Source organism: Bacillus stercoris (genome assembly GCF_029772985.1).
In the GTDB taxonomy this organism is placed as follows: Bacteria; Bacillota; Bacilli; order Bacillales; family Bacillaceae; genus Bacillus; species Bacillus stercoris.
Genome location: NZ_CP121861.1, coordinates 975,993 through 1,031,787, shown reverse-complemented (window position 1 = coordinate 1,031,787; position 55,795 = coordinate 975,993). Strand labels below are relative to the sequence as shown.

Here is a 55,795-nt window from a genome sequence, read left to right as displayed (position 1 = left end):
ACGCTTTCGATTTTCTCTTTATCTGATTTCCCCTCGACAATCATAACCTTTTCCAGCTCATCCATCTTCTTCACCTGCCGCGTCAAATTTGAAACGTTCAGATTGTAAAAGAAGGCAGTGAAATTCACCGCCTACATTTAACACCAGCCGTTTTCGTAGTCACAATCTACATATTTTGCGTCGTCACCAGAGACCACATCGGCTGTCTTATAAAACTTCTCATTTTCAAAGGAATAACCGGACTTAAGCTCATATTCATTCATGCTTGTCATTTGGCCGATCATCTCATTATCATGATATAACGAGAGCCGGCCATTTTGAAAGCGGCCTGTCACGTCGTTGGTGACATCGAGCTTTTGTTTGTCGAAAGCCATATTGGACACCTCCCATAACGTTAGCGTGTCCAATTGCTTTTACGGCTATCCTGTTTTAGTCTTCTTGTGTCATCTCTTCGTATTGCTCTGCTGTCATCAGTTTTTCAATTTCAGAAGCGTCAGTCGGCTCAACGACGATCATCCATGCTTTTTCGTACGGAGATTCGTTGACGAATTCCGGACTGTCATCAAGATCTTCGTTTACTTCCACAACAGTTCCGTTAATCGGCGCATAAAGCTCAGATACCGTTTTAACGGATTCAACACTGCCGAATGGCTCGTCCGCTTTGATTTCAGCGCCCACTTCAGGAAGTTCGACAAACACGATGTCGCCTAGCTCGGACTGGGCAAAATGCGTAATTCCGATTCTGGCTTTTTCTCCTTCAACTTTTACCCATTCGTGTTCTCCTGAGTAACGCAAATCTTTTGGTATGCTCAATTGAATCCCTCCATTTTTTACAGCACTACAATAAGAAGATACCACACTTTTCAAAAAAAATTTACATTAAGCCCAGTTTTCTTCAAATTGGTCTTCTTTAAATCCGACAGTCACTTTTTCGCCGTCTGTTGTAAGCGGGCGTTTGATCAGCATTCCGTCTGAAGCCAGCAGTTCGAGCTGTTCGTCCTCTGACATGTGATACAGCTTTTCCTTGAGATTGAGCTCGCGGTATTTCATGCCGCTCGTGTTGAAAAATTTCTTGAGATCCAGCCCGCTTTTTTCATAAAGCGCTTTTAATTCTTCTTTGCTTGGCGGCTGCTCAGCAATATGTATTTCGTTTATTTCTTTCCCATGCTCTTCAAGCCACTTCTTTGCTTTGCGGCACGTTCCGCATTTAGGGTACCAGTAAAAAGTTAACGACATCTTCTTCCCCCTCAATAAAATAATCGAGGTTATTTTAACACAGTTTGTTTTAAAAACCTAAAACAGTGCTTCTTAAAAAAGAGCTCCGCGCATGCGGAGCTCATGGCCAATCAGACAATATATTTCTCAGCCTCAAAAATGCCTGCCGCCGCCTCGCGTTTTTTCTGAATCACGTTTTTAGGCGTTACGCGTGTCAGCTTTCGCAGAGCGGAAAGCATCATGCGGAGTGAGTCTCCTTCTTCCATTGCGATAAGGGATTCCTTCGCATGCGCTTCAATTTCGTTAAAGGCTTCTTGAACGAAAATTTCTGTGTACAGCACCTTTTGCGCAGCTTTTTCAGCGCCTTGTGCTGCAATGGCCTTTTCCGTTCTGAGCACGGCCGATTCCATTGCGTATACATTGCTGACGATATCCGCGACGTTCACGAGAATTTCTTGCTCATGATCGATGGCTTTTCCGTATTTTTGCGCAGCTAGGCCGGCGGCAAACAACGCAATTTTTTTCGCTTGCTTAACGATATATTTCTCTTGCTCTAAGACGCCGCTTCCAGGCTCTTCAGGCATAAGCATCATGAGTTCTTCCTGCAGCGACTGTGCTTTTTCAAATAGAGGCAGCTCGCCTTTTAGCGCTTTTTTCAGGAAAGTGCTTGGCACGATTAATCGGTTGATTTCGTTTGTGCCTTCAAAAATTCGATTGATCCTTGAATCCCTATAAGCTCTTTCTACTTCGTACTCCTGCATAAAGCCGTAGCCTCCATGAATCTGAACGCCTTCATCAACAATATAATCAAGCGTTTCAGAGCCAAACACCTTATTCAGAGAGCATTCGATGGCGTATTCCGCAATTGACTTGGCGATTTGCCGGCCGTCCTTGAGGTCTTCGGCCGTGAACTGGCTCATATTGTCTTCAAACAGCCCGACGGTTCTGTATACAGAGCTTTCCATCGCATACAGCCTTGAGGCCATTGTCCCGATTTTTTCCTGTGTCAATGAAAAACCTGCAATCGGTGTTTTAAATTGGCGGCGCTGATTTGCGTATGCCGCAGACAGCTCGATGACCCGCTTAGATGCGCCAATTGTGCCAACCGCCAGTTTGTAGCGGCCGATGTTTAAAATATTAAAGGCGATGACATGCCCTTTGCCGATTTCTCCGAGCAGGTTTTCCTTCGGCACTTCCGCTTGATCCAAAATGAGGGTCCTCGTCGATGATCCTTTGATTCCCATTTTCTTTTCTTCCGGTCCCGTGGAGACACCTGGGAACTCTTTTTCTACAATAAAGGCTGAAAACTTGTCGCCATCCACTTTAGCGTAAACCACAAAAACATCGGCAAAAGCAGAGTTGGTAATCCACTGTTTTTCCCCGGTTAATACATAATGCGTTCCTGCTTCGTTCAGCACGGCTGTTGTTTTTGCTCCAAGTGCATCAGACCCAGAGCCAGGCTCAGTCAGAGCATAAGCCGCGATCTTTTCGCCTGAAGCGAGGCCAGGCAAATATTTTTTCTTTTGTTCTTCTGATCCGAAAAAGACAATCGGCAAGGAACCGATGCCGACATGCGCGCCATAGGAAAGAGAAAAGCTTCCCGCACGCGAAAATTTCTCAGTGATGAGCGCCGAGCTGATCTTATCTAGGCCGAGCCCGCCGTATTCTTCCGGCACATCGGCGCCAAGCAGCCCTAGTTCGCCCGCTTTCTTCAACAGTCTGACAGAATGCTCAAATTGATGGTTTTCGATGTCATCTATATGAGGGAGAACATCTTGCTCGATATAATCCTCTGTTGTTTTCGCAATCATTTTATGCTCGTCAGTGAAATCCTCCGGTGTATACATTTGATCGTATGTGACATCCTCGATTAAGAATCCGCCGCCTTTTAGTATATCAGCTGTTTTTTTTGCCATTTGTTTTTCCCCCTTTAGCATAATTCAAATACACCGGCCGCTCCCATCCCGCCGCCGATACACATGGTCACGACTCCAAATTGCTCGTTTCTCCGTTTCATTTCATGGATGAGTGAGAGTGTAAGCTTTGTGCCCGTACAGCCAAGCGGGTGCCCAAGCGCGATTGCGCCCCCGTTGACATTCACTTTTTCTTCATCAATTCCCAATTCTCTGATCACTTGAATGGCCTGTGAGGCAAAAGCTTCGTTCAATTCAAACAAGCCGATGTCCTGCAGCTGAAGGCCGGCAAGCTTCAAAGCGCGCGGAATTGCTTCAACCGGCCCGATTCCCATGACTTCCGGCGGCACGCCGCCTACTGCAAAGGAGCGGAATTTCACAAGCGGGGCCAGGCCAAGAGCATCGGCTTTTTCCCGATCCATCAGCATGACAGCCGCCGCTCCGTCACTCGTCTGCGAGGAGTTGCCCGCGGTCACCGTTCCGTCAACGGAAAAAGCCGGGCGCAATGTCGCTAAGATGTCTGCAGTCGTTTGCGGGCGAACGCCTTCATCCTGAGAAAACACGAATTGTTTTTCTTGCGGCTTATGGTTTTCTCCGATTTCTGTCACCGTCACTTCGACAGGTACAATCTCATCTTTAAATTTCCCTTCTGCAAGGGCTTTAGCGGCGTTTTGATGGCTGCGAACGGCAAACGCATCTTGATCCTCACGGGAGACGCCGTATTTTCTCGCAACCTGCTCGGCTGTATGTCCCATGCTCATATAATATTCCGGTGCCTGTTCTGCCAAAGCAAGGTTCGGCCGGGTGACATGCCCCATCATCGGCACCTGTGACATGGATTCTGCTCCGCCAGCAATCGCTGTATCATAGGCGCCGAGCATAATTTTTTCTGCCGCATATGCAATAGACTGAAGGCCGGATGAGCAATATCGGTTGACTGTAATCGCCGGAACCGTGTATGGCAGCCCCGCGAGCGCCCCGATATTTCTCGCCATATTAAGCCCCTGTTCCGCTTCAGGTGTTGCACAGCCGATAATCAAGTCATCAATATTACCTTCGTAGCCGCCTGCCCGTTTCAGCGTTTCTTTTACGCAAATCGCTCCCAAATCATCTGGGCGAACGGTGGCCAACGATCCTTTTTTTGCTTTCCCAACCGGTGTTCTTGCACCTGATACAATGACTGCCTCTTTCATAAGCTCCCTCCTAATTCCGTAAAGGTTTACCTTTCACAAGCATATGCTGCATTCTCGCTTGAGATTTTGCCTCTCCCGCTAAACTCAAAAACGCTTCTCTTTCGATCTCCAATAAATACTCTTCATCAACCTCTGTACCGAACGGCACTTTTCCGCCCGCAATGACATAAGCGAGTTTTTTCGCAATCTTGAAATCATGCTCAGATATATAGCCAGACAGTTTCATCTGCTCAGCGCCAAGCAAGAGTGCTGCATAACCAGTTTCTCCCGGCACCTTGACCTTTTCTTTTACAGGCGGCCGCCAGCCGGTATCGTATAAAGATGCGGCCAGTTGCTTCGCATCGTATAACAGGTGGTCTTGATTCACGCTGATCTGATCCGTTTCTTTTAAGATGTTCATCTCACGAGCCTCTTGAGCGGAAGCGGACACTTTCGCCATCGCGATTGTTTCAAATGTTTTCATTGCCGCATTCATCGGATCAAGGCCACGGCGTAGATGATTGATGTACAGCTCTTTGTTTCCCCCTCCGCCAGGGATGAGGCCGACACCGGATTCAACAAGACCCATATAGGCTTCGCTTGCCGCTTGAGTACGCGCCGCAGGCAGGCATACTTCCGTTCCTCCGCCGAGCGTCATGCCAAATGGCGCGGCGACGACCGGTTTCGCACTGTATTTGATCTTCATCATCGTCTCCTGAAAACGGCGTATCACAAAATCAACTTCCAAAAAGTTGTCATCTTGGACTTCCATTAAGATCATGGCGAGATTTGCCCCGACACAGAAATTTTTTCCTTGGTTGCCGATGACAAGGCCCTTGTAATTCCGTTCTGTTTCCTCTAATCCTTTGTGGATCATTTGAATGATATCGAGGCCGATCGCATTGCTTTTCGAATGAAATTCTAGAAGGGCCACATCATCTCCAAGGTCAATTAAGCTTGCTCCGCTGTTTTTCGCAATCACGCCTTTTGTTTCTTTAAGCGCTTGTAAATGAATTCGTTTTTTGTTTTCTTTCACGGCTCTGTATTCGCCGCGGTCATAATAAAATACCGTTCCGTTCTCTTTGATGTAGAAGGTTTCATTTCCTTTGTCCAGCATCTCTTTTATCCAGCCAGGCATATCTGCTCCAAGCTGCTCAAGCTTTTCCGCTGACTGCCTGAGGCCGATGGCGTCCCACATTTCAAAAGGCCCCAGCTCCCAGCCGAATCCCCACTTCATGGCTTGGTCAATCGCATGAATATCATCGGCAATCTCACCGAGCAGCTCGGCTGAGTAAAGCAGGGTTTGAGAAGTGATATTCCACAGCAATCGGCCGGCCCTGTCATCCGAATAAATAAGCGCTTTCATTTTGGCCTTTGTCCCTTTTGCCTGTTTTGCCGCTTCAAGTGCCGGTGTTTTCATTTTTGTCCGCTCGCCATAAGTAAGCGTCACTGGGTCAAGCTCATAAATAATTTTTCCTTCTTTTTTATAAAAGCCTTGGCCGGCCTTACTTCCGATCCACCCTTTTTCCAGCATATCGTTCATGAAGCTTGGAAGGCGAAACACTTCTTTCTCATCGCCATCGGCTTTGTCATACACATTTCGGGCAACGTGGGCGAATGTATCGAGGCCGACAACATCAAGCGTTCTGAAGGTGGCGCTTTTCGGCCTGCCGATCAGCGGACCTGTGATCGAATCAACCTCTCCAACCTGATAGCCGCCTTTCAGCATTTCTTGGACTGTCACAAGAAGCCCGAATGTTCCGATGCGGTTTGCGATAAAGTTCGGTGTGTCCTTTGCTGTAACAACGCCTTTACCGAGGACATTTTCACCGAAAGCTGTCATAAACTTTAAAATATCAGGATCTGTTTCCTTAATCGGAATGATCTCCAGCAGCTTTAAATAGCGTGCGGGATTAAAAAAATGCGTTCCAAGAAAATGGGCTTTAAAATCATCCGACCGGCCTTCAGCCATTTCCTGCACTGATATGCCGGATGTGTTGCTTGAGACGATGCTTCCAGTCTTTCGATGTTCATCCACAAGAGCGAAAATTTTCTTTTTGACTTCAAGGTTTTCGACAACGACCTCAATAATCCAATCTGCTTCTTTCAGTTTTTTTGCATCATCCTCCAGATTGCCCGGTGTAATATAGGAGGTATTTTTCGCTGATGTGAGGGGAGCGGGCTTTTGTTTCAGCAGTTTTTTCACCGCCTGCCGGCTAAGCCTGCTGCGCACCTCCGGACTGTCCTTCGTCAGCCCCTTTTTTTCCTCTTCCTTTGTCAAATCGTTCGGCACAATATCTAGCAGCAGGACAGGAATTCCGATGTTAGCCAAATGCGCCGCAATTCCGGAACCCATTACCCCCGATCCTAAAACGGCTGCCTTCCGAATGTGTTTGTGCATGAGATATCCCCCTTGAACATTGAATGAATAGTCATTCATTTTTTGACTAAAAAAAATGAAACCCGTTTCTTCTTTCATCTTAAAAGATTTCTGGTTCGACTTCAATAGCTAATTTGTTATTTTTTTGTATGAAGCCTATAAAAGACGGGTAACTTAAGCCCGGAGGTGACGGGAATGGTGCGAGAGAAAAAAAATCCGTCTTCTGCGGCAGTCAGCGCGGCGAGCGTAAAGGGAGATGCTGGTCCGACTCAGCATTACGGCGGCGGAAAACGGACAAGTCAAAACCAGCAGTATAAAAAACATAACATGGAACAATCATAATGCAGCTGCTTCCCGCGGCTGCTTTCACTTTTTCAGAATTCCTTTTAACACAAATGCTGCATTGGCGGGCCTTTCGGCAATTCTTCTCATAAAGTAGCTGAACCAGTCTGTTCCATATGGGACATACACACGCATTCTGTAGCCTTCTTTCGCGAGTTCCTTCTGACGCTCTGGCCTGATGCCGTATAGCATTTGAAACTCAAATTGCGATGCGGGGATTTGATGTTCGTCGACGAGCTTTTTCGTATATGCAATAATGTCATCGTCATGTGTGGCGACAGCCGTGTAGTTCCCGCTTAATAGCTGCAACTTTATTAAGCTCTGAAAATGTAGGTCTGTTCCTTTTTTGTCAGGAAACGCTACAGCCGCAGATTCTTTATAAGCGCCTTTCACAAGTCTGAGATTCGGCTTTACGTCACGCATCTTTCTAATATCTTCTGCCGCCCGGTACAGATACGCCTGAATGACCGTGCCAAGCTTCTCAAATTCCTGTTTGCATTGCCTGTAAATAGAAAGTGTCTGTTCATAATGAGAATAGTCTTCCATATCAATGGTCACAGCAACATCATATTGCTTCGCAATGGAAAGAATGGCGCGCAAATGAGTAAGAGCAAGTTCTTCTGAAAGATCGAGCCCGATTGAGGTCAGTTTAAGTGAAAGCTCCGACTCCAATTGATGTTCGGCAATGGCTTGAATGGCTTTCTTGCATTCCTCTGCGACTTGGTTCGCTTCTTTTTCCGAAGCTGCATACTCACCTAAATAATCAATTGTTGCACACAAACCGGATCTGTTTAGCCTTTTGACGGTCTTAACTGCCGATTCAATCGTATCCCCTGCGACAAATCTTCGTGCTCCAAGCCTCTTTCCATATGCTTTTGCGAACTTGGTAAGCGTTTTATTTTGAGATAAAAATAAAAACACATGTCTCAACATCCGACTCCCTCCCGCCATCATCTTCAAAACACCTGTATACAACGCCCAGTCTGAAGGAAACTATAAAATGAACTGAAATCAAAGGAGGATCACAATGGACAATCAGCAGCAATCTCAAATGCCGCCTTCCGTTATTTCGACAAAGGATCATTTGTATCTCAATGACATGCTGAACTGGAATTTGCTCGCGATGAAAAAAGCGCATTTCATGGCGCAGCAGTGCCAGGATCAAACGTTAAAGCAAGAACTCGATCGCGTCGGACACATGCATCATGATCACTATCAAAGAATATTAAAGCACCTGCAGCCAGGGCAGCAGCAGTCCGGCTACATCCAATAAGGAGGCGTCAGAATGAATCAACAAAATCAAAAAATCAGCAACCCTCAGACACCTGTACCGACAACATCGGAAATGAATGACAGAGATTTCGTCAACGAACTGCTGACAACCGAAAAATACATGACAACAGCTTATTGCACAGCCTTGCACGAATTCAGCCACGAGTCTCTTTATCAGGATATTCAATCCATTTTTGATGAGTCACAAAAAGCGCAAAGAAAACTGTATGACCTCATGTTCCAATATGGATGGTATTCTGTTGAAGCGGAGGATGCCCAAAAGCTGCAGCAATCCTATCAAAAATTCCAGCAGACCATTCAGCAGCAGTCTCCTTATCAGCAGTAACAATATTAGAAAAAGGATACGATGTTCTTTCGGACATCTATCCTTTTTTTTGTGTAAAATCAGTTGACTTTTCATTTACGCTTATTTATATTTAATAAGCATTAACTATTTTGTTATCAAAATATATATACAGTGTATGTAACAGAGGGGAATTGAATATGAAGAGTGCGGATCAGTTAATGTCCGATATCCAATTATCGCTTCAGGCGCTCTTTCAAAAGATACAGCCTGAAATGCTGGAAAGCATGGAGAAACAAGGTGTCACCCCAGCGCAGCTGTTTGTGCTGGCCAGCCTAAAGAAACACGGCAGCCTCAAGATTTCTGAAATTGCCGAGCGTATGGAGGTGAAGCCAAGCGCGGTGACGCTGATGGCAGATCGCCTTGAACAAAAAAATCTTATCGCCAGGACACACAACACAAAAGACAGGCGAGTGATTGATCTCAGTCTAACTGACGAAGGAGACAGAAAGTTCGAGGAGATTTTGGCAGGCAGAAAGGCCATTATGGCACGCTATCTTTCCTTTTTGACGGAGGAGGAGATGCTTCAGGCGGCGCATATTACAGCAAAGCTCGCACAGGCAGCAGCGGAAACGGATGAAAAGCAAAACATGAAAAGAGGAAACGGATGAAAATGAGTAAAGAAGGCAAACAATCCAAACGGACGTTATTAATAACAGGCTTAATTATTGCCATGTTTTTTTCAGCCCTTGATGGCACCATTGTCGGAACAGCCATGCCGAAAATTGTCGGTGATCTGGGCGGTTTGAGCATGATGACCTGGCTGACAACTGCATATTTGTTAACATCAACAACTATTGTGCCAATTGCCGGCAAACTGGCTGATTTATTGGGACGCCGCATTGTCTATGTATCAGGTTTGATTATTTTTATGGCTGCTTCTGCCTTATGCGGAATGGCCAACAACATGACAGAATTGATTATCTTCCGTGGACTGCAAGGAATCGGCGGAGGCATCATGATGCCGATGGCGATGATTGTTATCGGTGACTTGTTCACAGGAAAACAGCGTGCTAAATTCCAAGGGGTCTTTGGCGCGATTTATGGGCTGGCTTCAGTAATTGGGCCGCAAATCGGCGGCTGGATTGTAGACTCGTTAAACTGGAAATGGGTTTTCTATATTAACCTGCCAGTCGGAATTATTGCGGTTATTTTCATTGCAAGAGGATTACAGGGACGCCAGCAGACTGGTCCGATCAACTTTGACATCGCTGGTATTTTCACGATGATTGTTGGTGTTGTCAGCCTCTTGCTCGCCTTAAGCTTTGGCGGAAAAGATTACGCATGGGATTCTTGGCAGATTCTTGGTTTGTTCGCTCTCGCACTGATCGGCATTGTCAGCTTTATTATCGTAGAATCAAAAGCAAAAGAGCCAATCCTGCCAATGTATTTATTTAAAAACAGAACATTTACCTTTCTAAACTTGATCGGCTTCTTTATGAGTATCGGTATGTTTGGCGCCATTACGTTTGTTCCTTTCTTTATGCAAGGAATTGTCGGTGTAAGTGCGTCTGAATCGGGTACAATTATGACACCGATGATGATCTCTATGATTATCACAAGTATTATCGGCGGCCAGCTTGTGTACAAAATCGGAATTAAACCGCAAATCATTACAGGCATGCTGGTTATGGCCGGCGGATTCTTGCTGTTAACGACATTGGATCTTGACACGAGCAAGCTTGTCGCTACATCATATATGGCGATTATTGGCCTTGGAATGGGTCTTGTTATGCCGATTCTGACATTGGCTTTACAGGAAAGCTTTTCGAAAGAGGAGCTTGGCGTTGTCACCTCATCCAGCCAATTCTTCCGTTCTATCGGCGGAACATTCGGCATTACCATGCTGGGAGCCGTAATGAATGCGAGATCAGGAAATCTATTAACAGATAAATTGGTTCCGTATTTAGACTCTCTTCCGGCACAGGCAAGCTCGTTTGCCGCCCAGCTAAAGGGTATGATTGATACAAATCCGCAAGGGCTGCTGCAATCACTGTTCAGTCCGGACGCGGTCAAACAAATCCCTGCGGCTTTCTCATCCCATATTGTGCCGATTTTAAAAACATCGTTGATGGATTCACTCCACAGCGTGTTTTATACAGGCCTGATCTTTATCGCAGTCGGAGCCGTATTTACATTGTTCTTAAAACCTATCAAACTATCAAATAAGAAAACGGGAGAACAAGTGAAAGAGAAAGCGGCAAAAGCCGTTGAATCACCTTCCCATTAATAGAGCACCCCGCGGGTATCAAACCGCGGGGTTTTTTTATTCAATCATCTGGGCCCTTCCATTTCCGAAAGACCAATCCTCATCCTGATTTCCGGCCAGCATGATAAATACATCTTCTTTTCTTACGCCAAGCTCGGAATGAATCCGGCTTGCGATTGAGCGGTAAAGCGCTTTTTTCTGTTCAGTTGTTCTTGATTGTTTCAGTGTAAAATGAATGTATATCAGTTCATCAGTACGCTCAACTTGGAGATAAAATGGATCATAGAAAAATTCGCCTTTTTCATATTGCCTGATGACTTGAAAATAGTCATCTTCCGGCACATTGATTTCTTCAATCATCGATTGGTGGATGGCCCTGCTCAGTTTTTGAAGCCACGCTTCGCTTCTTCCCGTCCGTAAATGAATCTGTACAAATGGCATCTCCCTGCATCCCTCTCTTTACAGTGTCTGTCCGCTGTCAATTGTGATGATTTGGCCTGTGAGTGATTCCTGTTCAACTAGTGAACAAATCAATTTGGCAACATCATCCGGTTCAGCAATATACTGCAGCGGCAAAGAGCCGATCATGCTTTTCATTTTTTCTTCCCGACCAGCCCACCATCTCGTTGCAACAGCTCCTGGTGCTACACCGCTCACTCTGATGTCAGGCGCTAAAGCGTGGGCCAATGATTTCGTTAAACCGTGGACCGCCGATTTTGATACTGCGTAAGGCATAGATGAGCCCGCACCGGTTAACCCTGCGATGCTGCCGACGTTTACGATCGCTCCGGCCTTGCTTTTCTTCATGAACGGAACCACTGCCCGCGCGCAGAAAAACATTCCTTTCACATTGACGGCATACAGCTCATCCCATATGTCTTCTGTCGCAGCCTCAAGATCATCCATTGGAATATGCCGTGTAATGCTGGCATTATTCACTAAAATATCAACCGTGCCGTGTGTGTTCACGATTGCTTGAATCATATCCTGCACTTCGCTGTTTCTGGATACATCTGCTTGGATGGCGAAGGCTTGCCCGCCAGCTTTTTGAATCATTTCCACTGTTTCCTCCGCTTCTGATTGCGAACGTGAATAATTCACCGCAACAATCGCCCCGCGCTTTGCCAATTCCATACTGGCTGCTTTTCCGATTCCAGTGCCGCCCCCCGTTACGAGAGCTATTTTGTTCATGACATTCATTGCCGCCACTCCTTGCTGTTGACTAAAATATATTTCTGATTCCATTGTAATCCAGCTTTGATGTTACGTATAATGATTGTTAAAGATACTTGATATCATTCAGATTGATATCAAATAAAGGGAGGAGTTCAAAATGGAGAGCGGAGATTTACGTGTGTTTCAAATGGTAGCCCGTGAAGGGACCATTACGAAAGCGGCCTTGCAGCTTGGCTATGTGCAATCGAATGTCACGGCCAGAATTCAACAATTGGAAGCTGAACTGGGTACGACGCTGTTTTTGCGCCATAATCGGGGCATGACACTTTCTGCAAGCGGAAAGCTGCTGCTGGACTACGCAAATAAAATTATCGGCCTTCTTGATGAAGCGTCTAAAGCGCTCTCATCCTCCGCAGAACCAAGCGGGCCGCTTATGATCGGCTCCACTCAGACAACTGCCGCGGTAAGGCTTCCAAAGCTTCTGGCATCTTATTATGAAGAACATCCAAACGTCCAGTTGTCTTTAACAACAGGACATACGCAATTTCTCCTTGATAAGGTTCTTCGTTATGAATTGGACGGCGCGTTTATCGGATGCGAATGCAATCATCCTGAGCTCGAATCCTATCCGGCATTTGAGGAAGAACCAGTAGTTGTTTCGGCTGCCTCTGTGTCCGATGTTGAGGAAGCCATCACAAAGCCGATTCTCGTATACAGCACAGGCTGCTCGTATCGAGAAACACTTGAAAAATGGCTGCGCTCCGTCGGTGTCACACAGCCGGTCATTATGGAATTTGGTACGCTTGAAGCAATTATCGGCGGGGTTACAGCAGGTCTTGGCATCTCGTTGCTGCCTAGAACAGTTGTGCAGAAGCATGAGGCAGAAGGATCGATTCAATTGTATCCGCTGCCTGAAACACTCAGACAGATGAAAACAGAATTTATTGTTCGAAAAGATTCGTTTATCAGCAGCGCGCTGCGGACCTTTATGAATTCCTTTGCACCAGGTAAAACGGATGAATCACAAAAAAGCAGCCTGCTATGATGAGCAGACTGCTTTTTGGCTATTGTTTGTTTCGATGCGCTTCATTTAATTCTTTAATATGCTGAATGACATCTTTAATGCCCTGCTTTGCCTCGGGATATGTCGCATTCCAATGCTTAGCGAGCGGAGGCATACTCTTGGCTATATGCGTGTACAGAATCCATTGCTTCACTTCTTCTTTTAGCTCATCGTTTGTTTCACCAAGCAGAAGTTCCGTATACTTTTCCAGCAATCCATCCAGCTGCTCCTGAAGTTTTTGTTCCATTTTCCATCTTCCTTTCGAAAAAACAGCAAGGAGCTTTCTCAAATGAAAGCTCCTTCGCTGGCATTATTTATCCATGTGATGTGAAAGCCGCTTCCTGGACAATGCATCTGCCCCTGCCATGAGGAATGCAAAGAGGCGTTCCGAACAGCGGGTCCTGTGTAACCTGACAGTTCATAGAAAACACATTTTGCACAAGGTCACAAGTGATAACCTCTTCCGGACGGCCTTCTGCATAAATCTGTTTATCTTTTATGGCCACAAGATGATGCGCATAGCGGCATGCCAGGTTTAAGTCATGGAGAACCATAACAATCGTCCGCTCTTCCTTTTCATTCAGCTCAAACAGCAAATCAAGAATTTCAATTTGATGTGTCATGTCTAAATACGTCGTCGGCTCGTCTAGAAGGATGATATCCGTTTCCTGGGCAAGCGTCATCGCGATCCAAGCCCGCTGGCGCTGTCCGCCAGACAAAGAATCAACGGCGCGGTCAGCCATGTCCTCAAGCTTTGTTGCTTTAAGCGCTCTCTCAACTGCTTCCTCATCCTCTTTTGACCACTGCTTCAGCCAGTTTTGATAAGGATATCTACCTTGTTTCACCAGCTGATGCACCGTCAGCCCCTCTGGAGCCGAAGGACCCTGAGGCAGGATGGCAAGCTCTTTTGCGACTTCCTTCGTCGGAAGCTTGGCAATCGCTCTTCCTTCCAGCAGCACTGAACCGCCTCTCGGCTTCATCAGGCGCGCTAATGAACGTAAAAGTGTCGATTTTCCGCAGCCATTGCTGCCAATAAATACGGTAATTTCACCTTTGGGAATTGTTAAATTCAACTCATCAATAATAACGGCATCCCCGTATCCTAAGCTCAGCGTTTCTGTAGAAATTGCACTCATACCCATAACCGCTCCTTTTTGCTGGCTTTTTAGCAGCACTATGTATTGCACGTTTTCTATATACATGCTTTTCAGTCAATTGTCGTCAATGCAAGTGATTCGATATTCAGCCATTTGATATGGTCATCTATCCCACATTGTAGCAGAAAACACTGACTTTGAAAATCATTTTCAATTAGTTTTTTGGACATAATTGGCGTTTATGGTTTATTTATCACATGATTATTTCTTGATTTCTCTGATGGAGCCGTCCTTCAGCTTTAGTTTTAAATCGATATGATCATAATGACTGTCCAGATTAAATGCTGCCAGTACGCTGTGTATCACTTCTGTTTCAGCCATTTGATCTGTCACGGAAAGCTCGCTCAAAATCATTTTCATCTCATCCAATGCTTCTTCTCCCTCCTGACTGACACCGGAGAGCTTATCTTGTATTTCCGCTTTTTCCTGAGTCCCGTTCTTTGTATAGATTCCTTCATAACGATTGTGCTCACCATCCCCGTAGCTTACACGAAGCGAAAAATTGCTGTAGGGAACGGACTTCAGCTGGGTGACGGCTGTATTTTCTCCTTCTGCCTGCTGCTGGTCTTCATGAAGACGGCAGCCCGCAATCAGAACCACTGCGAGACATACAGCCCCGGCTGCTCTGATCAAATGCATATGTTTCCCCCCTGTAGGATTCCATTTGTTTTAGGTATATCCAGAGAATGAAATCCTCATTCAGAGAAGAATTGAAAAAGCCGTGGCATTTAACGCCACGGCTTTTTCTTTAAGATTCGGTCATTTGCAAAAAGGTTTCGGCGTCACGCACAGCCAGCTTGATGGCATTCTCCCAGAAATCGCGCTTCGTGATGTCAGCACCCAAATGCTTCATCGCCAAATCCTCCACTGTCATAGAAGCCGTATCACGCAATAATGCCACATACTTCTCTTCGAATGTGTCTTTTTCTTCAAGCGCCAACGCGTAAATACCAAGAGAAAACAGGTAGCCGAATGTATAAGGGAAATTGTAAAACGGCACCCTCGTGATGTGAAAGTGAAGTTTTGACGCCCAAAAAAGCGGATGATACTCTCCTAACGCATTGCAGTAAGCCTCTCTTTGCGCCTCTTCCATCAGTTCATTCAAGCGGCCGGCCGGTACCACTCCCCGCTTTCGTTCCTCGTAGAATCTCGTTTCGAATAAAAATCTCGCGTGAATGTTCATAAAGAACGCAACGCTTCTTTGCACTTTATCCTCCAGAAGAACAAGCTTTTCTTCCCTCGTCTCGGCCTGCTGGACAGTCGCGTCCGCGACTATCATCTCTGCAAACGTTGAAGCTGTTTCTGCAACATTCATGGCGTAGGAACGGTTTAACGGCCTGACGTCGAGCATTGCTTCCTGATGGAACGCGTGCCCGAGTTCATGCGCAAGAGTAGAGACATTTGAGGCGCTGCCCGAAAATGTCATGAAAATCCGGGATTCCCCGCTGTCAGGAAAACTGGTGCAAAAGCCGCCGACTCTTTTTCCACTCCTGTCTTCCGCCTCAATCCAGCCGTCCCGAAACGCTTTTTCAGTGAATGAGGACAGCTTTTTGCCAAACGTTGAAAACTGGCTGGTAATGATATTTGCGGCTTCATCATACGAATAGACCTTTCCGTCAGAACCGATCGGTGCCTCGACATCGTACCAGCTGAGTTTTTCAAGGCCGAGCATGGATGCTTTCCGGTTCAAAAACTGAACGAACGGCTTCTTGTTTTCAGTGATGACCTGCCACATCGTATCAAGTGTTTCTTTTTTCATCCTGTTAATTTGCAGCGGTTCCTTCAGGACATTCTCCCAGCCGCGCGCTTTATAGGTTTCAAGCCGGAATCCCGCCAAATGATTCAGCGTGCTGCTGAAAATATCTTGCTTGCTCTCCCAAGCTTGGCGGAAACGTTCATATACTGTTTTTCTGACAGTACGGTCTTGATGGTCCATCATATTCTCCGCCTGACCGACAGACAATTGCTTGTTTTCACCGTTTTCCTCATACGGGATCGTCATTTTCCCGACTAACATATTGTATAAGTCACTCCAAGCGTGATATCCATCCACCGCAAGGTTTCCGATCAGTTTTTCTTTACCTGGGCTAAGCTTTTCGGCAACCCTCTGTCTTCTTTCATTTAATATGTAAGAAACATCGCGCAATCCCGGTTTTGTTAACAATTCATTCCACACGTCTTGATCTACGTCCACAAGTTTATGATCTAATGTAACGAGCGACGATTGAAAATCTGCGGAAAGCCGATTCATAAGCGACTGATGTTCTATAGCCTTTTGATCATTGATATTCTGGGCCTGGAGGCAAGCAACGAAAGCGCCGGCCTGCTGAAGCTTGACGGATGTCTGTTCGAATAAATCTAGCAACGCGGTCAGCTTATCAGCCTCTTCAGACGATGCAGGCACCTGAAACGCGTCAGTCATGTCTTGAAATGCACGCAGACTTTGTGACAGCTTCTCAACATACCCTTTGAATTCTTCTGATTGGCTCCCGCCTTTAAAAAATGAATCAAGATCCCATTTTTGGTCTACCCCTTGCAGCGCCATATCACAAAACCCCTTTCCTTCTTTCGTTCTATTATAGAACAATTCTGAATTATTGTATAAAAATTTCTTTTACAGGCGTCATTTCCTGTTCAGGATAGTACAATAGCTGTAGCAGTTTAATAGGAGGGTTAGGATGAATAAAAAAATAGCAATCGTAACAGGAGCATCAAGCGGCTTTGGTTTGCTTGCAGCTGTAAGGCTCGCCCGATCGTTTTTCGTGATTGCCACATCAAGACAGCCTGAAAAAGCGGAACAGCTTCGGGAATTGGCTGCAGCACACAAGGTGTCTGATTCCATTCTCACTACAGCTCTTGATGTCACCGATGAACAATCTATAGTCTCATTCGGAAAAACCATTAGTGCTTACGCCCCGATCGACCTACTCGTCAACAATGCCGGAACGGCTTATGGAGGATTTATCGAGGATGTGCCGATGGAACATTTCAGACAACAATTTGAAACGAACGTCTTCGGAGTGATCCATGTGACAAAAACCGTGCTGCCTTACATAAGAAAACATGGCGGCGCAAAGATTATAAACGTGAGCAGCATCAGCGGACTGACCGGGTTCCCTGCGCTCTCGCCCTATGTAGCTTCCAAGCATGCATTGGAAGGTTTTTCTGAAAGCCTGCGTATCGAGCTGCTTCCGTTCGGTATCGAAACCGCTTTGATCGAGCCAGGCTCATACAAGACATCGATCTGGTCAACCTCGTTATCAAATTTTATGTCGGAGCCTGCTGACGATTCAGCCTATCACCAATACTATAAAAAGATCCTTTCGTACGTTGAAAAAAGCGGAGAAGAAAGCGGAGATCCCCAAGAGGTTGCCGACCTCATTTATCAATTGGCAACAACAAAGCATTTAAAAAAATTGCGATATCCGATTGGAAAAGGCATCAAGCTTACCCTGCTGTTCCGATCGCTTTTTCCTTGGTCTGCGTGGGAATCTATCCTGAAGAAAAAACTATTCAGCTAATCTAAATTATAATTATTATAATTTAGTATTGATTTTTATTTAGTATATGATATAATTAAGTTAACAGATCACAAGGAGGACGTTATCTTATGAAAACTGAAAACGCAAAAACAAATCAAACATTAGTTGAGAATTCAATGAACACACAATTATCAAACTGGTTTCTTTTATACTCTAAGCTCCACCGTTTCCATTGGTATGTGAAAGGACCTCATTTCTTTACATTGCACGAGAAATTTGAAGAACTTTATGACCATGCGGCTGAAACAGTCGATACCATCGCTGAGCGTCTGCTGGCGATCGGCGGGCAGCCTGTTGCCACAGTGAAAGAATACGCTGAGCATGCATCTATCACAGACGGCGGAAACGAAACATCAGCCTCAGAAATGGTACAAGCATTGGTTAACGACTACAAACAAATCAGCAGCGAATCTAAATTCGTGATCGGCCTGGCTGAAGAAAATCAAGACAATGCGACAGCGGACTTATTTGTCGGATTAATTGAAGAAGTTGAAAAACAAGTGTGGATGCTTTCCTCTTATTTAGGATAGCAAAAAAGCTGAACCTTAATTGGGTTCAGCTTTTTGTTTTCTTCTTAGCTTGAGCTGCTTTCTGTCTGCTTCGTCAGTGTCACGTTCAACGTTTTCGTTTTTCCATTTCGCAGCACTTGGATTGTTGTTTGATCTCCGACTTTTAAGTCTTTGTAAAGGATCTGGCGGATATCCGCGCTGCTTTCCACGTCTTTGCCGTTTAGTTTGACAATAACATCCTCAGATTTTATGCCTGCTTTTGCCGCAGGTGAATTCGCTTGAACTTCTTTTACATAAACACCTTTGCCTAACTGATCTCCAAACAAGCCGAGCGTATTTTCCTGATAGGTTTCAGGAACTTGCGCCATGTCAATCATTTGCACGCCCAAAAACGGACGATCCACTTTTCCGTTTTTCAGCAGCTGGTCAACAATCGGCTCGACATCATTGCTTGGGATCGCAAATCCGAGTGATTCCACACCGCTTTCGCTCACCTTCAAGCTGTTGATGCCGATGACCTGGCCGCTTGCATTGATTAACGGACCACCGCTGTTCCCCGGATTGATCGCTGCATCAGTTTGCAGCACGTTCATTTCCACCGTGCCCTGTGTTGTATCCACATCAATTGTCCGGTTCAGACCGCTAATGATGCCTTGTGTCACCGTACCGGAAAACTGCTGTCCGAGCGGGTTGCCGATAGCGATTACCTTTTCGCCCGTGCGCAGCTGTGAAGAATTACCAAAGCTCGCCACTTTTTTGACGTTCTTTCCGCTGATTTCCAAAACCGCCAAATCAGTAATGGTATCGCTGCCGACAAGCTTGGCAGTTTCCGTTTCTCCGTTGTATAGCGTAACAGTCAGCTTGTTCGCGCCTTCAACGACATGGTTGTTTGTAATGATATACGCTTTATTGCTGTCTTTTTTGAAAATAACACCTGACCCGGTTCCGCTTTCACTTTCTGAGCTGGAGCCGCCGCCCGTGCCGAATGTGTTATTTTGAGAGGTTTGGATATTTGAAATTCCGACAATCGTCGGCTCTAAATCCTCTACCATATCAGCTACGTTTGAAGCGTTCGTTATCGGTGTCGAAGTAAAATTATCAGACTGCACCTGTTTATTTGCAGAAGCGGTCTCGGTCGCCTGATTTTGGTCTGACGGCAGATAAGGCGCGATGCCAAGCATAAGGCCCCCGCCGATAATACCGCCTAAAATCGGGCTTAGCCATGCGGCTCTCCGTTTCTTTTCTTTTTTCACAGCCGTTTCTTGCTTTTCCATTTCTAACGCAGAAGCTGTTTCCTGCCGTCCCGCATCATACGACACAGGCGCGTCAAGCAATTCTTGTTCAGAATGTCCTATCAGCTTCTGGTTTTCTGTATTAGACTGTTCTGTATGTGAAGGTTCTGTTTGATGTTGATCGTTTTGGTCATCACGTCGATAATCCATGTTCTTGCACTCCTTTAACGGTTATTCATTTATCGTTACATATTCATCGCATGTACAAGTTCAATTGTCCCAATAATGAGGAGAAAAGCAAAGCACCAAAATAGAATATGTTTGATCATCCTACATCTTCCTCGCTCTTTTTCTCTTCCTTTCTTCCCTTAACCATATCATAAACAAACATTGTGGGATAAAAATGAAAAGAATATGTGAAATTATGAAAATTGCCAGCCGTATGTTAAAACTAGTTTATAATGACGTTGAAAGGATGTGAAGAGCCTTGTCATACACCATTTATCTAGTTGAAGATGAGGATAACCTGAATGAACTGCTGACGAAGTATTTAGAGAATGAGGGCTGGAACATTACATCTTTTACGAAAGGTGAAGACGCCAGAAAGAAAATGACACCGTCTCCCCACCTGTGGATTCTCGATATCATGCTGCCGGATACCGACGGCTATACATTAATTAAAGAAATCAAGGCGAAAGATCCTGACGTGCCGGTCATTTTTATTTCCGCCCGTGATGCAGATATTGACAGAGTGCTTGGCTTAGAGCTTGGCAGCAATGACTACATTTCAAAACCGTTTCTGCCGCGGGAGCTGATTATCCGTGTGCAAAAATTGCTGCAGCTTGTATATAAGGAAGCTCCTCCTGCACAAAAAAATGAAATTGCCGTCTCCTCATATCGGGTCGCTGAAGACGCGCGCGAGGTCTATGATGAAAACGGAAATATCATCAATTTGACGTCGAAGGAATTTGATCTCCTGCTATTATTTATCCATCATAAAGGGCATCCATACTCTCGTGAGGATATCCTCTTAAAAGTATGGGGACATGACTACTTCGGAACAGACCGGGTCGTTGATGACCTCGTTCGGAGACTGCGCAGAAAGATGCCAGAATTGAAGGTGGAGACGATTTACGGTTTCGGCTACAGGATGATGTCATCATGAAAAACAAACCGCTCGCGTTTCAGATATGGGTTGTTATCTCCGGCATCCTGTTAGCGATATCGATTTTACTGCTCGTGTTATTTTCAAACACGCTGCGCGATTTCTTCACCAATGAAACGTATACGACGATTGAAAATGAGCAGCATGTTCTGACGGAGTACCGCCTGCCGGGTTCAATTGAAAGGCGCTATTACAGTGAGGAAGCGACGGCGCCGACAACAGTCCGCTCCGTACAGCACGTGCTCCTGCCTGAAAATGAAGATGCTTCTTCAGACAAGGATTTAAGCATTCTGTCGTCTTCGTTTATCCACAAAGTATACAAGCTGGCTGATAAGCAGGAGGAAAAAAAGAAACGGTACAGCGCCGACGTCAATGGAGAGAAAGTGTTTTTTGTCATTAAAAAGGGACTTTCCGTTAATGGCCAATCAGCGATGATGCTCTCTTACGCGCTTGATTCTTATCGGGACGATTTGGCCTACACCTTGTTCAAACAGCTTCTGTTTATTATAGCTGTCGTCATTTTATTAAGCTGGATTCCAGCCATTTGGCTTGCAAAGTATTTATCAAGGCCACTCGTATCATTTGAAAAACACGTCAAACGGATTTCAGAACAGGATTGGGATGACCCAGTAAAAGTAGATCGGAAAGATGAAATCGGCAAATTGGGCCATACCATCGAAGAGATGCGCCAAAAGCTTGTGCAAAAGGATGAAACAGAAAGAACTCTATTGCAAAATATCTCTCATGATTTAAAAACACCGGTCATGGTCATCAGAGGCTATACACAATCAATTAAAGACGGGATTTTCCCTAAAGGAGATCTTGAAAACACTGTAGATGTCATAGAATGCGAAGCGCTTAAGCTGGAGAAAAAAATAAAGGATTTATTATATTTAACAAAGCTGGATTATTTAGCGAAGCAAAAAGTGCAGCACGACATATTCAGTATCGTGGAAGTGACAGAAGAAGTCATCGAACGATTGAAGTGGGCGCGGAAAGAACTATCGTGGGAAATTGATGTAGAAGAGGATATTTTGATGCCGGGTGATCCGGAGCAATGGAACAAACTCCTCGAAAACATTCTGGAAAATCAAATCCGCTATGCTGAGACAAAAATAGAAATCAGCATGAAACAAGATGATCGAAATATCGTGATCACCATTAAAAATGACGGTCCGCATATTGAAGATGAGATGCTCTCCAGCCTCTATGAGCCTTTTAATAAAGGGAAGAAAGGCGAATTCGGCATTGGTCTAAGCATCGTAAAACGAATTTTAACTCTTCATAAGGCGTCTATCTCAATTGAAAATGACAAAACGGGTGTAACATACCGCATATCAGTGCCAAAATAGACTGTAGATGTTTTTGCAGTCTATTTTTTTATGTGAAAGAATAGCCGCTAAAATCTCTGTAATTTGTTTTGAGCGGCTGTTTGCATTGATGAACCCATTTTTTCTCTGACAAGGTCTGCTTCGGATATTTGACTTTCTCCACTTTGATACCTCTGTTTCGCAAGCGGCTGATCATTTCGTCCAATTCTCTCATTCTAGATTCACCCTTTCGCTTGAGCTTTGACCATTCGGTCATCTCAATTTATAATATAAATAATACATGATAAAAAAACAAGTTACAATAAGGTTAATTTTATAACAGAAGGTGTGACTATATGGTCATATCCTAGCAGGCCTCAGGGCTCCGAAAGGGTGGAACCATTGAAGGAAAAAGAAAAGCTGATTATTGAAACAGCCTTAAAACTGTTTGCACAAAAAGGATACAACTCAACATCAGTTCAAGAAATCGCAAAAGAATGCAAAATATCTAAAGGCGCTTTTTATATTTATTTTCCTTCGAAAGAAGCGCTTCTTCTGTCTATGCTGAACTACTATTATGATAAAACGTTTACCCGAATTTTAAATATTAAAACGAAGGACGAAAGCCCCAGAACGGCTTACCGCAAACAGCTGACCGTACTCTATGAAAACATCCTTGAACACAAGGATTTTATCAGCATGCAAATGAAGGAAGGTTCTCTGCCTTACACAGAGGAAGTGGAGCAGTGCGCCAAAAAAATCCGCCAGTCCTCACTTCAATTTCATATCGACAGTCTGCTGAACATCTACGGAAAAAAAGCGGAACCGTACACTGCAGAGCTTTGTTTTTTAATAGAGGGCATCAGCCAGATTTACCTGGAATGCATGATTTTGCTCGGATACACTGTGAAGCCAGATCAATTAGCTGATATCATTATGAATAGAATTGATGATATGGTAAAAGGCATGTCTGAACGAAACGAAAAGCCTTTCATCACATTGGAAGAGGCGAGCTCTTTATTTGGGCCTCTTACGCACGGCCGGCCTGACCCGCTGACTGAATCGATTGTGAAAATCCTACGTGACAAAATTAACAGCTTACACACAAACTCCTCTCTTGAATTATCGGAGAGCTTGGATATACTTGAAGCAGAAATGAAGAAAAAAACACCGAAGCTGGCAATTATAAAAGGGATGATTCATAATCTGACGGAGTCTGAAGCGCTCGCCAAAGATGCGGAGCAGCTTAAATATTTATTAAAACAGCAACATATTTAGAAGAACGGCTGCTTAAAAAGCAGCCGTTTTTTCTTTCTATTACGCCTTTGGTTTTACCATGTCTTCCGGCTTAACCATTTCGTTAAATTGCTCCTCTGTCAGCAATTCAAGCTTCAAAGCCGCTTCTTTGAGTGTCAATCCCTCTTTATGGGCAAGCTTGGCGATTTTCGCCGCGTTTTCATAACCGATATGCGGGTTCAGCGCCGTAACAAGCATTAATGAATTTGACAGGTTTTCCTGAATGGTTTCTTTATTAGGCTCAATACCGACAGCACATTTATCATGGAATGAATTCATGCCGTCACTGAGCAGCTGCACAGATTGCAGGAAGTTGTAAATAATAACAGGCTTAAACACGTTCAGTTCAAAGTTCCCCTGACTTGCCGCAAAGCCGATTGTCGCATCATTCCCCATGATTTGCGCTGCGATCATTGTTAACGCTTCGCTTTGTGTCGGGTTGACTTTACCAGGCATAATAGAGCTGCCCGGCTCATTTTCAGGAATGACGATCTCTCCGATGCCGCAGCGAGGCCCGCTTGCCAGCCATCTGACATCGTTCGCGATTTTCATTAAGTCAGCCGCAAGCGCTTTTAATGCGCCATGCGCATAAGTGATTTCGTCATGGCTTGTCAGCGCGTGGAATTTATTCGGCGAGCTGCTGAACGTTTGGCCAGTCAGTTTGGTGATCTCTTCTGAGACAAGCTCTCCAAACTCTGGGTGGGCGTTGATACCCGTTCCGACAGCCGTTCCACCGATTGCAAGCGCACGCATTTTATCAGTCGCTTCCAAAATCATTTCCTTCGAACGGTCCAGCATGTAAACCCATCCGCTGATTTCCTGTCCGAGGGTCAGTGGCGTAGCATCCTGAAGATGCGTGCGTCCGATTTTGACAATATCATTGTATGCTTTCGCTTTCTCATCCAATGTATTGCGAAGCTGATCAAGCGCCGAAGACAAGCTGCTCATAAACAGCCAAAACAGCGGCAACATGCATCGCAGTCGGGAATGTGTCGTTTGAACTTTGGCTGCGGTTCACGTCATCATTTGGATGAATCGTTAGATCAGAGTTCTTCTCTTTTAATAAAGCAGTCGCACGGTTGGCTACCACTTCGTTCATGTTCATATTGCTTTGTGTGCCGCTTCCGGTCTGCCATACAACAAGCGGGAAGTTGTCATCGTACTTGCCTTTGAGCACATCATCACAAACTGCTGCAATCGCTTCTGCTTTTTCAGCATCCAGATTGCCAAGGCGTTTATTAGCAAGAGCCGTGCTTCGTTTTAATATTGCAAACGCCTTCACAACACGCATCGGCATTTTTTCAGAACCGATCTTAAAGTTCTCCTTGCTTCGCTGTGTTTGGGCGCCCCAAAATTTATCAGCAGGAACTTTTACTTCTCCCATGGTGTCTCGTTCAATTCTGTATTCCATTTATGTATCCCTCCATAACGGTTGCTTCAATAGATCATAATTCGCCAATGACACCAAAAATCCTTTTTATTTTTCGATCTTGGCAGATTTTAATTTTAATTCAAGATATACGCGGGAATCCTTTGAATATTTGTATTTTGGATTCGTCCTGCCGTACTCCTTTGATGTATAAGAGACATCATAATGCTGTTCAAATGATCTGATGAGCTGTTCGATTTCTTCTTGTTTACCAGCAAGCCTTACCTGTGCCACTTCGTCTCCTCCGCTTTCATAAAAAAACTTACTCCATGAAATACTCTAACACAGTATATCATTTTTTTAACAGGAAAAGATAACCTCTACTAAGGTTTTGGATAAGAGGTGACCTCATTGGAACAAACAGAGTTTAAAGAATATATACACGATAATTTAGCATTGTTGCTTCCAAAATTAAAAGAAAACGATGATCTTGTGAAAAATAAAAAAATGCTTGCGAACGGATTGGTTTTTTACTATCTCTATTTCAGTGAACTGACTGATGAGAATAAGGTGTCAGAAGCCATTAAAACTTTGATCAAAGATGAAGAGACCTTAACGCTTGACCAGGTCAAAAAACGCCTTGACCAGCTTGACGCAAGACCTATTGAAACCGCAAAAAAAACGATTGAATCGATTCTCAACGGCAATTGTGCTGTGTTTATCAACGGATTGGACAAAGCATATATTCTGAGCACAGGAAAGAAAAAAACAAGAAGCCTGACAGAGCCGACAACTGAAAAAGTGGTTCGCGGCCCAAAAGTTGCGTTTGTAGAGGATATCGATACAAATCTCGCTCTGATCAGACAAAGAACCTCTCATCCGAAATTAATCACCAAAAAAATCATGATTGGCGAAAACAAGCTGAAGCCTGCAGCCATTATGTACATTGAGGGCAAAGCAAAAAAGTCCGTCATAAAAGAAGTGAAAGCACGGCTTAAAAATATCCAGCTGGAGGATATCCAGGACAGCGGAACGCTTGAGGAACTCATTGAAGATAATAAATATTCACCATTTCCGCAGATTCAAAATACGGAGAGACCTGACAAGGTATCTTCAGCCCTGTTTAACGGCCGTGTGGCAATTTTGGTCGACAGTTCACCATTTGTGCTGCTGGTGCCGGTTTCTCTCGGCATCCTGATGCAGTCCCCGGATGACTACTATGAACGCTGGATTTCAGCATCTCTTATCCGGTCGCTGCGCTTTGCTTCTATCTTTATCACCTTGTTTTTGTCATCGATTTATATTGCACTTGTTTCCTTCCATCAGGGGCTGCTGCCAACCGCACTCGCCGTTACAATTTCGGCAAACAGGGAAAATGTGCCGTTCCCTCCGATATTTGAAGCCTTGCTGATGGAAGTAACCATCGAGCTGCTAAGGGAAGCCGGACTGCGACTCCCCAATCCGCTCGGACAGACGATCGGCCTCGTCGGGGGCGTAGTTATCGGACAGGCGGCTGTAGAAGCGAATCTCGTCAGTTCGATTATGGTCATTGTCGTCAGTGTCATTGCCCTAGCATCCTTTACCGTTCCTCAGTACGGGATGGGGCTTTCTTTCCGGGTGCTGCGTTTTATTTCGATGTTTTCCGCCGCTATTTTAGGGCTGTACGGCATTATTTTATTTATGCTTGTCGTTTATACGCACTTAACGAGACAAACGAGCTTTGGGTCTCCGTATTTTTCGCCAAACGGATTCTTCAGCCTGAAAAATACGGATGACTCCATTATCCGTCTCCCAATTAAAAACAAACCAAAAGAGGCGAATAATCCAAATGAGCCAAAAACAGACTCCACTAAAACTTAATACCTTTCAAGGTATTTCTATTGTTGCAAATACAATGCTTGGGGCCGGACTTTTAACATTGCCGCGAGCGCTGACCACTAAGGCTAATACGCCTGACGGCTGGATCACGCTGATATTAGAAGGTTTCATTTTTATTTTCTTCATTTATGTAAACACGCTCATTCAGAAAAAACATCAATACCCTTCACTCTTTGAATATTTGCAGGAAGGGCTTGGGAAATGGATCGGCAGCATCATCGGCCTTTTGATCTGCTGCTATTTCCTCGGCGTAGCCAGCTTCGAGACTCGGGCAATGGCTGAAATGGTGAAGTTTTTCCTGTTGGAGAGAACGCCAATTCAAGTCATTATTTTAACGTTTATTTGCTGCGGTATTTATTTAATTATTGGGGGCTTAAGTGATGTGTCGCGGCTGTTTCCCTTTTATTTAACGGTAACCATTATTATTTTGCTGGTTGTGTTCGGGATCAGTTTTAAAATTTTTGATATTAATAATTTGCGTCCTGTTTTAGGCCAAGGCCTTGGCCCTGTTGCAAACTCCCTTACCGTCGTTTCCATCTCTTTTTTAGGAATGGAAGTGATGCTGTTTCTTCCTGAACATATGAAGAAAAAGAAATACACGTTCAGATATGCATCACTAGGATTTTTGATTCCGATTATCTTATATATCATTACTTATATTATCGTTGTCGGAGCTTTGACCGCTCCCGAGGTGAAAACGCTGATTTGGCCGACTATTTCTCTCTTTCAGTCCTTTGAGCTTAAAGGCATATTCATTGAACGGTTTGAATCATTTTTACTGGTGGTCTGGATTATCCAGTTTTTCACCACTTTTGTCATTTACGGATACTTTGCCGCTAACGGGCTAAAGAAGACATTCGGATTATCGACGAAAACAAGCATGGTGATTATCGGCATAACGGTCTTTTATTTTTCTCTCTGGCCGGATGACGCCAATCAAGTCATGATGTACAGCGATTATCTTGGCTATATTTTTGTCTCCCTGTTTCTGCTTCCCTTCATTCTCTTTTTCATTGTAGCTCTCAAGAGGAGGATTAAAGCAAAATGAAAATCCGGATTTTATGTATGTTTATATGCACCCTTTTGCTTTCCGGATGCTGGGATAGCGAGAATATCGAGGAATTAAGCTTAGTGATCGGAGTAGGCTTAGACAAGCCCGGCGATAAAAATTTAGAGCTGACACAGCAGATTCTCGTGCCGAAAAAAATCAGCGCCAAGGAGGGCTCTTCATCTGACCCGACACAGCTGTCTATCACAAAGGGTGAAACTGTCCATCAAATGATGAGAACCTCTGCATTAAAGCATAATCCTACGTTTTCACAGCATTTGCGACTTATTCTGCTTTCCAAGAGCGTGATTGCGGATGAGATTGGAATGGACGCGATCATTAACCAGTTTGTCAGAGACAACGGAACAAGGAGGAGTTCCTACGTCTTTATCACCAACGGCCGAACTAAGGATATATTTAAAATGAATGATGAAGGCGAACCCGCATCCAACGTGATATATGATCTGACAGAAAATAATAAGGTGACGATCAGAATGATGGAGCCTGTTACATTGGGGGAGATCTCAGAACACTTAACCTCTGACGATTCATTCCTTATCCCTCATGTCGGTGAAGAAAACGGGAAGCTCGCGATAAACGGAGCCTCTATCATCAAAAACAAATTATGGCATCGGGATCTCACCCCGATTGAGATTCAAAATGTCAACTTATTTTCAGGCACTGTCGAAGGAGGCGTCATTGACTTGAAGCGCGATGGCCATCTCTTTTCTTATGAAGTATATTCGAGCAATCGGAAAATCAAGACGGACTACAAGGACGGAAAGTTCAAATTCACCGTCACCCGCACGATTGAAGGGCGTCTATCTGAGGACTGGAATCCCAGTGAAGATTCGTTTAAGGATTCATATATTAAAAGCATTGAAAAGACAGTCGAAAAACAGGTACACAAAACAGTAACGACATTTATTACAGAGAAGCTGCAGAAAGAGATCAAAGCGGATGTGACCGGATTGGGAAACCAAGTCAGAATTCATTATCCTCAAAAGTGGAAAAAGATCGCAAGAAAATGGGATGATGATTATTTCAGCAATGCGGAAATAGACTACCGGGTCAATGTGATTGTCAGAGACTTCGGAACGAAAGGCGCAAACAAATAGGAGCCGCCTATTTTACGAGATGATTTCGATGCGCGTACACCGCCGCCTGCGTCCGGTCACTGACATCCAGCTTTGATAAAATATTCGTAATATGTGTTTTGACTGTTTTAATCGTAATAAACAGTTCCTCGCCTATTTCTTTGTTGGTTTTTCCTTCTGCGATCAGGCAGAGTATTTCGAGCTCCCGTTTCGTAAGTGATTCATGCGGGAGCGCGTTTTCACCTGAGTGGCGCAGCCTGGACAATACTTTTCCCGCCACTTTTGATTCCAGCATTGGCTCTCCTTTGCTAGCGGCGCGAATGGCATCGGCGATTTCTGCCGCTTTTGAGGTTTTCAACAGATAGCTGAGCGCGCCAGCTTCAATAACCGGGTACACTTTGTCATCATCAATGAAGCTTGTGAGAACAATTATTTTCGGGTCGGAAAGCTCCCGGCAAATTTGCTTTGTAGCTTCGATGCCATCCATGCCCTCCATGACTAGATCCATTAAAATGACATCGGGCAATAGTTCCGCAGCAAGCCGAACACCTTCACCGCCGTCCGATGCTTCGCCGATGACTTCAATATCTGGCTGCGCCTCCAAAAAAGCCGCGAGCCCCATTCTGACCATTTCATGATCATCAATCAATAATACTCGAATCACGTTCGTTCTCTCCTTTTTCTTCCGGGAAAATCGGGACCTTCACTTCGATTTGTGTGCCTTTTCCTTCTACTGAAATCACTTCGGCGACCCCGCCGATTTCACTCGCACGTTCTTTCATAGAATTCAAGCCGTATGAGGATGCTTTCACCTGGTCCATTTTAAAGCCTTTTCCATTATCAATCACCTTCAGACGGAGCTGACTGTTCTTTATACCGAGAATCACGGTTACTTTTGACGCTTTTGAATGTCTAAATACGTTTGAAAGGGCCTCCTGCACGATTCTGAACAAGTGGTCTTCAACACCCTTGGATATTTTTGTGTCCTGTATATCCCACTCAATATCAAGCGGCTGCTTTTTTCGGAACTCGTCCAAAAGCTCCGTAAGGCCCTCCTTCAGCCCTTTTCCTTCAAGGGTGACAGGCCGTAAATGGAGCAGCAGCGCCCTCATCTCATTTTGGGCTTCGCCTGCCATATGCTCGACCATCTTGATCCGCTTGACTGTTTTATCATCAGCATCCTTGACTTGTTCCAGCACTGCTGATGTCATCATCGATATGGCAAAGAGCTGCTGGCTGACAGCGTCATGAAGGTCTCTGGCCAATCGCTGGCGTTCTTCCGATATGACCGATTTCTTCATTTGCGCCTGCCATTCCGCACGTTCATTGGAAAGCTTCTGCAAGGATGCGACTTGAAGCTCCACGCGCTTCGCCATTTCGTTCAGCTGATCGGCAGCCAGGCCGATTTCATCATCTCCGAGCGGCGGTATCCGATAAGCGAAATTGCCGTTTTCAAAGGTTAAAATCGATTCAATTAATGTATCAACCCTTGTCTTCAATCGGTTGCCGTACATATACCCTGAGGCGAAACCGACCGTCACGCTGATCAGCAGCAAAATTAGGATAAACGGAATTCCGAACCAGCTTGATGACAGCAAAACACGCGGATCGAGCCGGTAGTAAAACATCATAAAGGTAATCAAGCAGGCAAAAAGCAGGAGGCTGATTCCCGTTGTCATGCGGATGGCGCGCCATTGAAGACTGGCAAGCAGTTTTTTTCTCATACGTACTTCACATCCACATCACCGATAAACAAGGAAACGGACACTTTGACCCGGCGCTTTGACTCGCTGAAATCAGTTGACGCGGCATATACCTTCGTGCTTAATCCGCTTTTCTTCGAGCCGATCAGATTGATGTCACCTATAAAAACAGCCGAGCTGACAGCCACTTCAAGGTCCGATGGTACATAAATATCAACGTTTCCAATGACTCCGCTAATGACGATTGCACTCTCTCCCTCGGGAATCATCGCTTTAGATAAATCGATTTTGATATCACCGATAAAACCAGAGACATTTAAATCATTCAGGTCAAACGGCTGCTTCATCATTTGCAGCTCACCGATAAAAAAGCTGCGCATGTCGGGATGTTTTACATCTTTCGGCGGATCATGATGTTCTTTTTTATTAAGGTTGACCCGTTTCTCATTCGGTTCGAATATCGGCTTCCCTTTGACAAGCCTGTAGCCGGCGTAAATCAGAAATGCGGCAAACGCATAGCCGAATAAATTAAAGGTGATGCTGAAGAGGTTTCTCAAAAAAAGAAACGCGGCAAAGATATACATGACGGAGCCAAGCCAATCACGGGAATATTTTTTAAGGAAATAGCCGGCAATCAGAAAAAAGAGCGGCCAAAACAGCAGATCGCCTATTCCGATAATTTGCAAAAACATACTGATGCCGAATAAAGCAATGATAAATCCAAGAAGCTGTTTTTTTGTCATTCCTGGTGTCCGCCTCCTTTCTTTTGCCTAGTGCTACCGAATCGTTACATCCCCGCTATCCGTTTTGATATCGATTGGATGCTGGCCGCTTCCTTGCGAGCCTGTGATGTGATGCTGTTCTTTATGTGCTGTATCAGCAAATGAATACGGCGAACTGACGTCACCGCTCGCTGATTTCGCTTTGACTGTAAAGCTGCCGTTTTTGGGAAGGCTTAGATTGGCATCACCGCTTGTCAGCGTGACAGATACGGGCCCGGTTACCTTTTTCAATACAGCATTAAAATCTCCCGAAGTCATTTTTACATCGAGAGAGCCTGATATATCAGCCAGATTTGCGTCTCCTGAAGCTAAGTCAATGCCGGCTGTTTTGTAATCGGTATTTGAAATGGTGACATCTCCGGATGACCCCTTTACTTTCAGGTCTTGAAGACGGACGTCCGTCACTCTCGTATTTCCGCTCGCAGATACTGCGTTCAGCCTGGAAAGCGCAAGATGGTCATTCCCGGCCACAGACACGTCCCCGCTTGAGGTTCGCACTGTCAGATCACCTTTGTAATCATACGGAAGCCGGACGATAAGAGTCGAACGGTTAAACCCATTCAAAAATTGAAATTCTTTTTCCTTTACGGTCAGCTCCAGTTTTCTTTTGTTTTCAGTAACAAATAACTTTCCCGAGTCTCCTGCAATGCCTGCTGATATGTCATTTCGTTCTTCCGCTATAATCCGGACATCCTTGCTATCGGACTCTATGACCATGCTGTCAATGTCCCGCGGCAACGCGCTGGCTGAATCGGTTTCTGTGCCATTTATGAAACCCAAGCCTGCGGCAAACACGTCTTTTACGACGACGGCGAAAAAGACAAGAATACCGGCAGTGATCAACAGTTTGCCAAGCATTTTTTTCATTCGGTTTCATCCTTCTCATTCATTCTATTATAAAGGAAAAGCTTGCGAATTGATACGTGCGGAAGGGAAGGACTTGACCGCAAATCCTTCCCCGTTCCGCTTATTCATTTGCCGCTTGTGTCTTGTCTGATTTTTGCAGTGAGAGCGCCCGCATTTTTTCAATCTCCGCTTCCACATCATCTGCGAATTCTTTGCGTGTGAGTTCGGTGCTGGCTTCCGCTGACTTTGAATAATTCGCGCGGATTTCCATTTCTTCAATACGATTTTCAATACGTAAAAATTCACGATACGCACTTTCGCTGTCAATTTTGTCAAATGTCGTATTCATATGCTCTTTAGCTTTCGCCGCATTTGCCCGCGCAATCAGCGCCTGTTTTTTATCCTTTACGTCTTGAAGCTTTGTTTCAAGTGCCGCCAGCTGTTCTTTCAGGTCAGCCAGCTGACTGTTAGCCTGTTCATAGAAAACTTTATGCTCTGCCGCCTTCCCTTCTAAATACTTCATTTCAGTCAGCGCTTTTTTCGCCAGTTCTTCTTCACCTGCGTCAAAGGCGAGCTGTGCCTGTTTTTTCCGTTTGCCAGCCACTTCAGCGGCTTCTTCATATTTTTTCTTAAATTGATAGGCAATCGTGTGCTGTTTCACAATTGTTTGCTTTGCTTTTGCAATGTCACTTTCCATATCGCGTACATATTGATTCAGCATTACCTTTGGATTCTCCATTTTATCAAGCCCTTCATGAACTGACGCCACAAACATGTCTCTGATTCTTTTTAATACCATACCTGATTCCTCCTAATATATTGATATTATTTTTTCTTCAAAAATTCTTCCCATTCGTCATCAAAGTGAGATTGGTAGGCAGCTGAAGCCGGTTCAGGCTCAAAAGATGATACACCGTTGTCAGCTGATCCGTTTTTCATCAGCTTCCAGCCGTAATACACCATAGCGGCTGCCAATGCGATTCCGACGATAAACGGAAGTGAGCAGATGAGCATAATGGCTCCGATACCGCCCACGATGATTCCCGTGATGGTTTTTCCTGCGGCAAACCTTTTGACTCCTGCGTATGTCATTAAGCTCCCGATGGCGAGCGGGATGATAAAGCCGAAGCTTCCTCCTCCAAAAAAGACGGAGATCCCAAATACAATTAATAAGAATCCGCCTACTGTTTTTTTGTTTATCTTCATGCAGATCCTCCTTTCGTTTTCCTTGTCTTCATCTTATACAAGTTGGCATTTATGCAAAACGAATCAGAGATTGATTTTCATATAAGACCCGAGTCGTATCTCGCACCGGACCCATCGGCACAAAAAAACGCCATGCACGAGGCATGGCGTTTCAAAAGCCTTTACAGATGAACACTTGCTTCCCTTTCTTTAATCAGGTCGGACCTTTCTGCTTTGGCCAGTTTTGTAAACAGCAAAATTCCGATACCCGCAATAATTTCGACAATCCCTCCGGCAGCGATCACTTTTCCTGAGCCGAAAGCATTTGCGGCATATCCGCAAATGACAGCTCCGGCAGGGATCGAAATATTTGAGATCATATGTATAACGGCGTAAACCTGCGGCTGATCCTCACTATCCACAGAGGTCTGGATAATCGTGTACTCAGGAACATTAACAGCACTGACTGCGGCGCCAAAGGTAAACGCGGCGAAAAACACGAGCGGCAAAAAGGTGTTCATCCCGGTAATAAAGAAAGCAAATCCTTCAATAATGCCGGCAGTGACGAAAAGCAGCCCATACCTGTTTACTTTGACTTTCGCCAGCACAAATCCTAATAAAAATGCGCCTGCGGCGGTGGTGGCCTTTAAAAGCGAGTAAACGATCGGCTGGCCGTTTAAATCTTCCGCAACGTATACGGCTGAGAGCGCTTCCCAAGGGGCAGCCGCGAAATTCATAAAAATACAGTAAATAGCGAGCGGATATAAAATCTGATGCTTTCTGACGAGCCTAAAACCGCGTTTCAGTCTTCCGATATACGTGCCTCTCTGTGTCACAACAGCAGCCTCTGATTGAGACTCAACCGCAGTGTACTTAATAAAAAGAACGAGAAAACCTGACACCAAATAGAGCACAAGTGCGATAAGCATCGTATAAGAAGGGCTGATAAATGTAAGAAAAGCGCCGCATAATGTGACAGCCCCGAGCCGGACAATTTGAGCGGAGGATTGCAGCACAGCGTTTGCTTTTTGAATACCCTGTTCATTTACGATTTGAGGAATTAAAGCGATTGAGGCGGGATTGTAGGCAGCTCCAGTACCAGAATGCACAATCATAAGCGTCATGACAAACCATAGCGGAGAGAAGCCTGCAAAATGACATAGAGGGATAATCAAAACAATTGCTGCCCTTGTCAGATCTGAAAAGTACATCCAAAATTTCAGCGTGCTCTGTTTCATAAATGGCCCTGTCACAGGCGCCAGCACGGCTTCCGGCAAAAAAGTGACAGCAATCAATAAAGCAGTGCCGATCGCACCTTTGCCATCATAAATTAAAAACCATAATATTGAATTAAATGCGAACATATCGCCGGATATCTTGACTATTCTTGAGAAAAACAGATAATTGAAATTTCTCTTCCAGATGCTATCACTTTCAATTAAATTCACCATCCATCAGAGCCCCCCACTGCCTATTTTTTACATCTATTTATTACAATATCTCATTTTTCCATTTTTCAGTCAATAATTCATAAGGTTCATTTTTTGTCGCAAAATGGGAAATTGACAGGGTGAAAAACAAAAAAGCCGGCATGTATATGAACACGCCAGCTCTCACTTTTACTTTTCCGATTCACTGCTGTTTCGGTCCCGAAACACAATAGCGCTTCTTTCATATTCTACATCGCCAATACCGCTTCTTGCATTCACAACCCGTGCAGCGGCAAAGAAATAGTCGGACAGTCGATTGAGATAACGCAGCACTGTTTCATGAATCTCCTCCGATTTCATCAGTGTCACCACTCTTCGTTCTGCCCGCCTTGTAATGGTACGCGCCACATGGAGAAGCGAAGCACCCTTCGATCCGCCTGGAAGAATAAATTTCTTCAGTTCCGGCGTTTCTGCAGTGTAGGCATCAATGCGCGTTTCTAAAAAGGAAACAGATTCTTCCGTTAGCTTATAGTCTTTTCTTTCTGTGACAATTGCCAGATCGCCTCCGCAGTCAAACAGCTCATGCTGGATGGTCAGCAGCTCTGCTGTTAGATCTTCAAAACCGGGCTGCCCAGAAAGCTCTGCCAAAGCAAGCCCGAGAAAGCTGTTAAGCTCGTCAATCGTGCCGTAGCTTTCGACGCGGGGACTATCCTTGTCCGTTCTGCCCCCGATTAAGCCCGTTTGTCCCTTATCGCCTGTTTTTGTATATAGTTTCATACCTGAATCTCCTTTACACAGACTTATTCAAACAGCTCAGCAGCCTCTTTTACACATTCAGCTGTTCTGTTCTTTATCAATTGATTCAGCCGCTGTTCTGTGTTTTCGGATTGCTGAGTTTGGGTCGCGGCGACGAGAATATCACCTGTATCTCGTCTGTCTCCCAGCACTTTCGTCCGTTCTGCTTCGGCAGCCATAAGAGCTTTGATGAAGAATTGATCTGACGCATAGCCATTAATCAAAATCCAAATGGAAAATCCGATCAGAACGCATATGAAAACAGATAACTCTTCATCCTCAAACGTTCGATAAACGAAACGGTCAAGCCTTTCTGAAGATGCGGTCGCACACGTTTCCTCCAGTTGAAAACCGTTCTTTGAAAGATAGGCTGCAAGTCCTTTTATCCGATCTGACTGATCTGGCAGCCGTTTATGGATCAGCGTTCTGCTCCACGAAAACCCTGCACCGATAGGCGTCGAGGATAATGTTCGAAGCGGGATTTCCGTTTGCAGAAGAATATCATCACGCCCCGCTTGGAGCAATGTCTCAAATGGGATAGACTGGCACTTCACGCTGTCTTTTTCAGGCTGAATCACAATCATCGGTTTAGGTGTACTTTGATGAACCAAGGCGGTGACATCTGTATCGTACACCGCCTTTATGCGATGTTCTGTAACAGCATATTCCGGTTTTTGCTTAGGCCCTGCAGTGCCGTTTTTCATAAACATGAGCCCATCACAGTACAGGCTTGCGGTGTTCAAATCATGAAAAACGCTGACAGCTGCCAATCCGCTTTCACTCGTCAAGCGTTTGATCAGATCAAGCAGGTCTTTTTGATAAGCCAGATCGAGAAAATTGGTCGGCTCGTCCAAAAATAAAATACGCGGCTGCTGCGCCAAAGCTTGGGCCAAATACACCCTCTGCTGTTCCCCTCCGCTTAGTTCGCGGACCGGCTTTTGCGCAAAAGCGGCCACTCCTGTTTGCTCCATTGCTTCCTGTACAATGGCTTCATCCTTTTCAGTCTGCTGTCTGAACAGCCCCGTTTGGAATGGATATCTGCCAAAGGCTACAGTTTCTTCGACGGTAAAGGTGAAGGCTTGATCCGTTTTTTGCGGCAGGACGGCCATGATTTGCGCCAGTTCCTTCGGTTTATAGTCCGCCAGCAGTTTTCCGGCCAGATAAAGCCTGCCTTCCTTGGCCGGCAGCGTACCTGTCAGCAAGTGCAAAAGCGTGGTTTTTCCGCTTCCATTAGGGCCAAGAATTCCGAGAAATTCTCCCTTCTCCACTGTTAAGCTGACATTGTTGATTAGGCGGCTGTCGCCATATCCTCCCGACAACCCTTCTGCCTTCATCATAAGCTTCTCCTCCCGCGTTGCTGCCGAATTAAAATAAGAGCGAACACAGGCGCTCCCGCCAAGGACGTAATGATCCCGATCGGCAGTTCAATCGGCTCAATGATCGTTCTGGAAAGCAGATCGGCTAAAACGAGAAACCCTGCCCCGAGCAAGGCGGACAGCGGCAGTAAATGCCGATGGTCCGTTCCCCACAAAAGCCTTGTGATATGCGGAATCACAAGGCCGACAAAGCCAATCGTACCCGATACTGCCACAGCGCTTCCCGTCAAAAGAGATCCGGCTATTAGAATCATCATCTTCCTCTGCTGAACGCTGACTCCAAGAAGCTTTGCTTTATCTTCTCCATATGTCATCACGTTCAGTTCCCTTCCGTTTATAATCAATAAAATGGTTCCCAAAAGAAAAAACGGGAGAAACAAAATAACATAGCTCCAGCCCCTCATTGAGACGCTGCCAAGCAGCCAATGCACAATCGGAAGCAGGTTGTCTCCTGTCAAGGCGATGATAAGAGAAATAAATGCGCCCAAAAAAGAGTTGGTGATGACACCGGTCAAAATGAGGGTGGAAACAGACATCGAAGCATGAACGAGGCGGCTGAAGAAAAGGACCGCCGCCATCGTGGCAAGTGCCGCGGCTACACTCACAACCGGGAGTGTAAACCCTCCGATGACAGGAAGGTGCAGACCTAAGAACAGAGTCACAACAGCTCCGACTGAAGCACCGGATGACACACCTAGCGTATAGGGATCAGCAAGTGGATTTTTCAACAATCCTTGAAAAGCGGCCCCTGCGATAGAAAGAGCCGTCCCCACAAGGGCGGCCAGCACAACTCTCGGCAGTCTGATATTCATCATAATATTAGTGTACATCGGATCATCAGAACCGATAGAGCCGCCGAAGCCTTGATGCCAAAAGACACGAAAAACAGCGGGAATAGGAATATGCAGGCTGCCGCAAGAAATTCCTAAGATGATGCTCACGGCTAAAAATGAGAAACCAATGATATATGCGGCATAACGATTATTCCTTAAACGTATCCGGGTAAATGCTTTCCGCAAGTTCTTCGACCCCTTCGATCAGACGGGGACCGGAACGTGTCACAAGATCAGGGTCCACATCATATACACGATGATGTTTCACAGCATTGATTTCGCTCCAGCCATCGCGTTTTTCCACAGCTTTCGCTTTCACACCGTCCGTTGTAACAATTGCATCAGGATTGAGTTTTACGATCGCCTCGTCTGTCATTTGCACCCAGCCAGTCTGATCCGCCGCTGCGTTTTTAGCATGGATGACATTCAGCATTTCATTCATGAACGTATCTTTTCCGGTTGTATAAATGTCAGGATCGGGAGAAACCTCGATAAATACACTTTTTTCCTCGTCCTTTGAAATGGTTTTCGCTTTTTCTTGAATATCCTTTACATCTGATTTCATGTTTTTCACGAGCTGATCGGCTTGTTTCTCCGCCCCGGCTGCTTCTCCGATCATTTCGATTGATTTGTACACCTCGGAGAATGATTGTGCATCATTGACAGTCAGCACGGTAATGCCCGCGTCCTTCAGCTGTTTAATGGCATCCGCTGATGCTGAAATGGAAGACTCATGGGCCAGAACGAGATCTGGTTTTAGAGAAATGACTTTTTCAACGTTTACATTCATATCTCCGACTTTTTCAACCTTTTTGACTTCCTTTGGATAGGTATCGTTTGTGGTGACACCGACCACTTTGTCACCGAGGCCGAGAGCATATGTAATTTCTGTGTTGCTCGGCATTAATGAAACAATCTTTTTCGGCTCTTTTGTGATGGTTACATCCTGGTTTGACGCATCATCAATGGTGACAGGGAACGCTGCTGTATTTTGTTTTGCCTTGGAATCCTTCTGATCCGCAGAATTGCCGCAGCCTGCCAGCATAACAGCGGCCAGCAGGAGCGCAGTCCATATCCCGGCTCGTTTTTTCATACACTTTTCCTCCTAAAAGAACTAAAAAAAGCATCTCTACGACGGTAAAGATGCTGTAAACAACACAAAAAAGCCTATTGTTTACACATCATCTGTCCTCGCAGAATTCGTGCTGATCAAACAGGCAGGTATCCTGGCTCTTGGCGCTTTGGCCAATTACAGTGGCGGGACCGCACCGGCTTGTACCGGTTTCCCTATTAAGCCGGCTGTTGTCCACGGACCGGCACCTATTTGACATTCGTATCCTTTTTTCGGAGTAATTATACTATATGACTGACAGGCTTGTATATGCGTCCTGAATGACTTTTCCCGTATTGTGTATGGGAGCAAAATCCTCGTAAACACTAAATTTGATCTTGTATACTTAATACCATCATCAATCAAAAGGAATGATTCTTATGAATTTACAGCTAAAAGACAAACTCGTCTTAATCACCGGCTCAACGTCCGGCATCGGGAAAGCCGCCGCAAAAAGCTTTCTGCAAGAGGGTGCGGCAGTCATTGTCAACGGACGCAAACAGGAGACTGTCGATCGCACGGTTGAAGAGCTTTCTGAATACGGAACAGTGCACGGTGCGGCTGCCGATTTGTCAAAGACAGATGAAGCAGCGGCTTTTATTGAAAAAGTAAATGAAATCGGTGACATCGATATCCTTGTCAACAACCTCGGTTTCTTCGAGGTAAAAGACTTTGCCGATGTGACAGATGAAGAGTGGAATCAATATTTCGAAGTGAACGTGATGAGCGCTGTTCGGACAAGCCGGCACTTCCTTCCAAAGATGCTTGCCAAAAACAGCGGCCGCATTTTAAATATTGCAAGTGAAGCAGGCATCAAACCGCTGCCAACGATGATTCCATACTCAATGACAAAAACGGCGCTGATCAGCCTGTCAAGGGGAATGGCTGAAATGACAAAAGGCACGAATGTGACGGTCAACTCAGTGCTTCCGGGGCCTACTTGGACAGAGGGCGTGGCATCCTATATGGAAGGCGCCGCACAAGCAGCCGGCCAGGATACAGATACATTTATCAAAGACTATTTCAAGGTCAATGAGCCGACTTCGCTTATTCAGCGATATGCGACAGCAGAAGAAGTCGCCAACACAATCGTATTCCTCGCGTCTGACGCCGCCTCCGCCATTAACGGCACGGCACAGCGTGTGGAAGGCGGCATTATCCGTTCTCTGTAACATGCAAAAACGCATCCGTCTATCGGATGCGTTTTTTTATACGTCTCCAGCAAATGGTACCGGCTGATATCCGCCTGTTTCCAGTTGTGCTGAAAACAACCCTCCAGCGTGAGGCTGCTCATATCTTTCTTTTTCTGTCATTTGTTCCGTTGCCGTTGTAATGTAAAGGGTTTTTAAGTCTCTGCCGCCAAACGCGCAGCACGTGACATACTTGGCTGGCACGCTGATTGAATTGATTTCTTTTTTCTCAAACGGGTCAATGTGAACAACGCGGCTGCCGCCAAACAGCGCCACCCACAGCATGCCATTTTGGTCGATTGTCATGCCGTCCGGCAATCCGTCTGATTGGTCAAAACGATAGACAGGTTCTGGATTTGAAACATCTCCGCTTTGAGGGTCATAGCTGTAGCGCACAATCTCCTGCGTCGGCGTGTCGATGTAATACATCAAATTCCGCTCGCGGTCCCAATCCAAACCGTTTGAGGTAGAAACTCGATCTTTGATTTTGACAAGACTTCCGTCTAGATTCAAACGGTACAGCGACGCCTGTTTTTGCTCGCCTTCCATGCTCGTCGTCCCCGCCCAAAGCCTTCCGTACGGGTCACATTTAGCATCATTAAATCTCAGGCTCTCATGCATGTCCTTTGGCTGTTTAATTTTCTCCAGGCTGTCATCCCGAAGATGATACAGGTAAAACCCGTCCTTCATCGTCATAATCAGTTCATCCTTTGAATATTTCGCAAGCGCCGTCACAAAGGATTTGAATTTGATTGATCGGTTAATTTTTTCTTCAGGGTCAAAAATGTGGAGCTCGCTCCCCAAGATATCAACCCAATATAAGCGGCCGTTTTCTTCATCCCATAACGGGCCTTCTCCAATCACTGCCCTAGTGTCTGCTTCCAATACTGCATCCATGTGTTACACCTCTTTAGCTTCAGTCTATATATTGTTATTCCCGGCAAAGAGGTGTCCAAACCACTTGATGTTTATTGTTTTTTAAAAAGGATGGTAATGACCGTCCCAATGTCCATTCTGCTGTTCACATGGATCGTTCCGTTATGCAGATGGACAAGCTCCTTGGCAATCGCGAGCCCGAGACCCGTTCCGGCAGTTGAATCTTTTGTGTTCGTCCCTCTGTAGTAACGGTTAAACAAATGGGTAATCGTTTCTTCATCCATTCCTTTCCCATTGTCCTTCACCTTTAAAGAAATATGATTTTTTGTTTGTTCCAGAATGACTTGAATCTCTGTTCCTTTGCCGTTGTGCTTCACGGCATTCCCAAGGAGATTTTCTAATATGCGCCTGAACCACGCTTCATCAAGTGCAAATTCAATATGCTCTTCTTTGGATACAAACGAGATATCATACCCTTCAGAAAACGGATTTTTCTTAAAATCCTCAATGACATTTTTAAAAAACGGGATAAGGCTGGTAAGCCTTCTCTCAATAGGAAGAGCATCATTTTTCAGCCGATACGTTAAATTTAAATCTTCAATCAGCTTGGACATGTATTCAGATTTTTCTCTGACAACCTGCCCCATTTCTTTCACTTCTTCCGGCGACCAGTCATACTGCTTCGACTCGAGCATCATGCTGTAGCCGTAAATGCTGCTGAGCGGTGTTTTTAAGTCATGTGACAAACCGGCAATCCATTCTTCCCTTGTCGCCTGGATTTTTTCCCTGTTTCTTTTATCCCTTCTCAGCGTTTCAGTCAGCTGATCCATTGATTCAAATATCTCACCGAAGAAGCGGTACGGCTGTTTGATTTTCCCCTTTTTATTTTTGCTGACAGGATGGCCTTCCCGGTTTCTGGGTTCCTCAAGCTTCCCTTTTGACAAATTGACCAGCCATCGAATCGTGTGAAAAATCGGCAGCCCGAACCGGAACATATACCAAACGGTCATCCAAATGATATACATGAACAAAACGCCCATAACAAGAAACATCGCTTTTAATACAACCTTCAGGAATGATTTGTTAAACTCCTGATCGGTTACATAGACAGGGTTCGGCACCGTAGCGACCATCCATCTGTCTTTATTGAGAATCTTAACGGAAATTTCCCGCTTATAGTTCCAAGGTTTAGAGCTGTATTTCAGCAGCTCCAGCTGGTTCATCGTTTTTCTTTCGCTTTTTGTGCTGTTGATGCTGTCGAGAATGTTTCCATTGCTGTCTAACAGGTAGATAGCGCCTTTTTTCTGCTTAATATAGTCGATGGTGCTGGACTTATAGTGCGCTAGAGCGTCTATCTTTTGTTCGCGTTTTTCTACGGAAGTCAGGAGCTGTTCACTCTTTGATTTCCAGCCGAACAATAGAAGATACGACTTATCTTCAATATTGATGGCCCAATAATTCAGTTTATAGTTATGAAGCTTTTTGATTTTATAAATAGACAATAGCTCTTTCTTGGTATAGGTGCCCGGCACGTCTTTTGGCACTCCGTAGGAATAATCAGTGTTTCCTTCCGAATCAATGATTTGCATCCAGCCGTGCTGTTTATCGACAGATTTCTTCAGGAAATTATCCACTTCCCATGTCCCGTCTTCGTTTACATCGAGATATGCTTCAAGTGTGTCGGTCGTCGCCTTCGTCAGTCCCGAATTGGATTCCGCATCGCTAAAACGAGCGTCTAAATAGAAAAACGACGCAACAAGCATCACCGTAAGCAGCAGGATCACAATTAGCATCTGCCCGAAAAAGTGAAACAAAAACTTCCATCTTAACCTCATGACCGCTTGCCTTCAGGATTTGGGATAAAACGATAGCCGAGACCTCGAACGGTTACAATATACTCCGGATTGCTCGGATCGCGCTCAATCTTCTCCCTAAGCTTGCGAATATGAACCATGACGGTGTTGTTGTCACCATAGGAAGGGTAGCCCCATACTTTTTCATATATTTGATCCTTGGAAAGCACCACGTTGGGGTGTTCACAAAAATACTGCAAAAGCTGCAGAAGCTGGGCTGAACAAGCAACAGCTTCCCCGCCTACAATCAGCTCGGCATTTTGCGGAGAAAAAGTAAAATAATCATATGTGTAGGTTTGATTTGAACTCGTTTCTTTCGATTGATATGTACGCTTGAGATGCGCTCTGATCCGCGCCGCTAATTCCAGCGGATTAAATGGTTTTGTGATATAATCATCAGCTCCGACCGCAAAGCCCGATAATTTGTCCGCGTCGGATGATCTTGCCGTCAGGAAAAAAATCGGAGCTTCTGAATACTCTCTGATCAGCGTGCAGGCTTCAAAACCGGACATTCCGCCCATCATGACATCCAGCACAATTAAGTCAACCTTATTGGCCTTCACAACAGGAATCGCTTCTTCTGCGCTTGCCGCATCCAGTATATTTCGATAACCTTCTTTTTCGAGAACGCGTTTGATCATGTCCACAATCGCTTTCTCATCGTCTACGATTAAAATTGACGCATTTTCCACTTTTATGTTCCTTTCTGTCACTGTTTTTTTCATCTTATCATTATATCGTTTATTTATGGTACATTTTTGAATACATTGGAGCTTGGCAAATCAAAACAGCAAAAAAGGAGCAAACAAGCGCTCCCTTTTGATGTTTTTTTATATGAAAATATTATGAGTTCTCATCTACCATGTACAAAATAAACTCCCAAAATCCCGGGACATCCTGACACAAAAGCATATCAGCCTTTTCAAACATTTTGATCTTCAGCTCTTGCTCTAAATCTTCTCTTTCTTGATAGGACGTATTGCTGAGTTTTTTTCTGATCATCGGTGAAAAGCATGCAATCAGGTGCTCAATGTCAAAAGTCTCGTCATTTTGTTTCTTTTTTTGTTCAAACTGGCCGTTCACAGCTTACTTTTCCCCCTTTTTTTGCGCCGCTAGCTGCTTTCTGATATTCTCCAGTCCCTTTTTATGAATGTTGGAAATGTTTTGCCGGGACTCCCCTAATGAATCTGCAATCTCCTGCATCGTGGCACCCTGAAGATACACTTTCGTCAGCACGCTTTTTTGTTTGTCAGTCAGATTCTGAATCGCTTGGTAGAGCTGATAATCCTGAACATGCTGACTCAAATCATGCTGCCGGTCTAAAAACTCTTCAAATGCATCGCTTCCTGTTTCGGAAGGAAGTCGATCTCCTGCCTCCGGATGATCAACCGTCAGCGGATACCGTTTTTGATTTTTGCGAACCCGCTTATCAAAATCAATAGAAAAGATGCGAATCATTGAATTCATATACTTGACGATGCGGATTTCTTTATAAAACTGCTTAAATAGCTCGTCCAATGATTTTGCATCTTTTTCGTTAGGGCTTTCCATTACGTTTTTGAACAAACGGTAATGCTGAGGATTGCTCAAAAAATGCTTCACGATGGGATGCTTCATTATCTCCTTACATTTTGACCGTAAAAGACTTTGATAGTCCATCAAACCGCCTCCCTACTAAATTAAATGAAGGAAAGCAAAAAAAAGTAAACTACTACTTTCCGACTAGTGTCTTCCAAAATACTTTGCAGCAGTTTACGTTTTATCGGATTTCCTTCACTTACATACATGACTGCAGAAAAAGAAAGGAGGTATTTTCCTATGGATCAGGTTTTTATAGAGGAAGTCGTAAAACAAATCGGCAATTTGGGATTTCCTGCGCTGATTGCAATGTACCTGCTGACCCGATTTGAAAAGAAGTTTGATCAACTCATAGAACTAATGACAGAACTGAAAGATCATGCAAAAAAATAATTTTTCAATCAAAGTTGACTTTTCACTGATTTTTTTCACTTAACAAAACAGAAGGGAAAACGAAAGGCCTTTCACCTTCTCTTTCTGCTATCACAATTAAATCTAAGGAGGAAACATTTCATGAAAAAACAAAATGACATTCCGCAGCCAATTAGAGGAGACAAAGGAGCAACGGTAAAAATCCCCCGCAATATTGAAAGAGACCGGCAAAACCCTGATATGCTTGTTCCGCCTGAAACCGATCATGGCACCGTCAGCAATATGAAGTTTTCGTTCTCTGACACTCATAACCGATTAGAAAAAGGCGGATATGCCCGTGAAGTGACAGTACGTGAACTGCCGATTTCAGAAAACCTTGCATCTGTAAATATGCGACTGAAGCCAGGCGCCATTCGCGAGCTGCACTGGCATAAAGAAGCAGAATGGGCTTATATGATTTACGGAAGCGCAAGAGTCACAATTGTTGATGAAAAAGGGCGCAGCTTTATTGATGATGTAGGTGAAGGTGACCTTTGGTACTTCCCGTCAGGCCTGCCGCACTCTATCCAAGCGCTGGATGAGGGGGCTGAATTCCTGCTTGTGTTTGACGATGGATCATTCTCAGAAAACAGCACTTTCCAGCTGACAGATTGGCTTGCCCACACTCCAAAAGAAGTGATTGCTGCGAACTTCGGCGTGACAAAAGAAGAGATTGCTAATTTGCCAGGCAAAGAAAAATATATATTTGAAAACCAACTCCCTGGCAGCTTAAAAGATGACATTGTGGAAGGGCCAAACGGCGAAGTTCCTTATCCATTTACTTACCGCCTTCTTGAACAAGAGCCGATTGAATCTGAGGGAGGAAAAGTATACATTGCAGATTCGACAAACTTCAAGGTGTCTAAAACCATCGCATCAGCGCTCGTAACAGTAGAACCCGGCGCCATGAGAGAGCTGCACTGGCATCCGAATACACACGAATGGCAATACTACATCTCCGGTAAAGCAAGAATGACCGTCTTTGCATCTGACGGCCATGCCAGAACGTTTAACTACCAAGCCGGTGATGTCGGATATGTACCATTTGCAATGGGTCATTACGTTGAAAACATTGGGGATGAACCGCTTGTCTTTTTAGAAATCTTCAAAGACGACCATTATGCCGATGTATCTTTAAACCAATGGCTTGCTATGCTTCCTGAAACATTTGTTCAAGCGCACCTTGACTTAGGCAAAGATTTTACTGATGTGCTTTCAAAAGAGAAGCACCCAGTTGTGAAAAAGAAATGCAGTAAATAATAGACTTACAGCTTGCAGAGAGCACTCGTTCTCTGCAAGCCTTCATAAGGAGCTGAACCTGTGAAACATCAAACGTCTTCAAAACTTTTATTGCGGCTCTCCATCAAATACTTGCTGGCCGCAGCAGCAGTGGTGTTGACCTATTTTGCTGTCATCTATATATTATTTTCTTTAGCGGGAACGAGCTATCGCTCAGCAGCTCACGTCCTGCTTTTTGCTGTGTTATTTCTTATCCTTGGGCTATTCCTAGAACCATTTGAACGCCTGATGATACATAGTTTTACATTTTTCAAGACAGACAAACGCTTATTCATTCTCCTAGCAGGCATCGTCCAGCTTCTGTTTTTATGGATGACTGCTCATACAACAGACGAAATGATCAGCGACATCTGGCTGTCTACCACTGAAGAAATGATCATCGCAGCCGTATTTTTGATTTTAGACAAATGCAACTCAGCACTTCCCAGCTAAAAAAAGAACGCATTCCAATTGGATGCGTTCTTTTTATTCATAGCGCAGCGCGTCTACAGGCTGAAGCTTCGATGCCTTGATGGACGGAAGCAAGCCGAAGATAATGCCGACTGCCATTGAAAAGATGAGTGCTCCGACAACAGCTGGAATGGAGACGATAAAAGGCATGGGAAAAATGACCGTCAGCAGCTTGGCGATGCCGAAGCCCGCCAGCACACCGAGTATTCCGCCAATGCTTGTCAGCACGACAGCCTCGGTTAAAAATTGAAATAAAATCACACGCCGCTTAGCACCGAGCGCTTTCTTAATTCCGATTTCTCTCGTGCGCTCCGTTACGGAAACGAGCATAATGTTCATGACGCCGATACCGCCCACCAAAAGTGAAATACTGGCGATTCCGCCAAGCAGCAATGCAAATGACTGATTAAAGGACTCTACTTCCTGCGCGATCTCCTGAAGATCCATTACACTGTACTCTGCTTTCTCCAACTCAGCTTCTGACAGTCCCTGATTTAAAAGATCCGCAGCCATTACACCCGCTTCTTGGATATGCTCAGAAGAGTCAGCCTGCACGGCAATCTGGGTTGGCGCGTCAAATCCTTCAATAAGCGGCCACACTTTTTTCGGCACGTACAAAACCGGATTTGCATATTCGCCTTCAAACATGCTTTCCTGCTGATTTTTTTCTTTAAAAACACCGACGACCTTAAACGGCACACCATTCATTTCAATGCTTTTATGCAGAGCGTCTCCTTCTGGAAACAGTTCATCTCTGACAGCTTCATTGATCATCACCACTTGGTGAGTGGTGTTTAATTCGTTTTCCGCCAGCTTTCTCCCTTCGGTTATTCGGATTGGGAACATATCGAAGTAATCATCGTCCACTCCGTACACTTGGGGATACGAAACGTTTGTTAAATGAAAAACGCTTGCGCCTTCTGACATGTAATATAAGGATAATCCTTTAACAATAGGATCAGATTTGATCTCCTTTACTGTATCTTCCGCTACAGGCGGCGCGGATGTATACGATACCTGAGGGCCGCCCTCCTCTTCACCGCCAGACGGCTGGTAGACAACGTTGATCGCGTTGTTTCCCATGCCGATCATACTTTGCTTTAATTGCTCACTTTGGCCCTTTAGCATTGAAACAATCGCGATGATTGCCGCTATGCCGATGATCACGCCGAGCATTGTCAGAATGGATCTTAATTTATGAGAGAAAATGGATTGAAAGGAGATTCGAATATGTTCAAGCATGGCTGATATCCCCTCTCTCATCTAATACCAACTCTCCGTCTCTGATAAAAACGGTTCTGTCAGCTTTTTTGGCGACGTCCGGGTCGTGGGTTATCATAATAATGGTCTTGCCTTCCCGATGAAGTTCGGAAAACAGTGACAAAATTTGTTCACTTGATTTGGTATCAAGCGCCCCGGTCGGTTCATCAGCTAAAATAAACCTCGGCTGATTGACAAGGGCTCTCGCTATCGCCACCCGCTGCTTTTGACCGCCGGACAGCTTAGGTGGTTTGTAGGAGACCCTGTCTTTTAATCCGACCTTTTCCAGCGCTTCATATGCCCGTTGCCTTCTCTCTTTTTTCTTCACTTTATTGTAAATCATCGGCAGCTCAACATTTTGCAGCGCGGTGAGACGCGGCAGCAAATGAAAAGTTTGAAACACAAACCCAATTGATTCGTTGCGAATTTCGGCTAAAGCTCCGTCTTTCCCTTTCAATATATCGATCTGATCAAGCGTATATGTTCCCGAGGTTGGCCTATCCAAACAGCCGATAATATTCATTAACGTTGACTTTCCAGAACCGGAAGGCCCCATAATAGCCAAAAACTCCCCTGCCTGGACGGTCAGATTGATATGTTTCAAGATTGGAACTTCTTCTTTTCCCAGCTTGTACGATTTCGAAATATTATTCAGTGTCAGCATTGACTGTAACCTGCTTTCCTTCCTTGACCGCGGGATCAGGGTAGATTACATAATCTTCCGGCGTCAGGCCGCTCTTAATTTCCACCATGTCATTTTCATCAGTCTCGCCGATTTCAACAGGCTGCTTAACCGCTTTCTGCTTCTCATCAGCTTTCCACACATACGGTTCGCCGTCATCCTGAATGACCATGTCGGACGGCAGCTTGATCGTATCCGCATCAGCATCATCACTCACCACTTCGATGTTGACATGATAGCCGACTTCAAGACCTTTATGGCTGTCTAATAAAATGGTGAAAGGATAGTTAGAGGACTGAGGATTCATTTCTTCATCAGAAAAGCTTTCTGATTCTTCACCCTCGCCTGCTCCCGCTGGAAGCTTGCCAATCGAGGTGACCTTTCCTTTCCACTCGCCCTCACCGCCTGTTTTCAGTGTGACCTTGACTTTGCTGCCTTTTTTGATCGTGTCCATTAACAGCTCGTTGATTTGACTCTTGACTAGATATTTGCCTGTCGAAACAATCTGGATATACGGGCCTGTTGCCTGGTCGCCTGTTGCCCCGTCAGCGATATCCTGATTGACACTTTGGACGATTCCGTCATGTTTGCTTGTAATGACATTGGAACCTTTGTTTTTCGTCAGGCCAGCCAGTTCTTTTTGATGCTGTTTCAGTTCGAGCTGGCTTGTTTTCAAATCGAAATTGGCTTGGTCAATTTCATCTTGAAGCTGGGCTTTCTCTTCTTTCCCTGCCGCTTTCAGCTTCTTTTCCGTTTCTGTTATTGATTTTTGCAAACGGCTGATGTGCAAAGTTGTCATTTCGATTTGCAAGTTAGCCTGCTCTATTTCATCAGAGTGATCCTCACCCTCATACTCAAAAAGCTTATCGCCCTTTTTAACCTGATCGCCTTCTTTGACGTATGTTTTTTTAATACTGCCTTTTTCTGAATCTATGTATACTTTCTGCTGTTTTTCAGGTTCAACCTTTCCAGAAAACGTTTGGCCTGATTCTGAATCTCCTCCCATGTATACCGCTACCGATTCAGCATAGGGCTCCGATGATACGGCAATTTGGTTCATGTGAGTAAAAAAGTAAAAACCGCCAGCGCCGATCCCAGCCAATACAAGCACACCGGCACATATCGCACCGCCAATAAGCCATTTTTTCTTCTTGGACACAACGATCTCCTCTTTCTGTAAACATTGTAATATTTTCGAAACATTCTAACCAATATTATCTATTAATTCAAAAAGACTTGCAATCTTTTTATTGAAATGACGGAATCAAATAGAAAAATTGTATTTTCAAAGCCGAATAAAAAAAATCCCGGCTTCGAACCGGGATTTTTTCATACAGTAACTAGCTCTTTTTCATTTTTAATCAAGTCATAGGTCAAGCATACAGGTTTATTTGTACGGGGATCAGTCACGATTTCAGCATCAATCTGAAATACCCGCTTCAAAATATCCGGTGTCATGACCTCAAGTGCAGTACCTTCCTTGATGACCGTGCCTTTTTTGAGCGCGATCATATAATGGGAAAAACGAGCTGCGTGGTTCAGGTCATGAATGACCATTAAAATCGTCCGCCCCTGCTCTTTGTTGAGTCTGTCAAGCAGCTGCAGAATTTCGAGCTGGTGTGCAAGATCAAGATACGTCGTAGGTTCATCCAGCAGCAGCAGCTCCGTCCCTTGCGCAAGCGCCATGGCAATCCACACGCGTTGACGCTGTCCGCCTGACAATGCCTCAATCGGCCGTTCAGCAAATTCAGCCATGCCTGTTTCTTCAAGCGCCCATTTGATAATCCGGCGGTCTTCGTCATTTAATCTGCCGAATCCTGATTGATGCGGAAACCTGCCGTACGACACCAATTCGTGCACCGTTAGGCCGCTCGGCGCTTCAGGTGTCTGTGGCAGAATCGCCATATCTTTCGCAATGTCTTTTGTAGACATTTTATGAATCGCTTTGCCGTTTAAATAGACGGCCCCTGCATGCGAACGCATAATTCTGGACATTGTTTTTAAAATCGTTGATTTCCCGCAGCCGTTCGGGCCAATTAAGGTGGTAATTTTCCCTTTAGGAATCGATATATTTAAATCCTTTACAATCACCCTGTCGCCATAACCGATTCCAAGCTGTTCCGTTGATAATGAATTCATATTCGGCCCCCTCCTCTAATTCGCTTTCATCAATAAATAAATAAAGTAAGGCGCACCTAGCACGGAAATGACAAGTCCGACCGGAATTTCTGATGGTGCCAATACATTTCTCGCCATTGTATCAGCGAGCAAAAACAGGAATGCGCCGATGAGGGCGGAGACCGGTATCAGCGTCTGGTGACGCGGACCGGTCAGCCTTCTAGCCACATGAGGCGCGATCAATCCGAGAAACGCGATGCCTCCCGCAGCTGCCACACATGAAGCGGCAAGAGTGACGGCTGCCAGAAGAAGAATCCGTCTCTCCCTTTCAACAGGAGTGCCCAGTCCGGTCGCTAGTTGGTCTCCTAGCTGCAATATGTTCAAATAGCGTGCCTTATATAAAGTAAATGGTAGCAAGATCACAATCCAAGGAAGGATCGCCCAGATCATATTCCAGTTCGCCCCCCATATTGAGCCGGATATCCAAACCGCGGCTTGCATAAAATCATGAGGGTCCATCTTGAGCTGAAAAATCAGCAACAGGGCGTTGAATCCGGCATTTACCCCGATGCCGACTAAAATCAGCCGAATCGGTGTGACGCCCTTTTTCCATGCCAGAAGATAAATGAGAAACGCAGCGAGGATTGCTCCTGCCAAAGCACTGAACGGCAGCATAAATGTTCCGAAAAAGCTGAGATCTGAAGCTGATCCTTGAAAAAAGTATATAAAAAGCACAACGGCAAGTGAGCCGCCGGCGTTAATTCCGAGAATACCAGGCTCAGCAAGATCATTTTGAGACACGCTTTGCAAAATGGCGCCAGCAACGGCGATCCCTGCTCCAACAAGCAAGGAAAGGATGATCCGGGGCAGCCTGAACTCAAATAAAACAAGTTCATCACGCGCTGTCCCTTGGCCGAAAAAGACCTGAAGCGTTTTAAGCGGTGCAATTTTGATAACACCCAAATTGAGACTGATAAAAAAGACCAGCACGATGAGCATAAGGGTCACAGCCATTACGGCGAGCGATTTTCTTGTTGTTGTTTTCATTACAGCCCTCTCCTTTCACGACGTGCCAAATAAAAGAAAAAGGGAACGCCGATGAGAGAAGTCAGTGCGCCGACAGGCGTTTCAAAGGGTGCGTTTATGAGTCTCGCCGCTATGTCAGCAAAAACAAGCAAGACAGCACCGAGCACCGCCGAGCAGGGAATGATCCACCGATAATCCACACCGACCAAAAACCGGGTAATATGCGGAATGATCAGCCCGATAAATGCGATGGTGCCGGCTATGGAAACCGCAGCTCCGGTCAAAATCACTACGATAAGCATGCCAACCAGTTTCACCGTTGATGTATATTGTCCTAGCCCTTTTGCCAGATCGTCACCAAGACTTAACACTGTCACAGACCGGGCGATGAAAAACGCCAGCGTTAAACCGACAGCCCCTGCAATAAGCAAAAGCTGGACCCCTGACCATTTCACACCCGCTACCCCGCCTGCGTACCAAAAGCTGATATCCTGAGCCACATCAAAGCGGATCGCAATGGCGGTTGAAATTCCGGTAAAGAAATAAGTAACTGCCGTACCCGCCAGAGCAAGCTTTACAGGCGTAAGCCCGCCCCTTGAAAACATGCCGATGCCCATTACCGTCGATGCACCCAGTCCCGCTCCCGCAAAGGACCATAGCACAAGCCCCATTGCAGAAAGTCCGGGAAAAAAGGCAAACGCAATCGAAACCGCAAACGTAGAGCCTGATGTCACACCCATAATCGAAGGCTCTGCCAAAGGGTTTCTCGTCATCCCCTGCATGATCGCTCCCGACACTGCCAACAATGCGCCTACAAGTGCGGCAGCCGCCGTTCTCGGCAGCCGAAGATCATGTATAATTTGGTGAGTTGTCTTTGTCGGCTGATAATGAAAAATGGCGTCCCATACAGTGCGCAAATGAATATCCGCTGCACCGAGGGATATGGATAAAAGGGCGCCAAGGCAAAGCAGGCATAGACCTGCAATAAGGACGATAACCGCGCCATATGTCCTTGACGTCCATTGGATTTCTTCTGATGCAGTCTGTATATTTTTATGTTGACTCAACTGCCGTACTTCCTTTCTGATACTGATAATGATTATCAATTGCTGTTTCAGTATATCACTTTTTTCAACAGATTTAATAGCGTGTTTTGAACAAAAATGAAAATGCATTTGCAAAAATATCGTGTCAACCGGCACTTGCAGTGGTATAATCACAGTTGATAATGATTCTCTTTTTCATCTATTTTTTTAGAAAGAAGGTATGAGATATGTCCCATATATACAAGAAACTCGGAGTCGCGTTTTTTGCCCTGTTATTGATTACAGCGCTGGCAGCCTGCGGGAATAACTCAGAAAGCAAAGGCTCTGCCTCTGATTCAAAAGACGCAGAAACCTTTACATACAAGGCTGAAAACGGGAATGTAAAAATCCCCAAGCATCCTAAACGGGTGGTTGTCATGGCTGACGGCTACTACGGCTACTTCAAAACACTTGGCATCAACGTTGTCGGTGCACCTGAGAACGTATTTAAAAACCCTTACTACAAAGGAAAAACTGCCGGCGTCGAAAACATCGGAGACGGCACTTCGGTTGAAAAGGTCATTGATTTAAACCCTGACCTGATTATCGTCTGGACAACACAGGGTGCTGATATTAAAAAGCTTGAAAAAATCGCGCCGACTGTCGCAGTAAAATACGATAAGCTCGACAACATCGAACAGCTGAAAGAATTTGCAAAAATGACAGGAACTGAAGATAAAGCTGAAAAATGGCTGTCCGAGTGGGATAAAAAAGTTGCGGCAGCTAAAACAAAAATCAAAAAAGCGGTCGGTGACAAAACCATTTCCATTATGCAAACGAACGGAAAAGACATTTACGTATTCGGTAAAGACTTTGGAAGAGGCGGAAGCATTATTTACAAAGACCTCGGCCTGCAGGCTACAAAGCTGACAAAAGAAAAAGCCATTGACCAGGGACCTGGTTATACAAGTATTTCATTAGAAAAGCTTCCTGACTTCGCCGGAGATTATATTTTCGCAGGTCCATGGCAATCAGGCGGTGATGATGGCGGCGTATTTGACAGCTCCATTTGGAAGAACCTGAACGCCGTTAAAAATGGCCATGTCTATAAGATTGATCCGATTGGCTTCTATTTCACCGATCCGATTTCATTAGAAGGCCAACTGAAGTTTATTACGGAAAGCTTAACAAAATAAACAGAAGAGCCGGACAGGCGGCTCTTTTTTCATGCAATAAAGGGAGCGGCTCATGTTGAAACACATCGGATATTTTTTTACTCAATTCATATTAAGCTGTATCATCATCGCGATCAGTTTTTTTAACGGGCTTTATATCGGAAAACCTTTTTCAGATGTGTTTTTTGTTTTTATCTTAGTCCTTATTCTGTTTGGTTTGCTGGAGAGGCTGAAAAACCGTTTTTTGCAAATACGATTATCCGTAAAGGTTTTTCTTTCTATTTCAGCTTTCCTGTCAGCTGTTTTAACAATCGGATTGCTAACAGGAGAAATTGTATTTCAATAAAAAAAGACACCTGACAAAACAAATCAGGTGTCCTTTTCATTATGCTTGTTTTTCTCTCTGAAACTTTTTACTCACAAATGGATAAACAATCAAGCCGACAAAGAATAAACCGATGCCGAGAATAAATGTCGTTAAATCTGCTGTGCCTGTTACAATAACAAACACGGAGTAAGCACACGCCAGTATCGCGATCAATCCGTCTCTTACACGGGAGCCTTTCAGCTGGTCATACGTTTCACCTTTGATGACTAGCTTCAAGCTGTAGATTGCAGATACCAGATACGGAATTAAATATGCGAGTGTCGCCGCTGTCGTTAAAAACGTAAATGCGTCACTTATTGTCCGGGAAATAACGGAGAAAATGAAGACCTGTGACATGACGTTTGTAATAATGAGTGCAATGACCGGACTTCCCTTTTTATTCGTTTTTGCAAAAACTGCCGGGAAATCTCCTGCTTTAGCGGCTTGGTATGGCACCTCAGAGCCAAGCAAAATCCAGCCGAGCATCGTTCCGAATAAACAAAGGATAGCCAAAAGCGCCATAATCACGCTTCCCGCGTTTCCAACAATCGCATAGAGTACATCAACGAATGGTTTTTCTGAGCCGACAAGCTTATCATGCGGCAGAACACCCATCGTAATTAAAGTCACTATAATATAAATGCTCAAAGCAATCAGCAAGCCGGTAATCGTCGCACGTTTCACATCACGTTGAGAACGCGCACGGCCGGACAGGATCACCGCGGATTCAATTCCGACAAACGCCCACAGTGTAGAAATCGCGGCGTTATGAACCTGGCCGCCAATCCCAATGCTTGTGCCGTTTTCTCCTTGGACCGGGAAATAAAAATGACCGAATAATGTCGTTTGAAACACAAATAAACCGGCAACGATAAAGAAGACAAAACCTAATACTTTAGAAAGCGTTGTGACAAAGTTCAATTTACTTGCACCGTTAATGCTGGCAACAAGAATCGTGTGCGTTCCCCATAACAAGATCGTACATACGGCAAACGTCAGCAATTGGCCGAGCGTCACCTCTTGCCTGCCGATCGAAAACATCTCACGTTTGTCAACCAAGATCGGGAAGAACGAAGTCAAGTATCCAGCGAGACTTGTGATGATCGCCACGTTGCTGATCCAGCTCGCCACCCAGTAGCCCCACACCATTGTGAAACCGGCAGCGTTGCCTTTCTTCGGATCGGAAAACAGCGCTCTGGCATAACTTTGCGGACCCGCTGTCAGTTCAGGCTTGCGAATGGACAAGTGCCCGAACACAAGCGCAATCATCAACACGCCGGCACCTGTCAAAAGCCAGGCGGACGTAGCGCCAAACGGACTTGCGATTGAAGCAAGCGAGCTCGGCAAGGAGAAAATTCCTGATCCAACCATATTTCCAACGACAAACGCCGTTAATAACCAAAAACCCCATTTTTTTGTCTGTTCCATTCCAGTACCTCCATGATTCTTTGTACGGACCAGACCCCGAGATCATATAAACGCAAAAAAAGCCTGAACAAAAGTCCATGCTTAAAGAAACACACACCCTTGATCTCCGGATAGCCCTCCGCGAAAAAGCACGCGGCAGTCCTGCACTTATTCAGATACAGTCCCAGCATAGAGAAGGATCGGCTTTCTCCACACTTCGGCGCTGATGCCTTTTACACATGTTTAACAGCTCCTGTCAGCCTGGCATGTGTGACTCATCATCCGCGCAACCTCTACCTCACTGAGAA

Annotated in this window: 60 protein-coding genes, 1 pseudogene and 2 riboswitches (1 of these 63 running past the window's edge); of the genes and pseudogenes, 20 read left to right on the top strand and 41 right to left on the bottom strand. The window is 45.0% G+C overall.

Features of this window, described 5'->3' with window-relative positions; translation table 11 throughout:
* The 7 genes from QA442_RS05345 to QA442_RS05315 all read right to left on the bottom strand — a co-directional run.
* Positions 1-65, bottom strand: the 5' portion of a protein-coding gene (locus tag QA442_RS05345; RefSeq protein WP_041521423.1) for a toprim domain-containing protein. It extends 298 nt beyond the left edge of the window; 65 of the gene's 363 nt are visible here — the first part of the coding sequence; it begins with the start codon at positions 63-65; its stop codon lies off the left edge, out of view.
* Between the two features lie 72 nt (positions 66-137).
* Positions 138-374, bottom strand: coding sequence for a YusG family protein (locus QA442_RS05340; RefSeq protein WP_003228581.1), 237 nt, complete (start codon positions 372-374; stop codon positions 138-140).
* A gap of 55 nt (positions 375-429) precedes the next feature.
* Positions 430-813, bottom strand: coding sequence for a glycine cleavage system protein GcvH (gene gcvH, locus QA442_RS05335; RefSeq protein WP_014665312.1), 384 nt, complete (start codon positions 811-813; stop codon positions 430-432).
* A 66-nt stretch (positions 814-879) separates the two neighbouring features.
* Entirely contained in the window at positions 880-1,236 is a 357-nt protein-coding gene (locus QA442_RS05330; protein ID WP_003222779.1) for an arsenate reductase family protein, read from the bottom strand.
* Positions 1,237-1,346: 110 nt separating this feature from the next.
* A complete protein-coding gene (fadE, locus tag QA442_RS05325; RefSeq protein WP_095431852.1) occupies positions 1,347-3,131 on the bottom strand; it encodes an acyl-CoA dehydrogenase FadE in 1,785 nt (594 codons plus the stop codon).
* 14 nt (positions 3,132-3,145) lie between these two features.
* Complete coding sequence (locus QA442_RS05320) at positions 3,146-4,321, bottom strand: acetyl-CoA C-acetyltransferase (protein WP_014665314.1); 1,176 nt, start codon at positions 4,319-4,321, stop codon at positions 3,146-3,148.
* A gap of 10 nt (positions 4,322-4,331) precedes the next feature.
* Positions 4,332-6,701: a 3-hydroxyacyl-CoA dehydrogenase/enoyl-CoA hydratase family protein gene (locus tag QA442_RS05315; protein ID WP_141237720.1), complete on the bottom strand. Its 2,370-nt coding sequence runs from the start codon at positions 6,699-6,701 to the stop codon at positions 4,332-4,334.
* Positions 6,702-6,875: 174 nt separating this feature from the next.
* Here QA442_RS05315 and QA442_RS05310 point away from each other — a divergent pair, with 174 nt between their 5' ends.
* Positions 6,876-7,022, top strand: a complete 147-nt coding sequence (locus QA442_RS05310) for a YuzL family protein (RefSeq protein WP_003240817.1) — start codon at positions 6,876-6,878, stop codon at positions 7,020-7,022.
* A 24-nt stretch (positions 7,023-7,046) separates the two neighbouring features.
* Here the strand turns inward: QA442_RS05310 and QA442_RS05305 are convergent, their stop codons facing one another.
* The gene (locus QA442_RS05305; protein WP_095431854.1) at positions 7,047-7,955 is read right to left on the bottom strand and encodes a proline dehydrogenase family protein; all 909 of its coding nucleotides are present in this window, start codon (positions 7,953-7,955) and stop codon (positions 7,047-7,049) included.
* A gap of 94 nt (positions 7,956-8,049) precedes the next feature.
* On the opposite strand from QA442_RS05305, the gene QA442_RS05300 reads away from it, so the two are divergent.
* From QA442_RS05300 to mdtP, 4 genes are all read left to right on the top strand, one after another.
* The gene (locus QA442_RS05300; protein ID WP_003228567.1) at positions 8,050-8,295 is read left to right on the top strand and encodes a hypothetical protein; all 246 of its coding nucleotides are present in this window, start codon (positions 8,050-8,052) and stop codon (positions 8,293-8,295) included.
* 12 nt (positions 8,296-8,307) lie between these two features.
* Positions 8,308-8,640, top strand: coding sequence for a spore coat protein (locus tag QA442_RS05295; protein WP_003222766.1), 333 nt, complete (start codon positions 8,308-8,310; stop codon positions 8,638-8,640).
* A 158-nt stretch (positions 8,641-8,798) separates the two neighbouring features.
* A complete protein-coding gene (mdtR, locus tag QA442_RS05290; protein WP_014665318.1) occupies positions 8,799-9,269 on the top strand; it encodes a MarR family transcriptional regulator MdtR in 471 nt (156 codons plus the stop codon).
* Positions 9,266-10,888 carry a multidrug efflux MFS transporter MdtP gene (mdtP, locus tag QA442_RS05285; RefSeq protein ID WP_080478275.1) on the top strand — a complete coding sequence of 541 codons (1,623 nt, stop codon included), beginning with the start codon at positions 9,266-9,268 and terminating at the stop codon, positions 10,886-10,888. Before mdtR ends, mdtP begins: the two co-directional genes overlap by 4 nt.
* A gap of 36 nt (positions 10,889-10,924) precedes the next feature.
* Here mdtP and QA442_RS05280 read toward each other — a convergent pair whose 3' ends face one another.
* Complete coding sequence (locus QA442_RS05280; protein ID WP_095431855.1) at positions 10,925-11,308, bottom strand: tautomerase family protein; 384 nt, start codon at positions 11,306-11,308, stop codon at positions 10,925-10,927.
* Between the two features lie 18 nt (positions 11,309-11,326).
* The gene (locus QA442_RS05275; RefSeq protein WP_095431856.1) at positions 11,327-12,067 is read right to left on the bottom strand and encodes an SDR family NAD(P)-dependent oxidoreductase; all 741 of its coding nucleotides are present in this window, start codon (positions 12,065-12,067) and stop codon (positions 11,327-11,329) included.
* 133 nt (positions 12,068-12,200) lie between these two features.
* On the opposite strand from QA442_RS05275, the gene QA442_RS05270 reads away from it, so the two are divergent.
* On the top strand, positions 12,201-13,088 hold the full coding sequence (locus QA442_RS05270) for a LysR family transcriptional regulator (protein ID WP_095431857.1): 888 nt from the start codon (positions 12,201-12,203) through the stop codon (positions 13,086-13,088).
* A 19-nt stretch (positions 13,089-13,107) separates the two neighbouring features.
* Here the strand turns inward: QA442_RS05270 and QA442_RS05265 are convergent, their stop codons facing one another.
* The 4 genes from QA442_RS05265 to QA442_RS05250 form a co-directional block, all read right to left on the bottom strand.
* Positions 13,108-13,395: a YusU family protein gene (locus QA442_RS05265; RefSeq protein ID WP_080487994.1), complete on the bottom strand. Its 288-nt coding sequence runs from the start codon at positions 13,393-13,395 to the stop codon at positions 13,108-13,110.
* 25 nt (positions 13,396-13,420) lie between these two features.
* Positions 13,421-14,248, bottom strand: a complete 828-nt coding sequence (locus QA442_RS05260; protein ID WP_079288351.1) for an ABC transporter ATP-binding protein — start codon at positions 14,246-14,248, stop codon at positions 13,421-13,423.
* 216 nt (positions 14,249-14,464) lie between these two features.
* Positions 14,465-14,902, bottom strand: a complete 438-nt coding sequence (locus QA442_RS05255; protein WP_095431858.1) for a YusW family protein — start codon at positions 14,900-14,902, stop codon at positions 14,465-14,467.
* 109 nt (positions 14,903-15,011) lie between these two features.
* The gene (locus QA442_RS05250) at positions 15,012-16,808 is read right to left on the bottom strand and encodes a M3 family oligoendopeptidase (RefSeq protein WP_095431859.1); all 1,797 of its coding nucleotides are present in this window, start codon (positions 16,806-16,808) and stop codon (positions 15,012-15,014) included.
* A gap of 133 nt (positions 16,809-16,941) precedes the next feature.
* Here QA442_RS05250 and QA442_RS05245 point away from each other — a divergent pair, with 133 nt between their 5' ends.
* Together QA442_RS05245 and mrgA are read left to right on the top strand one after the other, a co-directional pair.
* The gene (locus QA442_RS05245) at positions 16,942-17,784 is read left to right on the top strand and encodes an oxidoreductase (protein ID WP_095431860.1); all 843 of its coding nucleotides are present in this window, start codon (positions 16,942-16,944) and stop codon (positions 17,782-17,784) included.
* Between the two features lie 89 nt (positions 17,785-17,873).
* On the top strand, positions 17,874-18,335 hold the full coding sequence (mrgA, locus tag QA442_RS05240) for a metalloregulation DNA-binding stress protein MgrA (protein ID WP_014665328.1): 462 nt from the start codon (positions 17,874-17,876) through the stop codon (positions 18,333-18,335).
* A gap of 44 nt (positions 18,336-18,379) precedes the next feature.
* Here mrgA and htrB read toward each other — a convergent pair whose 3' ends face one another.
* Positions 18,380-19,756, bottom strand: coding sequence for a serine protease Do-like protein HtrB (gene htrB, locus QA442_RS05235; protein ID WP_095431861.1), 1,377 nt, complete (start codon positions 19,754-19,756; stop codon positions 18,380-18,382).
* 277 nt (positions 19,757-20,033) lie between these two features.
* Here htrB and cssR point away from each other — a divergent pair, with 277 nt between their 5' ends.
* Together cssR and cssS are read left to right on the top strand one after the other, a co-directional pair.
* Complete coding sequence (gene cssR / locus QA442_RS05230; RefSeq protein ID WP_095431862.1) at positions 20,034-20,711, top strand: two-component system response regulator CssR; 678 nt, start codon at positions 20,034-20,036, stop codon at positions 20,709-20,711.
* Entirely contained in the window at positions 20,708-22,063 is a 1,356-nt protein-coding gene (gene cssS / locus QA442_RS05225; RefSeq protein WP_095431863.1) for a two-component system sensor histidine kinase CssS, read from the top strand. The genes cssR and cssS overlap by 4 nt, the downstream gene beginning before the upstream one ends.
* A gap of 28 nt (positions 22,064-22,091) precedes the next feature.
* On the opposite strand, the gene spxO is transcribed toward cssS, so the two are convergent.
* The gene (gene spxO, locus QA442_RS05220; RefSeq protein ID WP_095431864.1) at positions 22,092-22,256 is read right to left on the bottom strand and encodes an anti-adapter protein SpxO; all 165 of its coding nucleotides are present in this window, start codon (positions 22,254-22,256) and stop codon (positions 22,092-22,094) included.
* A gap of 167 nt (positions 22,257-22,423) precedes the next feature.
* On the opposite strand from spxO, the gene QA442_RS05215 reads away from it, so the two are divergent.
* A complete protein-coding gene (locus QA442_RS05215) occupies positions 22,424-23,299 on the top strand; it encodes a TetR/AcrR family transcriptional regulator (protein WP_095431865.1) in 876 nt (291 codons plus the stop codon).
* 39 nt (positions 23,300-23,338) lie between these two features.
* Here the strand turns inward: QA442_RS05215 and fumC are convergent.
* Positions 23,339-24,728, bottom strand: a pseudogene (gene fumC / locus QA442_RS05210) (class II fumarate hydratase).
* A gap of 66 nt (positions 24,729-24,794) precedes the next feature.
* Positions 24,795-24,980 carry a YvzF family protein gene (locus QA442_RS05205; RefSeq protein ID WP_003244599.1) on the bottom strand — a complete coding sequence of 62 codons (186 nt, stop codon included), beginning with the start codon at positions 24,978-24,980 and terminating at the stop codon, positions 24,795-24,797.
* Positions 24,981-25,097: 117 nt separating this feature from the next.
* On the opposite strand from QA442_RS05205, the gene gerAA reads away from it, so the two are divergent.
* The 3 genes from gerAA to gerAC are packed head-to-tail and all read left to right on the top strand — an operon-like array spanning position 25,098 to position 28,730.
* Positions 25,098-26,546, top strand: a complete 1,449-nt coding sequence (gene gerAA / locus QA442_RS05200) for a spore germination receptor protein GerAA (protein WP_069150287.1) — start codon at positions 25,098-25,100, stop codon at positions 26,544-26,546.
* A complete protein-coding gene (gene gerAB / locus QA442_RS05195) occupies positions 26,515-27,612 on the top strand; it encodes a spore germination receptor protein GerAB (RefSeq protein WP_071580857.1) in 1,098 nt (365 codons plus the stop codon). The genes gerAA and gerAB overlap by 32 nt, the downstream gene beginning before the upstream one ends.
* A complete protein-coding gene (gerAC, locus tag QA442_RS05190; RefSeq protein WP_071580858.1) occupies positions 27,609-28,730 on the top strand; it encodes a spore germination receptor protein GerAC in 1,122 nt (373 codons plus the stop codon). The genes gerAB and gerAC overlap by 4 nt, the downstream gene beginning before the upstream one ends.
* Positions 28,731-28,737: 7 nt before the next feature.
* Here gerAC and liaR read toward each other — a convergent pair whose 3' ends face one another.
* The 11 genes from liaR to QA442_RS05135 form a co-directional block, all read right to left on the bottom strand.
* Positions 28,738-29,373: a two-component system response regulator LiaR gene (gene liaR / locus QA442_RS05185; RefSeq protein ID WP_040081859.1), complete on the bottom strand. Its 636-nt coding sequence runs from the start codon at positions 29,371-29,373 to the stop codon at positions 28,738-28,740.
* Complete coding sequence (gene liaS / locus QA442_RS05180) at positions 29,351-30,433, bottom strand: two-component system sensor histidine kinase LiaS (protein ID WP_095431866.1); 1,083 nt, start codon at positions 30,431-30,433, stop codon at positions 29,351-29,353. The genes liaR and liaS overlap by 23 nt, the downstream gene beginning before the upstream one ends.
* Entirely contained in the window at positions 30,430-31,155 is a 726-nt protein-coding gene (gene liaF / locus QA442_RS05175; protein ID WP_095431867.1) for a cell wall-active antibiotics response protein LiaF, read from the bottom strand. The genes liaS and liaF overlap by 4 nt, the downstream gene beginning before the upstream one ends.
* Before the next feature lie 33 nt (positions 31,156-31,188).
* Positions 31,189-32,061 (bottom strand): LiaG family protein, encoded by an 873-nt coding sequence (liaG, locus tag QA442_RS05170; RefSeq protein ID WP_095431868.1) that lies wholly within the window; start codon positions 32,059-32,061, stop codon positions 31,189-31,191.
* Between the two features lie 100 nt (positions 32,062-32,161).
* Complete coding sequence (gene liaH, locus QA442_RS05165; RefSeq protein ID WP_095431869.1) at positions 32,162-32,839, bottom strand: stress responsive protein LiaH; 678 nt, start codon at positions 32,837-32,839, stop codon at positions 32,162-32,164.
* A 26-nt stretch (positions 32,840-32,865) separates the two neighbouring features.
* Positions 32,866-33,246 carry a cell envelope stress-induced membrane anchor protein LiaI gene (liaI, locus tag QA442_RS05160; RefSeq protein ID WP_095431870.1) on the bottom strand — a complete coding sequence of 127 codons (381 nt, stop codon included), beginning with the start codon at positions 33,244-33,246 and terminating at the stop codon, positions 32,866-32,868.
* A gap of 161 nt (positions 33,247-33,407) precedes the next feature.
* Complete coding sequence (locus QA442_RS05155) at positions 33,408-34,676, bottom strand: MFS transporter (RefSeq protein ID WP_095431871.1); 1,269 nt, start codon at positions 34,674-34,676, stop codon at positions 33,408-33,410.
* Between the two features lie 168 nt (positions 34,677-34,844).
* Positions 34,845-35,432 carry a cob(I)yrinic acid a,c-diamide adenosyltransferase gene (locus QA442_RS05150; RefSeq protein WP_095431872.1) on the bottom strand — a complete coding sequence of 196 codons (588 nt, stop codon included), beginning with the start codon at positions 35,430-35,432 and terminating at the stop codon, positions 34,845-34,847.
* A 23-nt stretch (positions 35,433-35,455) separates the two neighbouring features.
* Complete coding sequence (locus QA442_RS05145; protein ID WP_095432024.1) at positions 35,456-36,784, bottom strand: ABC transporter ATP-binding protein; 1,329 nt, start codon at positions 36,782-36,784, stop codon at positions 35,456-35,458.
* Positions 36,784-37,845 carry a FecCD family ABC transporter permease gene (locus QA442_RS05140; protein ID WP_095431873.1) on the bottom strand — a complete coding sequence of 354 codons (1,062 nt, stop codon included), beginning with the start codon at positions 37,843-37,845 and terminating at the stop codon, positions 36,784-36,786. Before QA442_RS05140 ends, QA442_RS05145 begins: the two co-directional genes overlap by 1 nt.
* Positions 37,808-38,752, bottom strand: coding sequence for an ABC transporter substrate-binding protein (locus QA442_RS05135; protein ID WP_095431874.1), 945 nt, complete (start codon positions 38,750-38,752; stop codon positions 37,808-37,810). The genes QA442_RS05140 and QA442_RS05135 overlap by 38 nt, the downstream gene beginning before the upstream one ends.
* Before the next feature lie 106 nt (positions 38,753-38,858).
* A riboswitch (cobalamin riboswitch) is annotated at positions 38,859-38,998 on the bottom strand.
* Positions 38,999-39,150: 152 nt separating this feature from the next.
* Here QA442_RS05135 and QA442_RS05130 point away from each other — a divergent pair.
* Positions 39,151-39,942: an SDR family NAD(P)-dependent oxidoreductase gene (locus QA442_RS05130; protein ID WP_095431875.1), complete on the top strand. Its 792-nt coding sequence runs from the start codon at positions 39,151-39,153 to the stop codon at positions 39,940-39,942.
* Positions 39,943-39,978: 36 nt separating this feature from the next.
* Here QA442_RS05130 and QA442_RS05125 read toward each other — a convergent pair whose 3' ends face one another.
* From QA442_RS05125 to sigO, 5 genes are all read right to left on the bottom strand, one after another.
* Positions 39,979-40,857: an SMP-30/gluconolactonase/LRE family protein gene (locus QA442_RS05125; protein ID WP_095431876.1), complete on the bottom strand. Its 879-nt coding sequence runs from the start codon at positions 40,855-40,857 to the stop codon at positions 39,979-39,981.
* 71 nt (positions 40,858-40,928) lie between these two features.
* Complete coding sequence (gene yvrG, locus QA442_RS05120; protein WP_095431877.1) at positions 40,929-42,671, bottom strand: two-component system sensor histidine kinase YvrG; 1,743 nt, start codon at positions 42,669-42,671, stop codon at positions 40,929-40,931.
* Positions 42,668-43,381 (bottom strand): two-component system response regulator YvrH, encoded by a 714-nt coding sequence (yvrH, locus tag QA442_RS05115; protein WP_041521425.1) that lies wholly within the window; start codon positions 43,379-43,381, stop codon positions 42,668-42,670. Before yvrH ends, yvrG begins: the two co-directional genes overlap by 4 nt.
* Positions 43,382-43,532: 151 nt before the next feature.
* Positions 43,533-43,772, bottom strand: a complete 240-nt coding sequence (gene rsoA / locus QA442_RS05110; protein ID WP_014665355.1) for a sigma-O factor regulator RsoA — start codon at positions 43,770-43,772, stop codon at positions 43,533-43,535.
* A gap of 3 nt (positions 43,773-43,775) precedes the next feature.
* A complete protein-coding gene (gene sigO, locus QA442_RS05105) occupies positions 43,776-44,306 on the bottom strand; it encodes an RNA polymerase sigma factor SigO (protein ID WP_095432025.1) in 531 nt (176 codons plus the stop codon).
* Positions 44,307-44,507: 201 nt separating this feature from the next.
* On the opposite strand from sigO, the gene QA442_RS05100 reads away from it, so the two are divergent.
* From QA442_RS05100 to QA442_RS05090, 3 genes are all read left to right on the top strand, one after another.
* Complete coding sequence (locus tag QA442_RS05100) at positions 44,508-44,660, top strand: YvrJ family protein (RefSeq protein ID WP_003244090.1); 153 nt, start codon at positions 44,508-44,510, stop codon at positions 44,658-44,660.
* 120 nt (positions 44,661-44,780) lie between these two features.
* A complete protein-coding gene (gene oxdC, locus QA442_RS05095; RefSeq protein WP_014477958.1) occupies positions 44,781-45,938 on the top strand; it encodes an oxalate decarboxylase in 1,158 nt (385 codons plus the stop codon).
* Positions 45,939-45,998: 60 nt separating this feature from the next.
* Entirely contained in the window at positions 45,999-46,409 is a 411-nt protein-coding gene (locus tag QA442_RS05090; RefSeq protein WP_014665358.1) for an acid stress-sensitive anti sigma factor RsiO, read from the top strand.
* 33 nt (positions 46,410-46,442) lie between these two features.
* On the opposite strand, the gene QA442_RS05085 is transcribed toward QA442_RS05090, so the two are convergent.
* The 6 genes from QA442_RS05085 to QA442_RS05060 form a co-directional block, all read right to left on the bottom strand.
* Complete coding sequence (locus QA442_RS05085; RefSeq protein WP_095431878.1) at positions 46,443-47,669, bottom strand: ABC transporter permease; 1,227 nt, start codon at positions 47,667-47,669, stop codon at positions 46,443-46,445.
* Entirely contained in the window at positions 47,662-48,351 is a 690-nt protein-coding gene (locus tag QA442_RS05080) for an ABC transporter ATP-binding protein (protein ID WP_014480848.1), read from the bottom strand. Before QA442_RS05080 ends, QA442_RS05085 begins: the two co-directional genes overlap by 8 nt.
* Complete coding sequence (locus QA442_RS05075) at positions 48,335-49,528, bottom strand: efflux RND transporter periplasmic adaptor subunit (RefSeq protein ID WP_095431879.1); 1,194 nt, start codon at positions 49,526-49,528, stop codon at positions 48,335-48,337. Before QA442_RS05075 ends, QA442_RS05080 begins: the two co-directional genes overlap by 17 nt.
* Before the next feature lie 170 nt (positions 49,529-49,698).
* The gene (locus QA442_RS05070) at positions 49,699-50,508 is read right to left on the bottom strand and encodes an ABC transporter ATP-binding protein (RefSeq protein WP_095431880.1); all 810 of its coding nucleotides are present in this window, start codon (positions 50,506-50,508) and stop codon (positions 49,699-49,701) included.
* 15 nt (positions 50,509-50,523) lie between these two features.
* Positions 50,524-51,534 (bottom strand): FecCD family ABC transporter permease, encoded by a 1,011-nt coding sequence (locus QA442_RS05065; RefSeq protein WP_069150303.1) that lies wholly within the window; start codon positions 51,532-51,534, stop codon positions 50,524-50,526.
* Positions 51,534-52,580 carry a FecCD family ABC transporter permease gene (locus QA442_RS05060; protein WP_176465946.1) on the bottom strand — a complete coding sequence of 349 codons (1,047 nt, stop codon included), beginning with the start codon at positions 52,578-52,580 and terminating at the stop codon, positions 51,534-51,536. Before QA442_RS05060 ends, QA442_RS05065 begins: the two co-directional genes overlap by 1 nt.
* A 206-nt stretch (positions 52,581-52,786) precedes the next feature.
* Between QA442_RS05060 and QA442_RS05055 the strand changes: the two genes are divergently transcribed.
* Together QA442_RS05055 and QA442_RS05050 are read left to right on the top strand one after the other, a co-directional pair.
* Positions 52,787-53,734, top strand: coding sequence for an iron-hydroxamate ABC transporter substrate-binding protein (locus QA442_RS05055; RefSeq protein WP_095431881.1), 948 nt, complete (start codon positions 52,787-52,789; stop codon positions 53,732-53,734).
* Between the two features lie 52 nt (positions 53,735-53,786).
* Positions 53,787-54,059 (top strand): hypothetical protein, encoded by a 273-nt coding sequence (locus QA442_RS05050; RefSeq protein ID WP_014665366.1) that lies wholly within the window; start codon positions 53,787-53,789, stop codon positions 54,057-54,059.
* A 39-nt stretch (positions 54,060-54,098) separates the two neighbouring features.
* Here the strand turns inward: QA442_RS05050 and QA442_RS05045 are convergent, their stop codons facing one another.
* Positions 54,099-55,508 (bottom strand): amino acid permease, encoded by a 1,410-nt coding sequence (locus QA442_RS05045; protein ID WP_095431882.1) that lies wholly within the window; start codon positions 55,506-55,508, stop codon positions 54,099-54,101.
* 103 nt (positions 55,509-55,611) lie between these two features.
* Positions 55,612-55,791, bottom strand: a riboswitch (Lysine riboswitch).
* Positions 55,792-55,795 lie beyond the last annotated feature (4 nt).

What these genes read in the sequence shown, in the direction of transcription:
- QA442_RS05340 (WP_003228581.1), bottom strand. Translation starts at nt 374, where the DNA reads ATGGCTTTCGACAAACAAAAGCTCGATGTCACCAACGACGTGACAGGC.
- QA442_RS05330 (WP_003222779.1), bottom strand. Translation starts at nt 1,236, where the DNA reads ATGTCGTTAACTTTTTACTGGTACCCTAAATGCGGAACGTGCCGCAAA.
- fadE (WP_095431852.1), bottom strand. Translation starts at nt 3,131, where the DNA reads ATGGCAAAAAAAACAGCTGATATACTAAAAGGCGGCGGATTCTTAATC.
- QA442_RS05320 (WP_014665314.1), bottom strand. Translation starts at nt 4,321, where the DNA reads ATGAAAGAGGCAGTCATTGTATCAGGTGCAAGAACACCGGTTGGGAAA.
- QA442_RS05315 (WP_141237720.1), bottom strand. Translation starts at nt 6,701, where the DNA reads ATGCACAAACACATTCGGAAGGCAGCCGTTTTAGGATCGGGGGTAATG.
- QA442_RS05310 (WP_003240817.1), top strand. Translation starts at nt 6,876, where the DNA reads ATGGTGCGAGAGAAAAAAAATCCGTCTTCTGCGGCAGTCAGCGCGGCG.
- QA442_RS05305 (WP_095431854.1), bottom strand. Translation starts at nt 7,955, where the DNA reads ATGTTGAGACATGTGTTTTTATTTTTATCTCAAAATAAAACGCTTACC.
- QA442_RS05300 (WP_003228567.1), top strand. Translation starts at nt 8,050, where the DNA reads ATGGACAATCAGCAGCAATCTCAAATGCCGCCTTCCGTTATTTCGACA.
- QA442_RS05295 (WP_003222766.1), top strand. Translation starts at nt 8,308, where the DNA reads ATGAATCAACAAAATCAAAAAATCAGCAACCCTCAGACACCTGTACCG.
- mdtR (WP_014665318.1), top strand. Translation starts at nt 8,799, where the DNA reads ATGAAGAGTGCGGATCAGTTAATGTCCGATATCCAATTATCGCTTCAG.
- mdtP (WP_080478275.1), top strand. Translation starts at nt 9,266, where the DNA reads ATGAAAATGAGTAAAGAAGGCAAACAATCCAAACGGACGTTATTAATA.
- QA442_RS05280 (WP_095431855.1), bottom strand. Translation starts at nt 11,308, where the DNA reads ATGCCATTTGTACAGATTCATTTACGGACGGGAAGAAGCGAAGCGTGG.
- QA442_RS05275 (WP_095431856.1), bottom strand. Translation starts at nt 12,067, where the DNA reads ATGAATGTCATGAACAAAATAGCTCTCGTAACGGGGGGCGGCACTGGA.
- QA442_RS05270 (WP_095431857.1), top strand. Translation starts at nt 12,201, where the DNA reads ATGGAGAGCGGAGATTTACGTGTGTTTCAAATGGTAGCCCGTGAAGGG.
- QA442_RS05260 (WP_079288351.1), bottom strand. Translation starts at nt 14,248, where the DNA reads ATGGGTATGAGTGCAATTTCTACAGAAACGCTGAGCTTAGGATACGGG.
- QA442_RS05255 (WP_095431858.1), bottom strand. Translation starts at nt 14,902, where the DNA reads ATGCATTTGATCAGAGCAGCCGGGGCTGTATGTCTCGCAGTGGTTCTG.
- QA442_RS05250 (WP_095431859.1), bottom strand. Translation starts at nt 16,808, where the DNA reads ATGGCGCTGCAAGGGGTAGACCAAAAATGGGATCTTGATTCATTTTTT.
- QA442_RS05245 (WP_095431860.1), top strand. Translation starts at nt 16,942, where the DNA reads ATGAATAAAAAAATAGCAATCGTAACAGGAGCATCAAGCGGCTTTGGT.
- mrgA (WP_014665328.1), top strand. Translation starts at nt 17,874, where the DNA reads ATGAAAACTGAAAACGCAAAAACAAATCAAACATTAGTTGAGAATTCA.
- htrB (WP_095431861.1), bottom strand. Translation starts at nt 19,756, where the DNA reads ATGGATTATCGACGTGATGACCAAAACGATCAACATCAAACAGAACCT.
- cssS (WP_095431863.1), top strand. Translation starts at nt 20,708, where the DNA reads ATGAAAAACAAACCGCTCGCGTTTCAGATATGGGTTGTTATCTCCGGC.
- spxO (WP_095431864.1), bottom strand. Translation starts at nt 22,256, where the DNA reads ATGAGAGAATTGGACGAAATGATCAGCCGCTTGCGAAACAGAGGTATC.
- gerAB (WP_071580857.1), top strand. Translation starts at nt 26,515, where the DNA reads ATGAGCCAAAAACAGACTCCACTAAAACTTAATACCTTTCAAGGTATT.
- gerAC (WP_071580858.1), top strand. Translation starts at nt 27,609, where the DNA reads ATGAAAATCCGGATTTTATGTATGTTTATATGCACCCTTTTGCTTTCC.
- liaS (WP_095431866.1), bottom strand. Translation starts at nt 30,433, where the DNA reads ATGAGAAAAAAACTGCTTGCCAGTCTTCAATGGCGCGCCATCCGCATG.
- liaF (WP_095431867.1), bottom strand. Translation starts at nt 31,155, where the DNA reads ATGACAAAAAAACAGCTTCTTGGATTTATCATTGCTTTATTCGGCATC.
- liaG (WP_095431868.1), bottom strand. Translation starts at nt 32,061, where the DNA reads ATGAAAAAAATGCTTGGCAAACTGTTGATCACTGCCGGTATTCTTGTC.
- liaH (WP_095431869.1), bottom strand. Translation starts at nt 32,839, where the DNA reads ATGGTATTAAAAAGAATCAGAGACATGTTTGTGGCGTCAGTTCATGAA.
- liaI (WP_095431870.1), bottom strand. Translation starts at nt 33,246, where the DNA reads ATGAAGATAAACAAAAAAACAGTAGGCGGATTCTTATTAATTGTATTT.
- QA442_RS05155 (WP_095431871.1), bottom strand. Translation starts at nt 34,676, where the DNA reads ATGGTGAATTTAATTGAAAGTGATAGCATCTGGAAGAGAAATTTCAAT.
- QA442_RS05150 (WP_095431872.1), bottom strand. Translation starts at nt 35,432, where the DNA reads ATGAAACTATATACAAAAACAGGCGATAAGGGACAAACGGGCTTAATC.
- QA442_RS05145 (WP_095432024.1), bottom strand. Translation starts at nt 36,784, where the DNA reads ATGAAGGCAGAAGGGTTGTCGGGAGGATATGGCGACAGCCGCCTAATC.
- QA442_RS05135 (WP_095431874.1), bottom strand. Translation starts at nt 38,752, where the DNA reads ATGAAAAAACGAGCCGGGATATGGACTGCGCTCCTGCTGGCCGCTGTT.
- QA442_RS05130 (WP_095431875.1), top strand. Translation starts at nt 39,151, where the DNA reads ATGAATTTACAGCTAAAAGACAAACTCGTCTTAATCACCGGCTCAACG.
- QA442_RS05125 (WP_095431876.1), bottom strand. Translation starts at nt 40,857, where the DNA reads ATGGATGCAGTATTGGAAGCAGACACTAGGGCAGTGATTGGAGAAGGC.
- yvrG (WP_095431877.1), bottom strand. Translation starts at nt 42,671, where the DNA reads ATGAGGTTAAGATGGAAGTTTTTGTTTCACTTTTTCGGGCAGATGCTA.
- sigO (WP_095432025.1), bottom strand. Translation starts at nt 44,306, where the DNA reads ATGAAGCATCCCATCGTGAAGCATTTTTTGAGCAATCCTCAGCATTAC.
- QA442_RS05100 (WP_003244090.1), top strand. Translation starts at nt 44,508, where the DNA reads ATGGATCAGGTTTTTATAGAGGAAGTCGTAAAACAAATCGGCAATTTG.
- oxdC (WP_014477958.1), top strand. Translation starts at nt 44,781, where the DNA reads ATGAAAAAACAAAATGACATTCCGCAGCCAATTAGAGGAGACAAAGGA.
- QA442_RS05085 (WP_095431878.1), bottom strand. Translation starts at nt 47,669, where the DNA reads ATGCTTGAACATATTCGAATCTCCTTTCAATCCATTTTCTCTCATAAA.
- QA442_RS05080 (WP_014480848.1), bottom strand. Translation starts at nt 48,351, where the DNA reads ATGCTGACACTGAATAATATTTCGAAATCGTACAAGCTGGGAAAAGAA.
- QA442_RS05070 (WP_095431880.1), bottom strand. Translation starts at nt 50,508, where the DNA reads ATGAATTCATTATCAACGGAACAGCTTGGAATCGGTTATGGCGACAGG.
- QA442_RS05065 (WP_069150303.1), bottom strand. Translation starts at nt 51,534, where the DNA reads ATGAAAACAACAACAAGAAAATCGCTCGCCGTAATGGCTGTGACCCTT.
- QA442_RS05055 (WP_095431881.1), top strand. Translation starts at nt 52,787, where the DNA reads ATGTCCCATATATACAAGAAACTCGGAGTCGCGTTTTTTGCCCTGTTA.
- QA442_RS05050 (WP_014665366.1), top strand. Translation starts at nt 53,787, where the DNA reads ATGTTGAAACACATCGGATATTTTTTTACTCAATTCATATTAAGCTGT.
- QA442_RS05045 (WP_095431882.1), bottom strand. Translation starts at nt 55,508, where the DNA reads ATGGAACAGACAAAAAAATGGGGTTTTTGGTTATTAACGGCGTTTGTC.